The sequence below is a fragment of the Microcystis sp. M061S2 genome (assembly GCF_020245605.1).
GTDB lineage: Bacteria > Cyanobacteriota > Cyanobacteriia > Cyanobacteriales > Microcystaceae > Microcystis.
The window spans coordinates 57,535-115,205 of record NZ_JADBUP010000042.1; the positions used below are offsets into that span (position 1 = coordinate 57,535).

General features: G+C 43.2%; 53 protein-coding genes and 1 pseudogene (1 of these 54 running past the window's edge). 29 read left to right on the top strand and 25 right to left on the bottom strand.

Annotated features, from left to right (window positions below):
- On the bottom strand, nucleotides 1-287 hold the 5' portion of the coding sequence (locus IM475_RS07810; protein WP_287658903.1) for a Panacea domain-containing protein. Its footprint begins 280 nt before the window's first position; the window shows 287 of its 567 coding nt (coding positions 1-287); the start codon lies at nucleotides 285-287; its stop codon lies beyond the left edge, outside the window.
- Between the two features lie 163 nt (nucleotides 288-450).
- On the opposite strand from IM475_RS07810, the gene gloB reads away from it, so the two are divergent.
- Nucleotides 451-1,224 carry a hydroxyacylglutathione hydrolase gene (gene gloB / locus IM475_RS07815; protein WP_287727206.1) on the top strand — a complete coding sequence of 258 codons (774 nt, stop codon included), beginning with the start codon at nucleotides 451-453 and terminating at the stop codon, nucleotides 1,222-1,224.
- Nucleotides 1,225-1,407: 183 nt separating this feature from the next.
- On the opposite strand, the gene adhE is transcribed toward gloB, so the two are convergent.
- The 3 genes and pseudogenes from adhE to IM475_RS07830 all read right to left on the bottom strand — a co-directional run.
- Nucleotides 1,408-4,074 (bottom strand): bifunctional acetaldehyde-CoA/alcohol dehydrogenase, encoded by a 2,667-nt coding sequence (gene adhE, locus IM475_RS07820; protein ID WP_287727207.1) that lies wholly within the window; start codon nucleotides 4,072-4,074, stop codon nucleotides 1,408-1,410.
- A 317-nt stretch (nucleotides 4,075-4,391) separates the two neighbouring features.
- The gene (locus tag IM475_RS07825) at nucleotides 4,392-8,009 is read right to left on the bottom strand and encodes a DUF7149 domain-containing protein (RefSeq protein ID WP_287727208.1); all 3,618 of its coding nucleotides are present in this window, start codon (nucleotides 8,007-8,009) and stop codon (nucleotides 4,392-4,394) included.
- Nucleotides 8,010-8,326: 317 nt separating this feature from the next.
- Nucleotides 8,327-8,425: pseudogene (locus IM475_RS07830) on the bottom strand (type II restriction endonuclease); the annotation flags it as partial.
- A gap of 367 nt (nucleotides 8,426-8,792) precedes the next feature.
- Between IM475_RS07830 and IM475_RS07835 the strand changes: the two are divergent.
- The 4 genes from IM475_RS07835 to fmt all read left to right on the top strand — a co-directional run bounded on the left by IM475_RS07835 (nucleotide 8,793) and on the right by fmt (nucleotide 11,908).
- On the top strand, nucleotides 8,793-9,161 hold the full coding sequence (locus IM475_RS07835) for a ribbon-helix-helix domain-containing protein (protein WP_287727210.1): 369 nt from the start codon (nucleotides 8,793-8,795) through the stop codon (nucleotides 9,159-9,161).
- On the top strand, nucleotides 9,158-9,577 hold the full coding sequence (locus IM475_RS07840) for a putative toxin-antitoxin system toxin component, PIN family (protein WP_287727211.1): 420 nt from the start codon (nucleotides 9,158-9,160) through the stop codon (nucleotides 9,575-9,577). The genes IM475_RS07835 and IM475_RS07840 overlap by 4 nt, the downstream gene beginning before the upstream one ends.
- Nucleotides 9,578-10,093: 516 nt before the next feature.
- Nucleotides 10,094-10,888 carry a peptidoglycan editing factor PgeF gene (gene pgeF / locus IM475_RS07845; RefSeq protein WP_287727212.1) on the top strand — a complete coding sequence of 265 codons (795 nt, stop codon included), beginning with the start codon at nucleotides 10,094-10,096 and terminating at the stop codon, nucleotides 10,886-10,888.
- A gap of 42 nt (nucleotides 10,889-10,930) precedes the next feature.
- A complete protein-coding gene (gene fmt, locus IM475_RS07850; protein ID WP_287727213.1) occupies nucleotides 10,931-11,908 on the top strand; it encodes a methionyl-tRNA formyltransferase in 978 nt (325 codons plus the stop codon).
- Between the two features lie 29 nt (nucleotides 11,909-11,937).
- Here fmt and IM475_RS07855 read toward each other — a convergent pair whose 3' ends face one another.
- The 3 genes from IM475_RS07855 to IM475_RS07865 all read right to left on the bottom strand — a co-directional run bounded on the left by IM475_RS07855 (nucleotide 11,938) and on the right by IM475_RS07865 (nucleotide 13,488).
- Nucleotides 11,938-12,318 (bottom strand): cyclic nucleotide-binding domain-containing protein, encoded by a 381-nt coding sequence (locus IM475_RS07855; RefSeq protein ID WP_287727214.1) that lies wholly within the window; start codon nucleotides 12,316-12,318, stop codon nucleotides 11,938-11,940.
- 3 nt (nucleotides 12,319-12,321) lie between these two features.
- The gene (locus IM475_RS07860; protein WP_287727215.1) at nucleotides 12,322-12,492 is read right to left on the bottom strand and encodes a type II restriction endonuclease; all 171 of its coding nucleotides are present in this window, start codon (nucleotides 12,490-12,492) and stop codon (nucleotides 12,322-12,324) included.
- Between the two features lie 189 nt (nucleotides 12,493-12,681).
- On the bottom strand, nucleotides 12,682-13,488 hold the full coding sequence (locus IM475_RS07865) for a TlyA family RNA methyltransferase (protein ID WP_287727216.1): 807 nt from the start codon (nucleotides 13,486-13,488) through the stop codon (nucleotides 12,682-12,684).
- Nucleotides 13,489-13,627: 139 nt separating this feature from the next.
- On the opposite strand from IM475_RS07865, the gene IM475_RS07870 reads away from it, so the two are divergent.
- A complete protein-coding gene (locus IM475_RS07870) occupies nucleotides 13,628-13,849 on the top strand; it encodes a hypothetical protein (RefSeq protein ID WP_002736250.1) in 222 nt (73 codons plus the stop codon).
- A 105-nt stretch (nucleotides 13,850-13,954) separates the two neighbouring features.
- Here the strand turns inward: IM475_RS07870 and IM475_RS07875 are convergent, their stop codons facing one another.
- Nucleotides 13,955-14,233 (bottom strand): DUF4164 domain-containing protein, encoded by a 279-nt coding sequence (locus IM475_RS07875; RefSeq protein WP_287658890.1) that lies wholly within the window; start codon nucleotides 14,231-14,233, stop codon nucleotides 13,955-13,957.
- Nucleotides 14,234-14,295: 62 nt separating this feature from the next.
- Nucleotides 14,296-14,526: a helix-turn-helix domain-containing protein gene (locus tag IM475_RS07880; protein WP_287727217.1), complete on the bottom strand. Its 231-nt coding sequence runs from the start codon at nucleotides 14,524-14,526 to the stop codon at nucleotides 14,296-14,298.
- A 248-nt stretch (nucleotides 14,527-14,774) separates the two neighbouring features.
- On the opposite strand from IM475_RS07880, the gene ldpA reads away from it, so the two are divergent.
- The 9 genes from ldpA to IM475_RS07925 all read left to right on the top strand — a co-directional run bounded on the left by ldpA (nucleotide 14,775) and on the right by IM475_RS07925 (nucleotide 24,306).
- A complete protein-coding gene (gene ldpA, locus IM475_RS07885) occupies nucleotides 14,775-15,776 on the top strand; it encodes a circadian clock protein LdpA (protein WP_287727218.1) in 1,002 nt (333 codons plus the stop codon).
- A gap of 117 nt (nucleotides 15,777-15,893) precedes the next feature.
- A complete protein-coding gene (locus IM475_RS07890) occupies nucleotides 15,894-17,639 on the top strand; it encodes a R3H domain-containing nucleic acid-binding protein (protein ID WP_502865514.1) in 1,746 nt (581 codons plus the stop codon).
- An 11-nt stretch (nucleotides 17,640-17,650) separates the two neighbouring features.
- Complete coding sequence (locus tag IM475_RS07895; protein WP_287727220.1) at nucleotides 17,651-19,078, top strand: hypothetical protein; 1,428 nt, start codon at nucleotides 17,651-17,653, stop codon at nucleotides 19,076-19,078.
- Nucleotides 19,079-19,156: 78 nt separating this feature from the next.
- Nucleotides 19,157-19,972, top strand: a complete 816-nt coding sequence (locus IM475_RS07900) for a Cof-type HAD-IIB family hydrolase (RefSeq protein ID WP_287658957.1) — start codon at nucleotides 19,157-19,159, stop codon at nucleotides 19,970-19,972.
- A gap of 113 nt (nucleotides 19,973-20,085) precedes the next feature.
- On the top strand, nucleotides 20,086-20,820 hold the full coding sequence (locus tag IM475_RS07905) for a dienelactone hydrolase family protein (RefSeq protein WP_287727221.1): 735 nt from the start codon (nucleotides 20,086-20,088) through the stop codon (nucleotides 20,818-20,820).
- A gap of 96 nt (nucleotides 20,821-20,916) precedes the next feature.
- Nucleotides 20,917-21,774 carry a S1 RNA-binding domain-containing protein gene (locus IM475_RS07910; protein WP_287727253.1) on the top strand — a complete coding sequence of 286 codons (858 nt, stop codon included), beginning with the start codon at nucleotides 20,917-20,919 and terminating at the stop codon, nucleotides 21,772-21,774.
- A 112-nt stretch (nucleotides 21,775-21,886) separates the two neighbouring features.
- Nucleotides 21,887-22,744, top strand: coding sequence for a DUF6671 family protein (locus IM475_RS07915; protein WP_287727222.1), 858 nt, complete (start codon nucleotides 21,887-21,889; stop codon nucleotides 22,742-22,744).
- A 13-nt stretch (nucleotides 22,745-22,757) separates the two neighbouring features.
- Entirely contained in the window at nucleotides 22,758-23,417 is a 660-nt protein-coding gene (locus IM475_RS07920; RefSeq protein ID WP_287727223.1) for a class I SAM-dependent methyltransferase, read from the top strand.
- Between the two features lie 25 nt (nucleotides 23,418-23,442).
- Nucleotides 23,443-24,306 carry an NAD(P)-dependent oxidoreductase gene (locus IM475_RS07925; protein WP_287727224.1) on the top strand — a complete coding sequence of 288 codons (864 nt, stop codon included), beginning with the start codon at nucleotides 23,443-23,445 and terminating at the stop codon, nucleotides 24,304-24,306.
- Nucleotides 24,307-24,608: 302 nt separating this feature from the next.
- Here the strand turns inward: IM475_RS07925 and IM475_RS07930 are convergent, their stop codons facing one another.
- Together IM475_RS07930 and scpB are read right to left on the bottom strand one after the other, a co-directional pair.
- Nucleotides 24,609-24,959 carry a DUF760 domain-containing protein gene (locus tag IM475_RS07930; RefSeq protein WP_002803308.1) on the bottom strand — a complete coding sequence of 117 codons (351 nt, stop codon included), beginning with the start codon at nucleotides 24,957-24,959 and terminating at the stop codon, nucleotides 24,609-24,611.
- A 135-nt stretch (nucleotides 24,960-25,094) separates the two neighbouring features.
- Nucleotides 25,095-25,613: an SMC-Scp complex subunit ScpB gene (scpB, locus tag IM475_RS07935; RefSeq protein WP_287658883.1), complete on the bottom strand. Its 519-nt coding sequence runs from the start codon at nucleotides 25,611-25,613 to the stop codon at nucleotides 25,095-25,097.
- A gap of 61 nt (nucleotides 25,614-25,674) precedes the next feature.
- On the opposite strand from scpB, the gene IM475_RS07940 reads away from it, so the two are divergent.
- On the top strand, nucleotides 25,675-26,487 hold the full coding sequence (locus IM475_RS07940; protein WP_287727225.1) for an inositol monophosphatase family protein: 813 nt from the start codon (nucleotides 25,675-25,677) through the stop codon (nucleotides 26,485-26,487).
- Between the two features lie 58 nt (nucleotides 26,488-26,545).
- A complete protein-coding gene (locus tag IM475_RS07945) occupies nucleotides 26,546-27,310 on the top strand; it encodes an ABC transporter ATP-binding protein (RefSeq protein ID WP_287658881.1) in 765 nt (254 codons plus the stop codon).
- Between the two features lie 146 nt (nucleotides 27,311-27,456).
- On the opposite strand, the gene ndhD1 is transcribed toward IM475_RS07945, so the two are convergent.
- Entirely contained in the window at nucleotides 27,457-29,040 is a 1,584-nt protein-coding gene (gene ndhD1 / locus IM475_RS07950; protein ID WP_045360515.1) for a photosynthetic/respiratory NAD(P)H-quinone oxidoreductase subunit D1, read from the bottom strand.
- A 372-nt stretch (nucleotides 29,041-29,412) separates the two neighbouring features.
- The gene (locus IM475_RS07955; RefSeq protein ID WP_287727226.1) at nucleotides 29,413-30,150 is read right to left on the bottom strand and encodes a phycocyanobilin:ferredoxin oxidoreductase; all 738 of its coding nucleotides are present in this window, start codon (nucleotides 30,148-30,150) and stop codon (nucleotides 29,413-29,415) included.
- A gap of 182 nt (nucleotides 30,151-30,332) precedes the next feature.
- Between IM475_RS07955 and IM475_RS07960 the strand changes: the two genes are divergently transcribed.
- The 3 genes from IM475_RS07960 (at nucleotide 30,333) to IM475_RS07970 (ending at nucleotide 36,096) form a co-directional block, all read left to right on the top strand.
- A complete protein-coding gene (locus IM475_RS07960; protein ID WP_287727227.1) occupies nucleotides 30,333-32,645 on the top strand; it encodes a transglutaminase TgpA family protein in 2,313 nt (770 codons plus the stop codon).
- Nucleotides 32,646-32,871: 226 nt separating this feature from the next.
- Nucleotides 32,872-33,510 carry a hypothetical protein gene (locus IM475_RS07965; RefSeq protein ID WP_287727228.1) on the top strand — a complete coding sequence of 213 codons (639 nt, stop codon included), beginning with the start codon at nucleotides 32,872-32,874 and terminating at the stop codon, nucleotides 33,508-33,510.
- A 72-nt stretch (nucleotides 33,511-33,582) separates the two neighbouring features.
- Nucleotides 33,583-36,096: a formylglycine-generating enzyme family protein gene (locus IM475_RS07970; protein ID WP_287727229.1), complete on the top strand. Its 2,514-nt coding sequence runs from the start codon at nucleotides 33,583-33,585 to the stop codon at nucleotides 36,094-36,096.
- Between the two features lie 599 nt (nucleotides 36,097-36,695).
- Here the strand turns inward: IM475_RS07970 and IM475_RS07975 are convergent.
- From IM475_RS07975 to IM475_RS07985, 4 genes are all read right to left on the bottom strand, one after another.
- A complete protein-coding gene (locus IM475_RS07975; protein ID WP_002762994.1) occupies nucleotides 36,696-36,932 on the bottom strand; it encodes a type II toxin-antitoxin system Phd/YefM family antitoxin in 237 nt (78 codons plus the stop codon).
- 164 nt (nucleotides 36,933-37,096) lie between these two features.
- Complete coding sequence (locus IM475_RS07980) at nucleotides 37,097-37,366, bottom strand: hypothetical protein (RefSeq protein WP_002736772.1); 270 nt, start codon at nucleotides 37,364-37,366, stop codon at nucleotides 37,097-37,099.
- Nucleotides 37,314-37,652: a DUF6972 family protein gene (locus IM475_RS23125; protein ID WP_002788010.1), complete on the bottom strand. Its 339-nt coding sequence runs from the start codon at nucleotides 37,650-37,652 to the stop codon at nucleotides 37,314-37,316. Before IM475_RS23125 ends, IM475_RS07980 begins: the two co-directional genes overlap by 53 nt.
- Before the next feature lie 5 nt (nucleotides 37,653-37,657).
- Nucleotides 37,658-37,855 carry a type II toxin-antitoxin system HicB family antitoxin gene (locus IM475_RS07985; RefSeq protein ID WP_004157083.1) on the bottom strand — a complete coding sequence of 66 codons (198 nt, stop codon included), beginning with the start codon at nucleotides 37,853-37,855 and terminating at the stop codon, nucleotides 37,658-37,660.
- A gap of 324 nt (nucleotides 37,856-38,179) precedes the next feature.
- Here IM475_RS07985 and IM475_RS07990 point away from each other — a divergent pair, with 324 nt between their 5' ends.
- Nucleotides 38,180-38,428: a hypothetical protein gene (locus IM475_RS07990; protein ID WP_287727230.1), complete on the top strand. Its 249-nt coding sequence runs from the start codon at nucleotides 38,180-38,182 to the stop codon at nucleotides 38,426-38,428.
- A 326-nt stretch (nucleotides 38,429-38,754) separates the two neighbouring features.
- The gene (locus IM475_RS07995) at nucleotides 38,755-39,219 is read left to right on the top strand and encodes an SRPBCC family protein (protein WP_002736419.1); all 465 of its coding nucleotides are present in this window, start codon (nucleotides 38,755-38,757) and stop codon (nucleotides 39,217-39,219) included.
- 73 nt (nucleotides 39,220-39,292) lie between these two features.
- On the opposite strand, the gene IM475_RS08000 is transcribed toward IM475_RS07995, so the two are convergent.
- Nucleotides 39,293-39,496 (bottom strand): ssl0294 family protein, encoded by a 204-nt coding sequence (locus IM475_RS08000; RefSeq protein ID WP_002778572.1) that lies wholly within the window; start codon nucleotides 39,494-39,496, stop codon nucleotides 39,293-39,295.
- Between the two features lie 70 nt (nucleotides 39,497-39,566).
- Here IM475_RS08000 and IM475_RS08005 point away from each other — a divergent pair, with 70 nt between their 5' ends.
- From IM475_RS08005 to IM475_RS08020, 4 genes are all read left to right on the top strand, one after another.
- Complete coding sequence (locus IM475_RS08005; RefSeq protein ID WP_287727231.1) at nucleotides 39,567-40,082, top strand: DUF1499 domain-containing protein; 516 nt, start codon at nucleotides 39,567-39,569, stop codon at nucleotides 40,080-40,082.
- Nucleotides 40,083-40,126: 44 nt separating this feature from the next.
- Entirely contained in the window at nucleotides 40,127-40,624 is a 498-nt protein-coding gene (locus IM475_RS08010; RefSeq protein ID WP_002779848.1) for a DUF427 domain-containing protein, read from the top strand.
- A 177-nt stretch (nucleotides 40,625-40,801) separates the two neighbouring features.
- Nucleotides 40,802-41,683, top strand: coding sequence for a 4-hydroxybenzoate solanesyltransferase (locus tag IM475_RS08015; RefSeq protein WP_287727232.1), 882 nt, complete (start codon nucleotides 40,802-40,804; stop codon nucleotides 41,681-41,683).
- A 100-nt stretch (nucleotides 41,684-41,783) separates the two neighbouring features.
- Complete coding sequence (locus IM475_RS08020; protein ID WP_016514583.1) at nucleotides 41,784-42,023, top strand: DUF6737 family protein; 240 nt, start codon at nucleotides 41,784-41,786, stop codon at nucleotides 42,021-42,023.
- On the opposite strand, the gene IM475_RS08025 is transcribed toward IM475_RS08020, so the two are convergent.
- From IM475_RS08025 to hemF, 3 genes are all read right to left on the bottom strand, one after another.
- Nucleotides 41,988-44,288, bottom strand: coding sequence for an ATP-dependent helicase (locus tag IM475_RS08025; protein ID WP_287727233.1), 2,301 nt, complete (start codon nucleotides 44,286-44,288; stop codon nucleotides 41,988-41,990). The genes IM475_RS08020 and IM475_RS08025 overlap by 36 nt on opposite strands.
- An 86-nt stretch (nucleotides 44,289-44,374) precedes the next feature.
- The gene (gene tilS, locus IM475_RS08030; RefSeq protein WP_287727234.1) at nucleotides 44,375-45,349 is read right to left on the bottom strand and encodes a tRNA lysidine(34) synthetase TilS; all 975 of its coding nucleotides are present in this window, start codon (nucleotides 45,347-45,349) and stop codon (nucleotides 44,375-44,377) included.
- Nucleotides 45,350-45,577: 228 nt separating this feature from the next.
- Nucleotides 45,578-46,600: an oxygen-dependent coproporphyrinogen oxidase gene (gene hemF, locus IM475_RS08035; RefSeq protein WP_287727235.1), complete on the bottom strand. Its 1,023-nt coding sequence runs from the start codon at nucleotides 46,598-46,600 to the stop codon at nucleotides 45,578-45,580.
- A gap of 252 nt (nucleotides 46,601-46,852) precedes the next feature.
- On the opposite strand from hemF, the gene IM475_RS08040 reads away from it, so the two are divergent.
- Both IM475_RS08040 and mutS read left to right on the top strand, forming a co-directional pair.
- On the top strand, nucleotides 46,853-47,599 hold the full coding sequence (locus tag IM475_RS08040) for a metallophosphoesterase family protein (protein WP_287727236.1): 747 nt from the start codon (nucleotides 46,853-46,855) through the stop codon (nucleotides 47,597-47,599).
- 186 nt (nucleotides 47,600-47,785) lie between these two features.
- Nucleotides 47,786-50,434 carry a DNA mismatch repair protein MutS gene (gene mutS / locus IM475_RS08045; RefSeq protein ID WP_287727237.1) on the top strand — a complete coding sequence of 883 codons (2,649 nt, stop codon included), beginning with the start codon at nucleotides 47,786-47,788 and terminating at the stop codon, nucleotides 50,432-50,434.
- A gap of 297 nt (nucleotides 50,435-50,731) precedes the next feature.
- Here mutS and IM475_RS08050 read toward each other — a convergent pair whose 3' ends face one another.
- The 3 genes from IM475_RS08050 to trmFO form a co-directional block, all read right to left on the bottom strand.
- Nucleotides 50,732-53,668: a pentapeptide repeat-containing protein gene (locus IM475_RS08050; protein ID WP_287727238.1), complete on the bottom strand. Its 2,937-nt coding sequence runs from the start codon at nucleotides 53,666-53,668 to the stop codon at nucleotides 50,732-50,734.
- 114 nt (nucleotides 53,669-53,782) lie between these two features.
- Complete coding sequence (locus IM475_RS08055) at nucleotides 53,783-54,280, bottom strand: 2TM domain-containing protein (protein ID WP_287727239.1); 498 nt, start codon at nucleotides 54,278-54,280, stop codon at nucleotides 53,783-53,785.
- Nucleotides 54,281-54,341: 61 nt separating this feature from the next.
- Nucleotides 54,342-55,679, bottom strand: a complete 1,338-nt coding sequence (trmFO, locus tag IM475_RS08060; protein ID WP_287659748.1) for an FADH(2)-oxidizing methylenetetrahydrofolate--tRNA-(uracil(54)-C(5))-methyltransferase TrmFO — start codon at nucleotides 55,677-55,679, stop codon at nucleotides 54,342-54,344.
- 242 nt (nucleotides 55,680-55,921) lie between these two features.
- Between trmFO and IM475_RS08065 the strand changes: the two genes are divergently transcribed.
- Nucleotides 55,922-56,200 (top strand): hypothetical protein, encoded by a 279-nt coding sequence (locus IM475_RS08065; protein ID WP_002778592.1) that lies wholly within the window; start codon nucleotides 55,922-55,924, stop codon nucleotides 56,198-56,200.
- A gap of 118 nt (nucleotides 56,201-56,318) precedes the next feature.
- On the opposite strand, the gene IM475_RS08070 is transcribed toward IM475_RS08065, so the two are convergent.
- Nucleotides 56,319-57,398, bottom strand: coding sequence for a PIN/TRAM domain-containing protein (locus IM475_RS08070; RefSeq protein WP_287727241.1), 1,080 nt, complete (start codon nucleotides 57,396-57,398; stop codon nucleotides 56,319-56,321).
- Nucleotides 57,399-57,671 lie beyond the last annotated feature (273 nt).

A 57,671-nucleotide genomic window follows, 5' to 3' on the forward strand; every position in this document is an offset into this window, starting at 1 on the left:
ACATAATTAGAATCCCGGGGAGAAATATATTTCGACCACAGGGGTAAAGCAGAGTCCACGGGCTGTCCTTTAATCAAATCATAAACACCACTGAGAACCGGTCCATAATCCATTGATATATATCTATCCCCAGTAATTGGTTGATCCATGGTTTTTAAAGCAAGACGGTCAGCTATATAGAGCATTTTCAGCAACCCTAAATACTTCATCGGTTTGCCGTGCAGCTTTAAGAGTATAGCAGCGGCTTCAACTGCTTTCTCTGGATGAAACCGAAATTTGATCGTCATAACTACTATAAATTCACTGCTTTTTTATGACACTTTTATTATAGTTATTATTCTACATCGGCCATATTTAAGATTTTGTCCCAGTGGTTGAGGTTTCTAGCCTGATTTCTGAAAGATGCTGCTATAGGTATGATCGAGTTAAACCTTAGCCCAAGATTCTACCATGGAGATCGAACGTCTTAACGCCCTTTCCGATAATTATATTTTCCTCCTCTACGATCGAGCGCAAAAAATCGCGGCCGTGGTAGATCCGGCCGAACCTGAACCGGTTTTCAGGCGATTAGAGGCTTTACAGGTGGATTTAGTCGCTATTTTCAATACCCATCACCACGGCGACCATGTGGGGGCTAATCAGGCTTTAATTAATCGTTATCCCCATCTTTGTGTTTATGGGGGAAAGGAGGATCGCGGTCGCATTCCGGGCCAGCAGCTGTTTTTAGAGGAGGGGGACCGGGTGGAATTTGCCGGTCGCTGGGCCGAGGTTTTCTTTGTCCCCGGCCACACTCGCGCTCATATTGCCTATTATTTTCCCCCGGTTAACCCCGGAGATTACGGTGAGTTATTCTGTGGTGATACCCTGTTTTCGGGGGGTTGTGGTCGTTTATTTGAGGGAACACCGGGCCAAATGGTGGCTTCTTTAACCAAATTGCGATCGCTGCCTGACCAGACTAGGGTTTGGTGCGCTCACGAATATACGTTAAATAATTTAAAGTTTGCCTTGACAGTTGACCCTAATAATGCTGCTCTGCAACAGCGTTATCGGGAAGTGGAGAAAAATCGCGCTGAAGATATTCCCACGATTCCGGCAATTTTGGGGACGGAAAAGCTGACTAATCCTTTTTTGCGTTGGGATAGTCCCGCTTTGGCCATGACCATGGATAGCAATGAACCAGTACAAGTGTTTGCACGGCTGCGGGGGAAAAAAGATAATTTTTAAGCAGTGGCTGAGTAGGTAGGTGTTAAAAACTCTCAAATCCCCCCTTATTAAGGGGGGTAGGGGGGATATCCCCTGATTAAGGGGGGTAGGGTGTGGGGTGTAGGGTGTGGGGTGTAGGGTGTGGGGTTGATTCATGAATCAACCCTACTAGGGGGTAGGGGGGATCAAAGGCAAAATCTATCCCTACAAGCTCAACGGTTGCGGCTCTAACTTCAAATCGGCAAGACTGACATCACCGTGACCATTTACCGCCACCTCTAGGGGCAAATTGCCGTGATAAGCTTGGATTAACAGGGTTTTTAAGTCCTCAATCAGGGGATAACGGGGATTGGCTCCGGTACACTGATCATCGAAAGCTTGTTCGGCTAAATGGTCTAATTTGGCCATAAATTCGGCTTCAGTTTCGGGAATTACCTCTTTAATACTGGCCGGAATACCGATTTCCCGTTTTAAACATTCGATCGCTAATACCAATCTTTCCACACTTTCGGTCTCGCTTTCTCCTCCCAATCCCAAGGAATGAGCGATCCTGGCATAGCGCCACTTCACGTTAGGATATTTGTACTGAGAGAAAGTCGCCTGTTTAAAGGGGGCATCGGTGGCATTATAGAGGATGACGTGGGAAATCATCAAGGCATTGGCTAGACCGTGGGGAATGTGGAAAATTGCCCCTAATTGGTGGGCCATGGAGTGACAGATGCCTAAAAAGCCATTAGCGAAGGCCATTCCTGCCATTGTCGCCGCATAATGGACTTTTTCCCGCGCTTTCGGGTCTTTAGCTCCGTTATGATAGGAACTGGGCAAGTATTTAAACAGCAGTCGGATGGCATCTTGAGCAAGAGCATTAGTATATTCTGAGGCTAAAACCGAGACGTAGGCCTCAAGAGCGTGAGTTAAAGCGTCAATTCCGCCGTAGGCTGTTAATTTTTTCGGCATATTCAGCACTAATTCCGGATCGACAATGGCCATGCTGGGAGTTAGAGCATAATCGGCCAAAGGATACTTAATATTATTACGGCGATCGGTCACGACGGCGAAGGGAGTCACTTCTGATCCTGTTCCCGAAGTGGTGGGAATACACACCATCAGAGCTTTTTCGCCTAAAGGGGGCAATTCATAGACTCGTTTGCGGATATCCATAAAACGCATGGCCAAGCTCTCGAATTCTATCTCTGGATGCTCGTAGAGTAGCCACATGATTTTAGCCGCATCCATGGGGGAACCGCCACCGATAGCGATAATCACATCGGGATTGAAGGTATTAATTACATTTAACCCCCGTTCGACGGTTTCTAGGGAAGGATCGGGTTCCACATCATAAAAGATATTAATCGTGATGCCGATTTCTTCTAAAACCTCCTCTAAAGCTGCGGTAACTCCTAGGTCAAAAAGAGGTTTATCGGTGACAATAAAGGCCCGTTTTTTGCCGGCTAATTCCCGAATAGCGACGGGTAATGCTCCGTATTTAAAATATACTTTTGGTGGTACTCGGAACCAAAGCATATTTTCCCGGCGCTCGGCTACGGTTTTAATATTTAATAGGTGGGTAGGTTCGACGTTTTCACTGATGGAATTACCGCCCCAAGTGCCACAACCGAGGGTTAAACTAGGATCGAGACGGAAGTTATAGATATCACCAATTGCACCCTGGGAGGAAGGGGTATTAATTAATACCCGGGCCGTTTGTACGTTGTCTTGAAAGTGCTTAATATGTTCCCGATTGGAGGGTGCGGTATAAAGCACGGCCGTATGACCTCGACCGGCAAATAAGACCAGTTTTTCGGCTTTTTTGACCCCATCTTCAAAGTCTTTGGCTCGGTACATAGCTAAAATTGGCGAGAGTTTTTCGTAGGAAAATGGTTCCTCTAAGCCAATATTTTCTACTTCTCCGATTAGTAAGCGGGTATCTTCGGGAACGGAAATTCCGGCCATGGTGGCTAATTTTTCTACCGGTTGTCCGACAATATCGGGGTTGATATGACCATCTTTTAGGAGAATCCCGACGACTTTTTCCCTTTCTTCGGGGGAAAGAAGATAGGCCCCGCGATCAATAAATTCCTGTCGAACTTCTTTATAGATGCTATCGACAACGATTACCGATTGTTCGGAGGCGCAAATCATGCCGTTATCAAAGGTTTTACTGAGAATAATCGAGGAAACGGCCATTTTTATGTGAGCAGTTTCGTCCACTAAAGCGGGGGTATTGCCGGCACCGACTCCTAGGGAAGGTCTTCCGGAAGAATAGGCCGCTTTTACCATACCAGGACCGCCGGTAGCAAGGATTAAATTAATGCTGGGATGTTGCATTAATGCTTGGGAAAGTTCCACCGATGGCTGATCGATCCAACCAATAATACCGGCCGGTGCGCCCGCTTTGACGGCCGCTTCTAAGACTATTTTGGCCGCTGCGATCGTGCAGTCTTTGGCTCGCGGATGGGGGGAAAAAATGATGCCGTTGCGGGTTTTCAGGGCAATTAGGGCTTTAAAAATGGCTGTGGAGGTGGGATTTGTGGTGGGTACGATCCCCGCTAAAATGCCCACGGGTTCGGCGATTTTTTGCAATCCAAAGGATTTATCTTCTTCGATAATGCCGCAGGTTTTGCTGTGTTTATATTTGTTGTAGATGATTTCTGAGGCAAAATGGTTTTTAATCACTTTATCTTCTATTACTCCCATCCCTGTCTCTTGTACTGCCATTTTAGCTAGGGGAATACGCGCGTTGTTGGCTGCTAATGCCGCTTTTTTGAAGATAAGATCTACTTGTTCTTGGTTATAGTTGGCAAATTGTTGTTGAGCTTTTTTTACCTGTTGTATCAGTTCTTCTAGCTCTTGTCTATTGGTAACTATCATAACAATTTTGTTGAAAAAATTAGGCATTTTATTCTATTATAGCTTTTTTCGCCAAGGTACTCGCTCAATCTTGGGATTTTCTTTATAGTTTCCTAAGCATTGGTATTATAGAATACTAATAATTCTAGGTAATAGGTATGGGGAAGTGGGGAGATGGGTTTTAAAGTTCGATTGGGAGTTCATCATACTATTAAAAACAGAATTTATCATGAGAACGAATGTATCAAATTTAAGTCCCCCTTTTTAAGGGGGATTTAGGGGGAGCAAATTTTTTTTAGTCCTTTGGGATGCTTTTGGGTGCGTTACTACATTTATATTTATTTTATTTCCCCCTCTATTATCCTGATTTCTTCCTCGCTTAATCCATACAATTCATACACTATTTTGTCAATCTCTTTTTCTAACTCGCTGGTGTCGGCAGAATTATCTTCTGATTTCTTGGCTAAAATTTGGTTAACAAGAGTTTCAATTGTTTCTTGTGTTTTACTGTCTGCAAGTTTTATAGGTAGCTTTTCTACCGATGAAATTCTTACTTGTGGAAAAATATCACCACCTTGAGAATTTGTTTTTTGATAATAGAACTTGAACAAGGTGGAATTGAAAAGTCCTAAAACATATTTTGTTTTAAATCTTTTGTCTGTGATATGGCAACTATGTATCGTTTGTTCATAGTAAATCCCTTTTTCTGCGTATGTGGCGATGAGTTCTTTCCCAACTTTGCGGTAAATAATTTTATCTCTCTCAAATATTTTTTTATCTCTCATCCAAAGACCAGATCTTTTACCCGCTTGTCTTTTAACTTCTTGTTTCATCATCTCTTCGGGTTTATAATTAACCCAAACATCAGTTGTGCCTAAATAAAATCTTGAAAGGTTTTTACCGAAATAAAGTTTGTGACTGTCTTTGTCTATTTTTTTATCAATAAACAAAATGTCTTTGATTGTACCTGCAACAATTCCGTCTTTCACTTCTGCAATTTCTTTTAATTTCAGTGTATCTGCCTCAATTTTAGCAATGAGGTTATCAAGTTTGGTATTTATTTCTAAACGAAAAATTATCTCCTTATCGTTCAAGATACTTGATACTTCAGTTTCTGAAAGCTGTTGCAATTCTTGCCTTGTGATTTTAAATGCTTTGTATTGTGCTTTTGTGGTGGGATAATTTTCTACAATTACACTATTTACTTGTGCATCTTCAAATACTTTTTCGTCAATTTTTACAACCGTAACTCCGTGATTATCGCAAACAATTTTACGAGCAGTAACAAATTGTTTGTTGTTTAAAAACTTTCCTGGAATAATGTAAGTGAAAACACCTGTCGGCTGTTTTATTTGCATTGCTTTCTCAATGAATAGAGAATACAAGTCAAATCTTCCAGTAGCCGTTTGATAAATGGTTTCGTAAAATCTTCTATGGTCCCAAGTTATATCTTCAATACTTATATAAGGAGGATTACCTATAATGACATCAAAACCGATAAAATTCCCCTTATCGTCTAGAACTTCGGGGAACTCGAAGCGCCATTCAAAAGCATTATGATAAATCTTACCGCTTTCAATCTCCTCTAGTTGCGGACGTAACTTATCAATCTCATTCCTTAACTGAATAATCTTCCTTTCACGCGCTTTCTTTTCCTTGGGTGACTCCTCAAATAACAAAATTTGATTCTCTAGACTATATAAATCCGTTTCCAAACCCCGCAAGCGCTTTTTCAGAGGATTATCTCCCTGTAAAGTCTGACGAAAACTACTCTTAATCTCACTTATCAATCTCTCCATCTCGCGCTTTTGCGATTTATCCTCCGCATTGCGATAGACTCTCACCGCATCCTTATAACTCTCGATACTTAAACGATTTTTGCGGGAAAAGACTTGTAAATCATTGGATAACCCAAAGCGACTAATCAGAGAATTGCCAACCTTGATATTAATATCGATATTCGGTAACGTCTCTAACTCGTTATCTGCTTTGTAGTAAGCATTCTTGAGTAACTCAATCCATAAACGCAACCGACAGATTTTCACCGAGTTGGGATTGATATCGACTCCAAAGAGACACCCCTCAATCAGACGCTGTTTTTCCTGAAATAAAGTCTCCTGTACTCGCTGACTTTCTCGGTTGCGGGGATTATATTCAAACAGATTACCGTCATCATCGGTGACGATTAACTCATCGTTCACCACCTCAACCCGATAATCCCTGAGAGTTTTACCCTCTTTATCCACTAAAATCTGTAACTCACTCTTAATCGCGATTATCTCGTTCAAAGCAGAAACAAGAAAATGTCCCGAACCCACCGCAGGATCACAAATTTTGAGACTATTGATAATAGCATTGGCTGCCGTTTTATCTTTGATGCGGTTATACACATCCTCGATAGTCTGACAATCCCATCCCTGACTCTGGTTAAATTTCTCTATTACTGCGCGTCGAATCGTTTCCCGACACATATACATAGTGATGAAACCGGGGGTGAAAAAGGAACCATCCTTATATCCGTTGATTTTCTCGAAGATTAATCCCAACACTGACGCATTGATAAGAGTCTTATTGTCCTCCTGTATCGCTTCCCCACCTTCGCTGCTAAAATCGTAGGCATTGAGAAACTCGAATAGGTATGCTAAAGCGTTGATTTCTCCTGTTCGCTTTTTCCCCTGACTATCCTTTAAGACTGTTCCTGCAAAAATCTCTATATTCTCCGAACGCAGGTTACTGATGACTATGGTTGATTGTTCTAAGTCTGTGGGTTCAAATAGGGAACTGTTGAGATAGGGAACCTGAGTATGGGTATTCTGGATGTCTTTGCTTCTTTCTGTCTGTTTTTTGGCCAAAACGCTGAAAAATAAGCGATTTAAGTCGTCATAGTTGGCAATTTTGCCTAAATTGAGAAACCCTAACGACTTATCCCCCCGATGATACCGAATTATCTGCGCTTCCAATAGTTTGAGGAAGAGGATTCTATTTATCCAGGTTATCCCCAACTCTAAACCGATATTCAATAGTCTCTCCTCCTCCGTCTCCCCAAATTCTTCGGGATTGGGTAAACGAGAGATTTTATCTAAACTCTCCACTTGACTGATAGCGTTCTCTAGCAGCGAACCGGGTTGTCGCGCTGCCGGTTGCGGATGTCGGATGAGTTTTGTTCCTCCCTCTTTTCTCTCTGTCAATCCGATGATATGCAGCAGTTCACTATAAAAGTTTTTGTCGAGACTGTTGCTATCGTTCGCAAAGGGGAGTTTTAAGAGGTGTTCGGGAGAAAAGATTTTATAGAGACTGATGAGGTTATGTTCATCCTCCCGGATGGTTTGGGAGTATTCCCGCAAGTCAAAATGGGTGTATGTCAGGGAATCGAGTATGGAGTTAAGGAAGGGTTCTCCTATCTGTTTATAGAAGAAGTCGGTGGTTTTTCCCGTTAGTCTCCCCGTCTCAAAGTCATTAAACTGTCTGACAAGTTCCTGATTTTGTGCGAATAGTCTCTCGAAGATATTCCCATCGAAGATAAACCACTCATATATATTGGTAGCAATCAGGTGTTTTATCTCTAGGTTTTTCTCGGTTATCCTTTCCCGTAGGAAGTAGAGGAGTAATTCCTGTAATGCTTTACAGTTGAGTTTGTCTCTCCGCAGCATCTCGCTTTTATTGCTGGGTTTCTTGACTTCCAGTATTACCCCCACGGAATCCCGCGACTCTTTCCCATTATGGATGACTAAATCATTCCTTCCCTTGGTGTTGATGAAATGTTGAGGACTATAGTAGCTGTGTTTGAGAAAGTCTGCAAGCAGGTTTTTGTGGAATTCCTCTGATTCTGTCTCGTTTATACTCCCCAAAAGTTGTTCTAGGTGGGTTTGAAACTTCTCTACCTGACTACGATTCGGTTTGACTCTCAGAAATGCTTTGTTTAATGCTTGTCGGGGAGAGAAATTTTCCGTCTTCATACCTTTATCCCTATTCCTACTCAACCCGATTTTTCAGGCTATTTTTTTCTCTCTTATCTTTGCTCAAAAACTATATATATATTTGCGCACGGATTCCCATTATCTAAAAAGTCTAAAGCAAGTCTCGTCATTTGTCAAGGGTTTTTAGAAAAAAATCGAGCCGATTTTATATCCATCAGCAGTCAGCTTTGGATTCTGTCTCGTTTATACTCCCTAAGAGTTGTAGTTAGTCCCGATGAAAAAATTTTCACCCCCACAGATGAAAGAGGTTTCCTTCCCTACACCCCACACCCTACACCCCACACCCTTTTTCCAGTCAGGTGGGTTTGAAACTTCTCCACCTGACTACGATTCGGTTTGACTCTCAGGAATGCTTTGTTTAATGCTTGTCGGGGAGAGAAATTTTCTGTCTTCATACCTTATCCTCTTCCTACTCAACCCAGTTTTTCAGGCTATTTTTTTCTCTCTTATCTTTGCTCAAAAACCCTATATATATTTGCGCACGGATTCCCATTATCTAAAAAGTCTAAAGCAAGTCTCGTCATTTGTCAAGGGTTTTTCTGAAAATTTCCCCACTTCCCCAGTTCCTGGAAGATTTTGAACATTTGCCCCCCGAACAGTTGCTGAGTGCTATTATGAAAAAGGATGCAAGAATCAGGTGGTTGATGGCTGAGATTAAGGGGGTTTTAAATCAGGATAAAGAAAATGTTGTTAGGCATCAGGGTCAGATTAAGGTTTCTACTATATTCAAGCTTTATCTAATCTTCAAACTATTTGGTAATTATGATACAAATTACGTTAACCCCTGAACAGGAACAGTTTTTAGAAAGACAACTGAAAACTGGTAAATATAATACCCCTCAAGAGGTTATCTCTAAAGCGTTTCAGCTATTAGAAGAACAGGAGGATGAAATTATATTACCCGATTATGTTAAAGGGACAGAATCCGCAAAAGCTTTATTAAAAGAAAAGATTAGGAAGTATCGAAAAGAACGGGAACAAAATAAGGACAAACCGATTGATCCTGAAAGAGTAAGGTTAAGTCAGGAATTAAGGAATTTATTTAATAAAACTCAAGCAATTCCGGGTATTCAAGATATTACAGAAGAAGAAATAGCTGCCGAAATTGACGCTTATCGGAGAGGAGAATGAAGGTTATTGTTGATACTAACATTCTTGTTTCTGCGGTTTTAAAAGGAAGAAAACCGAGAGAGATTGTTCAATTTATTAGTGACCATTCTGATATTGATTGGATAGTTTCTCAGGAAATTTTAGCCGAATATCGAGAAGTTTTAAATAGACGGAAATTAAAGTTAACTGATGAAGTAAGACAGGAATGGCTTGATAAAATTGAAACGATTCCTAAAGTAATAGAAGTTAATGTTAGTGTAGATTTTGCCAGAGATGCCAAAGATGCTAAGTTTATCGCTTTAGCAAGGGTTAGTGAGGCGGATTTTTTGATTACTGGTGATCGGGATTTTGAGGAGATGATAGAATTAGAACAAACGGTTATTATTTCGGTTTCTTTGTTTTATGATTTGTTTATAGGTGAGGGTGAATATGAGTGAAAGTGGGGATTTAGAATAAGAAATCGTCATCAACGAGATGAAACAACTCAGAAAAAAAGCCATCCAAGAATTAGACGCACTGTTTCCCAGTATCCTAGATAAAACCTTCAAAGGAGAACTATAAATCCTCGATAATTGCCATAATCCCCTGATTAGAGGTATTTGGATAATATTCATCCCCACATAACATTAAAATTAAATCTGCCCTTTCCTCAATCTGTCGCGAATCTCGAATAATGCTTTGTTTAATGCTTGTCGGGGAGAGAAATTTTCTGTCTTCATACCTTTATCCCTATTCCTACCCAACCCGATTTTTCAGGCTATTTTTTTCTCTCTTATCTTTGCCCAAAAACTATATATATATTTGCGCACGGATTCCCATTATATAAAAAGTATAAAGCAAGTCTCGCCATTTGTCAAGGGTTTTAAGTAATAATCTTCCGGTTGCCTTTTAGCCAAGCTCAGAACTAGGATAGGAGAGAATAAGGTATTATTGCAGCCAGAGAGGCTTAGACTGTGACCAATGTAGCGATCGATATGCGATTAACCGAGACTTCTCTGTGGCAATGGCAAACATGGCAAGGATTGCCCTATCTTACCTGTAATCTCCTAGAGGATTGGTCTCACGGCTTTTTTACCCGTCATTATTACCCCCAAACCCCGGAAGCTTTTACGGACGCTTTAGGGGCAAATGTACCAGTTTACCGGGTCAAACAGGTACATGGTGATCGCCTATTAAATCCCCAAGGGATTACTAACCCAGAAATAGCCGAAGCGGATGGAATTATCACCGATGCTTCCGGTCAAGGGATTTGGGTGGCTAGTGCTGATTGTACGCCTGTACTAATAGGCGATCGCTCTAGCGGTGTTGGGGTGGCGATTCATTCTGGATGGAGAGGGACAGCTAAGGGAATAGTTGTCAAAGCAGTTAAGCAGTTATTAAACTCTGGTAGTTGTTTAGATAACTTAGTGTTGGCCCTGGGGCCGGCAATTGCCGGGGAAGTGTATCAAGTCGATGGAGAAGTTGCCGCAGAAGTGGGTTTAAGTTTATTTCCTCAAGAAACCAATCCCGACCAAATTCTGGCGAATTTATTTAACCTCTCCCCTTCCCCCTTATTTGCTGACGAGGAAAAAGGAAAAGTGCGCTTGGACGTGCGAAGGGTGATTTATCATCAACTACAACAGTTAGGAATTAGGGATGAACAAATCGCGATCGCTCCTTTTTGTACCTATCAACAAGAAGATCATTTTTTCTCCTATCGTCGGGAAAAAGCCAAAAAAATCCAATGGTCCGGCATAGTTAGTCGTTAATGGTTACTGCACACTGATAACTGAAAAATCCCCCCTTTTCCCATGCGTATTGTTTTTTTCGGAACCCCGACTTTTGCTGTTCCCACCCTAAAAAAATTATTAGCCAATCCCGATATAGAAGTAATTGCCGTCGTTACCCAACCGGACAAGCGCCGGGGAAGGGGTAATCAATTAATCCCCTCACCGGTGAAACAAATAGCCATAGAACAGCAAATACCGGTTTTGCAGCCCAAAAGTGTGAAAAAAAATGCTAAAACCTTAAATTTTCTCAGACAATCCCGAGCGGATGCTTTTGTAGTCGTTGCCTACGGACAAATCCTCTCCCCAGAAATTCTAGAGATGCCGAGATTAGGCTGTATTAACGTTCATGGCTCAATTTTACCGAAATATCGGGGAGCGGCCCCCGTGCAGTGGTGCATCGCTAGGGGAGAAAAAGAAACCGGCATTACCACCATGTTAATGGATGCGGGCATGGACACCGGACCGATGCTACTGAAAGCCTACAGCCCGATCGCTCTTTTTGACAATGCCGAACAGGTGGGAGCAACCCTAGGGCAAATGGGGGCGGATTTGCTCCTAGAAACCCTCTCTAAGCTCGATCGAGCAGAAATTACCCCAATTCCTCAAAATAACGACGATGCCACCTATGCCCCTTTAATTGAGAAATCCGACTATCTAATCCACTGGCAAGATTCGGGCCGGACAATTCACGATCGAGTCCGGGGTTTTTATCCTCATGCGCTGACCACTTTCCGGGGACAACCCCTAAAAGTGATGGCCACTATTCCCCTAGACGATCCTAGTCAACTTCCTCCAGAATTACAGACAAAAGACCTTTCTCATCTAAGCGGAGAAGTGGGAGCGATCGTGGCTCTCTGGAAAAATTTCGGGCCGGTAGTGCAGACGGGTGAGGGTTTATTATTATTAAAAGAAGTGCAATTATCGGGAAAACCTCCGCGTTCTGGTGGGGATTTGGTCAATGGTTCCCGTTTAACTATCGGTGAGATTTTCGGTCAATAGTTTTCGGGGTATGGCTTTCTTTTGCTCCTTTATGCTTCACTGGTGAAGATTTTTTTCAACTTGCGAAAGCGATCGGAATAACTTCTTAACACTTCGATCGCAAACATGGGAGTTTCCTGCACGGCAAATAAAAACTGTGGTTGATTGAGATAGGCTAATTTACAGTCAGTTTTGGCGATAGCTGTGGATTCTCGCCGTTTATCTGGGTGCAGGAGTGCTCCTGCTCCGAATACGTCCCCTTTTTGTAGAGTTTCTATCAATTGCCCCTTGACATACATCTCCACTTCTCCGCTAAGAATACCGTACATTAACTCGCCCTCCGTGCCATCGGCAAAAATAACTTCACCAGCTGGAAAAGTGCGATCGGGATGATTTTCGAGAATTTTAATCGTTTCTACGGGACTTAACATGATTTAACAATAATTTTTCGGGTTATCTCTCCCATTTTCCAATAGATTGAACTCCCCGATCATCGTTTTTGTATGTAAGAATACCTGAAACTTCTCTACCTGACAAAGATTCGGTTTGACTCTCAGAAATGCTTTGTTTAATGCTTGTCGGGGAGAGAAATTTTCCGTCTTCATACCTTTATCCTCTTCCTACCTAATCCGATTTTTGAGTCTATTTTTTTCTCTCTTATCTTCTCTTAAAAACCCTATATATATGGGCGCACGGATTACCATTATACATAAACTATAAAGCAAGTCTCGCCATTTGTCAAGGGTTTTCCGAAAATTTCCCCCTCTCCCCACTTCCTTGAGAAAATACCTGGTTTAAAACTGTTCGATCGCTGCTTGGGTGATTTCTGCGATCGCTGATAAACTGGGACTAACTGGGCCGATATCGGTGGATAACCAGAGAAGATACTCGACGTTACCCGCAGGTCCGGTAATGGGAGACCAAGTTAAACCCCGATAGAACCATCCTAAGACTTCTGCGGCCTGTAAAACCTGAAAAATTGCCGCTGCTTGGTCTTGGTGGTCGCGAACTACCCCTTTTTTGCCGACTTTTTCCCGTCCCACCTCGAATTGGGGTTTGACTAATAAAATCGCTTCTCGCGGTGGATTTAATAGCGTCCACAGGGTCGGTAAAACTTTGGTCAGAGAAATAAAAGACAGATCCATAACTGCTAAATCGGCGGGTTTTTCTGATCCGTATAACTTTTCTGGGGTTAAATAGCGAAAATTAGTTCTTTCTAGTAAAATAACCCGTTCATGCTGCCGTAAACTCCACGCCACTTGTCCATAACCCACATCGACCCCATAAACCCGTTTTGCCCCTTTTTGCAAGAGACAATCGGTAAATCCCCCCGTGGAAATGCCTCCATCTAAACAAATGCGATCGCGGACATCAATGGCAAACAATTCTAAGGCCTTGGCTAATTTTTCGCCCCCCCTTGACAAATAGGGCAGTTTCTGCTTAATCTCGATCGCCGCTTCTGGATCGATTTCTGTGGCAGGTTTATCGATGATTTGATGATTGACTTTCACCTCTCCAGCGCGAATTAATCGCTGTGCCTGTTGACGGGAATCACAGAGATTTTTGGCTACTAATAATAAATCTAATCTTTGTTTCGGCAAGGAAGGCCTCCCAATAATCAGCGCCTAATTCTAAAAAATACCTTATTTTTCCGCAAGCAATCCCAGAAGGAAGATTATAAGTAAAGATAGGGACAAGCGGAACCCATCAGCTAAATTTTCGCTGCCATCCCGATATTTTATGGATAAAGATACTCGATTCGCCATTTTAGTCATTGGCATTCCCTTTCTCGGACTAGCTTACTGTGGCTTGATTTTTGCCGTGATGATTTATTGGGTCTGGGCCCGGGAACATCCCGTAACCATGGCCACTTTTTTCGTCCTTGCTCCTTCTTTGATTTCTGGCTCTATTTGGCTGTTAGCTTCCTATAAAGCCCGTCAAAAGCAGCGTTTGGGTTTATAGTTGAATGTAGAGGCCGATGGCATTCGTCCAAAAAGAATCAACTGGATTTTAGAACTTGGTTTAGGTCTTTAGTGTCAACCTCGGCCTAACCGAGGGCGATCGCTGTCAGGGATTGGGGAAAAAACCAAAAAGTTTAGCTGCCCCTCCTAAAATGGCGACAACTAGGGCGATAAAAATCCCCCGGTTGGTAAATTCCTGATAAGCAACCCGTGTCGTTAGTCCTTTAATTTCCGTAGTTAGTCGCTCATCTAAAGCTTTAATGTCCCCTCTGATCTCCGATTGTCCTATTTCTACTTTGGTTAACCGTTCATCGATTTTGTCTATTTTACCCTCGATCCTTGTCAGAACAGCTTCTAGGGAATAAGTAACGGTTTCGTTAGCCATTTTCTGTCTCCTATATTTTCTTTAATTGCGATCGCTGGTGAGATTGGGGATAACTAAATATGTCAGTCGTCTTGACATGGTGCGATCGCTCCAGCTAGTTGTGCAAGTGAGCAGTTAAGGGATTGACATAGCTTTAATGTTTGCGATGGGTTCATTCTCGGTTCCCTGTAGCCTGTTTCCCAATTGCTTACGGTTTGCACTGTCACACCTAACCGTTCCGCTAGTTTTCTTTGAGTTAACCCAGCGTTCTCCCGTAATTTCTGCATACGCTGTCCTAGTTCCCTATCCGTCATTATATCTCAAAAATTATCTAAACATACTATTGACATTATATAACTATCATTATACATCAAGAATATAAAGGAAGACGACCGCCCTTCGGTGACTTACTGGTAAAAAGACAATGAAGTTGTTGAATAAATCGGTTTTACTTACCGTTTCTGACTTAGTACGTCCAAGAAGAATCAATAATCAGTCTTTAGGTAAGAATCAGAGCAGCACAGGGCTGACATTTAGGGACTGGCCGCGATAGGATGAAAAAGTGCTAGATAAAAACTCCTCTCCCTTACAGTCCTTAGTTGCGGGTCACTGGTTCAAGCTCATCTGTGGAGCTAGTTACCAAGATTTGCCCACGATTCGCAACCTTGCATTGGCCTATACTATCGTCGGAGCCGATTGTATTGATGTGGCCGCCGACCGAGCCGTGATCCTTGCGGCCAAAGAAGGCATCGAAACCGCCGCCAAAATCGCCGGATTCCCGCCCAATCGACGACCTTGGTTGATGGTCAGTCTCAATGACGGTGAAGATCCCCACTTTCGTAAAGCTGTCTTTAACCCGCAACTTTGTCCAGTCGATTGTCCCCGTCCCTGCGAAAAAATCTGTCCCGCTTATGCTATCGATAGGGGAGGAGTGATCGAACAGCGCTGTTATGGTTGCGGTCGCTGCTTACCCGTTTGTCCCAGGCAAATAATCGAGACAAAATCCCGTGTCTGTCAACCCGCAGAAATTATCCCCTTAATTATCGAAATGGGAGTGGATGCGATCGAAATTCATACCCAAGTCGGTCATGGAGAGGAATTTGCTCGACTCTGGCAAGCGATCGCACCTGTCAGTAAAAACCTAAAAATCCTCGCCATAAGTTGCCAAGATCATGAATATATCATTGATTACCTCCACTATCTGCGAGAAACCATTTCACCCCTAAACTGTCCTCTGATTTGGCAGACTGACGGCCGACCGATGAGCGGCGATATCGGCAAAGGAACCACCCACCCGGCCATTAACATGGCCAAAAAAGTCCTCTGTGCCAATCTAGCCGGATTTGTGCAGTTAGCTGGGGGAACCAATGACCACACCGTGACCAAATTACAGCAACTGGGACTGAGAGAAAAAATCGCTGGTATTGCCTATGGAAGTTACGCCCGTTCATTGATTTTGCCAATTTTAGAGCATTTAGACCAGCCTAACCTTGAAAATGACCCCCAAGCCTACCAAGAAGTCGTTAAAGCCGCTTCTATTCTCGTGGCTCAATTGAAAGCCTAGCCTTGCTCAAAAAACTATAATATTTTTTTAATTGACAACTAACCCATAAATGTGTTAGACCCCAAGAAAATCTTGGAAATAAAAACGGCCAATTATCGCCAAAACCTTTTACTATTAATGCCAGAAACCCTACCCTCCTCTCGGATGCCAGTTACCGACGATTTAAACAAACTCTTGGCAATTCTACCTGCGCGGATTCGCACCAAAATCGAGGAACACCCGCGGCAGCATCAACTGATCGAAGTGGTTATGGATTTGGGACGCATACCAGAAGCGCGTTTTCCCGATGGGGCGATCGATCTGGGGGACGAACCGATCTCAAAAGAAGAAATCCAGTATTCGATCGCCAGGGTGGGCAGTTTTAGCGGCGATAATCGCGCCGGGATTGAACGCACCCTGCACCGCATCAGTGCCATTCGCAATCGAGACGGGGAAATTATCGGTTTAACCTGTCGTATCGGTCGGGCCGTTTTCGGTACGATCACCCTAATTAACGACCTGGTGGAAACGGGTAAATCCTTGCTGCTGCTCGGTCGTCCGGGGGTGGGGAAAACCACGGCCTTGCGGGAAATAGCCCGAGTTTTAGCCGACGATCTCAATAAACGGGTAGTGATTATCGACACCTCCAACGAAATCGCCGGAGATGGAGATATTCCCCATCCGGCCATCGGTCGCGCTCGTCGGATGCAGGTGGCCCGTCCGGAATTGCAGCATCAAGTCATGATCGAAGCGGTGGAAAACCATATGCCGGAGGTGATCGTGATTGATGAGATCGGTACGGAATTAGAAGCTCTGGCCGCTCGCACGATCGCCGAACGCGGGGTGCAGTTAGTGGGAACCGCCCACGGCAATCAACTGGAAAATTTAATTAAAAACCCGACTTTATCGGATTTAGTCGGGGGAATTCAGGCAGTAACTCTCGGAGACGAAGAAGCACGCCGCCGGGGTTCCCAGAAGACCGTTTTAGAACGCAAAGCACCGCCCACCTTTGACATTGCCATCGAAATGTTGGAACGTCAGCGCTGGGTCATCCACGAGGACGTATCCACCACTATCGACCAACTGCTGCGGGGACGGGAAGCAATTGCCCAAATCCGTTGGGTGGACGAGGAGGGAAAAGTACAGGTCGCTCAGGAAGAACCAAAACCGGAAAACCTCACCCCTTTGCGTCGCAATTATCTGCCAGAAATGGATAAACCCAAGGGATGGCGGGCCGATGGCCGGATGACTCCCGTGGCCCGTTTTGGTGCAGGCGGACTCAACCGAGAAAACGATTTTGATCGCCTCCTCGAACAATCCTGGCTGCAGGAAGAACCGGAAACGGAAAAAGTCCGCGTCCCCGGTCCCAATGGCGAAGATTGGCCGGTTTATGTCTATCCCTACGGGGTTAGTCGCGCCCCGATCGAACAGGTAGTACAAGCCCTAGATTTGCCGATCGTTTTGACCAAAGATTTACAGGGGGCCGATGCGGTGCTAGCCCTGCGTTCCCACGTTAAAAATCAGTCAAAATTGCGTCAAATTGCCAAAGTAAGACAAATTCCTATCCACGGCATCAAATCCAATACCCTGCCCCAAATTTCTCGGGGTTTAAAGCGGATTTTGGGCATTGATGACCCGATGAATCAGGAAGGTGCCGACCTGCGTTTATTTGCCCGCAGCGGCAGCGATGACGAGATCGAAGCTTTAGAGGAGGCCAGGTTAGCGGTGGAACAAATCGTTATTCCTACCGGTCAACCGGTGGAGTTACTGCCGCGATCAGCGAAAGTACGGAAAATGCAGCACGAATTAGTGGAACATTACCGTCTCCAATCCGATAGCTTCGGAGAGGAACCGAATCGCCGTATTCGCATCTATCCAGCTTAGGAGTCAGGAATTTGAAGCGACGCACGCTAATTATTATGGGTACGGGGGCGGCGATCGGTGCGGTGGCCTCCCTGATTATCCATCGTCCCGAATCGGCGGCGGAATTACGGGACAAAATGCCCCTGGCCGAAAGAATTAAGCTCTGTCTCGATCTGGCTAGGATTAAACTAACCACTACGATCGACTATATTGACAGTTATGCCTATCTTGGCATTGTTTATCCCTATCTTACCAATCCAGAGCCATCGGGTTTTAATTTCTTCAATTGGCGACGGATGCTCAATAGTCCCACCCCCGGCACTTGGAAGTTAGCAAAGGCCAATTTTTGGGCAGCCGGGGCTTTTCCTGCTTTGTTATGGAAAATGGCTGATTTAGAATCAGACCCTATGTATGGCGGCTTTTGGTCAGCTGCTGCGAAAAAATGGAGCGATCCCTTAAAAGAAGCCAGTTTGAAGAACAAAGACATCGCTCTTAATAATTTACTGGTGTTTGCTCCTTGGTTTGAGTCGGGACAGGGCCAGGAAAAACAGGAAGCTTTAGAGATAACTTTACAGGGAGCCAGACAACTAGCGCAACCCTTTCAGGATGGCAAGGGGAGTTATCACAGCGATATCGGGACTTTTGGCTGGCTACGCAAGGCCGATCGCACCGATCAGCAAGAACATTGGCAGGTTTTTATGGACCATACGATCAATATAGAACAACTGCTCTGGGCAAGTCTCCACAATTCTGACCCCAAGGAAGCAAAAGATTGGCAAGAAAAGGCCCTTTCCCACATCCGCACCATTAGCCGCACCTTTGGGGCTAATCGTCGCCCGGGTAAAACGGGAACTTGGCAAAGAGGCTATTTTGATCAAAATGTCAACTCTCCCACCTATAGAAATTTCTTATTTAATGAGGGAAAACAGGGCTGGCGCGATGATAGCACTTGGTCCCGGGGTCAAGCTTGGTTTATTTATGCTGCCACGACGGCCTATATTTACACTGGCGATCCGGAAATGTTAACCATTGCCAAGGATGCCATTAATTATTATCTGGAAAATTTGCCCGATCGTTGGCCCGGTGGACAAAGACGCGCCGGAGATTTTATTCCCCCTTGGGATTTTGATTATGCCTTGCAAAAAAATGCCGCTACCGAAAGGGATTCTTCGGCAGCAGCGATCGCTGTGGCGGGGATGATTCGCTTATTAAAAGCTTTACCCAGCAGTGATGCTAGTTATGGAACCTATCGAGAGGCGATCGATAATATTCTCTTGAATCTGACTTCTTTTCAGTATTTTCCCGATGAAACCGCCCCAGAGATGAGTCTATTGCGTCATGGTTGTTATCATCATCCCGCATCGATCCGACCCAGCCAAATCTATGATACGGGTTTAATTTGGGGAGACTTCTTTTTTATCAATGCTTTGGCTGAATACCAAAATTTACCCGATACTTAATAGACTACTTAATTCTTACCCTTTTTGAGGGGGGAAGTGGCAAACTATTAACTGTTGACCGTTGAATGGGAAAAGACTGTGGATATTCGCTTAATCGTTGTCGATGTGGATGGAACGATCGCTGGGGATAACAATCAGGTTAATCCGGCTGTGGTGCAAGCTGTCTCGGCCGTCCAAAAAAAGGGAATTCGCGTCGCTATCGGCACTGGTAGGATGTACCGCTCGGCTTTACGTTTTCATCAACGCCTTAAATCGAGTTTACCTTTAATTGCTTACAATGGTGCTTGGATTCAAGATCCTGTTTCCCAAGTTCACCATCGACATACTCCCATTTCCCCCGACTTAGCGATCGATCTTTTAGATTATCTCGAACAACCCCAATGGAAGGAGAAAATCTCCCTTAATTTTTATATGGACGATGTGCTTTATGTGCGGCAATTAAACGCGGAAACGGAATTCTATCGGCAGCGATCGGGTATTATTGCCGAAGCAGTGGGAGATTTACGCAAAGTTGCCCACAAAACTACTAAAATCCTGGCCATGGGGGAAGATAAGCAATTTATCGCCGAGATTTGGCAGCATTTACAGCAACGTTATCAAAATCAAGATTTATACTTTACCCAATCGAGTCCGACTTTTTTTGAAGTTACCCACGTTGAGGCTACCAAGGGAAGCGCTGCCAAATTTTTGGCCGAAGATATCCTAGGATTACAACCCAAAAACGTCATGGCGATCGGTGATAATTTTAATGATGTTTCTATGCTCACCTACGCGGGTGTCGGTGTCGCCATGGGTAATGCTCCCCAAGCTGTTAAGGATCAAGCCGATTGGGTTGCCCCCAGTGTAGACTTAAATGGGGTAGCCGCGGCCTTGGAAAAGTTTGTTTTGATTTGAGGAATGGGGAAGTGGGGGAATGGGGAAATGGGGGAATGGGAAATTTCAACTAAAACCCCAACACCCTAAAACCCCGAAACCAAAAAAACAACAGCCTTTTTACCGAGAAAATTATGACCATTAATACGCAAACTGTTACGATTCCTAACAAAGATATTGACATAGATGCCTATTTAGCCATTCCCGATCGGGTGGGAATTTACCCGGCAATTATCGTGATTCAGGAAATATTCGGCGTAAACGACCATATTCGCGATGTCACCCGCAGAATTGCCCAAGAAGGCTATATAGCGATCGCTCCTGCCATTTATCAGCGATTCGCTCCTGGTTTTGAAACGGGGTACAGTATGGCAGATATCGAAATCGGTCGTCAGTACAAAGAACAAACCAAAGCAGCCGAATTAATCAGCGATATCCAGGCCACCATCGATTATCTTTATAGTTTGCCACAGGTGCAAAAAACCGGTGTCGGCATGATCGGTTTTTGTTTTGGTGGTCATGTGGTTTATCTTGTCTCCACTCTAGAGGATATCAAAGTTAGTGCCTCTTTTTACGGTGCGGGAATCACCACGGGAACCCCCGGTGGTGGCCAAGCGACAGTGAAGGTGACTCCCCAAATCAAGGGGACAATCTACGCATTTTTCGGGATGTTAGATGCGAGTATTCCCCAAAAGCAAGTGGATGAGATAGAAAACGCATTAACTCGTTATCAAATTCCTCATCGAGTTTTCCGCTATGAAAACGCCGACCATGGCTTTTTCTGCGACCAAAGAGCTAGTTATAATGCTAAGGCGGCCAAATCTGCCTGGGATCATGTGCTAGAGTTATTTAGCCTTCTTAAATCTTAATGGTCTGACTCCTCAAGCTTCAGCTTACACTGGAAGCAGATCGAAATCACAATTGTAACCATTCTATTTATCATGACACCGAACCCTGCCTTTTCCATGGACGATTTTGCCAAAGCTCTTGATCAATACGATTATCAATTTGAAAAAGGGCAGATCGTGCGCGGGAGAGTCGATCAACACACCTCCGATGGAGCATTCATCGATATTGGCGGCAAATCCTCCGCTTTTATTTCTTTAAGGGAAATTTCCCTGGAAAATGTTACTTCCATTGCCGAAGCTTTACCCATAGGTGCAGAATTCGATTTTCTGATTACCCGTGGACAGGATGCGGAAGGACAAGTTACCCTGTCTCTGCGGCAATTATTACTACAAAAAGCCTGGGAAAATGTCAGGGAAATCTCTGAAAGTGCTAAGTCGGTGCAGCTGCGCGTCACGGGGGTGAATAAGGGAGGAGTGACGGGAGAAGTGGAGGGATTAAAAGGATTTATCCCTCGCTCCCATTTAATCGAAAAAAATGATTTAGATTCCCTGATCGGACAACTTTTAACCGCAACTTTTATTCAAATCGATCAAGAAAATAATAAATTAGTTTTATCTCAGCGAGAAATTGCTCGCGCTAACGCTATCAGTCAATTAGCTGTGGGTAAATTATTAAGTGGCACCGTGGTTAAATTACAACCCTACGGTGTCTTTGTCGATTGCGGTGGAGTGACGGGATTACTCCATGCTAAACAGGTGACAGGAGCCTCTTTTAATTCTCCCATGACTTTCTTTAAAGTTGGTCAAGCAATTAAAGTGGTAGTCGCGGAAATTGACGAATATAAAAATCGCATTTCCCTATCCACAAAAATCCTCGAAGCGCACCCCGGCGAAATTCTCGAAAACTTTGCAGAAGTCATGGAAACAGCAGCAGAAAGATTACAACAAGCTCAGGGAAAAAACCCAGAAAGTTAAATCAGTTATCGGTTATCAGTTATCAGATGTGAGTTTTAAGTGGACAGTCTTAAGTAGAGAATTGCCGTTTTCTTTTCGCTGATTGCTGTTTTTTACTTTTTCCTTGCTCAAGATGTTTCAAGAAAAGATGTTTCAAGATCGGATAGCAATTTTAGGGACTATGCACGGAAAAGAGCGGGTAATTGCACCGATTTTAGCGCAAGAAATAGGCCTTAAGGTGATTGTACCCGATAATTTTAATACCGATCGCTTTGGCACTTTTACCCGGGATATTAAGCGCATCGGGACACAAATTGAAACCGCTCGCAGCAAGGCACAAGAAGCGATCGAGCTTTCGGGATACGATATCGGAATTGCTAGTGAGGGTAGTTTTTATCCCTATCCCAATTTGCCGTTGATTTCCTGTAATCGTGAATTGATTTTATTGCTCGATCGAGTCCATAATCTAGAAATAATTGGTCAAGCAATAGTCACGGAAACTAATCACGCTCACCAAACTGTCACTAATCTAGCAGCTGCTTTAGAATTTGCCGAAAAAATCGGGTTTCCTAGTCATGGATTAGTGGTGATGTTTGATAAAAATTCTCTCGACTCTGAGCAGATTTTTAAGGGAATTACTGACCAGAAAAATTTAGTTAAAATTGTTGAAGATATTCTTGACAAAAACGGCAAAGTACACCTAGAAACCGATATGCGCGCTATGCACAATCCCACGCGGATGAAAGCAATTGCAGCCGCAACGGCAAATCTGGTGCAGAAACTTAATCAATTATGTCCTAATTGTGGTTGTCCGGGGTTTGATATTATCGAAATAACATCGGGTTTACCCTGTGGTTTATGTCACTTTCCCACCTCTTTGATTAAACTGGAACTATACGGTTGTCAAAGGTGTGATTATCGAGAGGAAAAACTCTTTCCCAATGGTCAAAAAACCGCCGATCCGATGTATTGTGAATATTGTAATCCCTAAAGATAGCTTTTCTATGGAAAGAATTTTAGAACCAGAAGTAATGGATGATCGGGAAGAAGCGATCAAATATGATGCCATGGACTTCACCGAAGTTAATACTAATTTTGCTAAAGAAGCCGTACAATTGGCCAGTATTAATGCTAGGGTGTTAGATGTAGGAACCGGTACTGCACGCATTCCGATTATGCTCAGTCAACTACGTCCCCAATGGCAAATTATCGCTATTGATCTGGCCGATTCTATGTTAGAAATTGGTCAAAAAAATATCCTTAATGCTAACTGTCAAGAACAGATCAAATTGGAGAAAGTTGATGGAAAAAATCTTCCCTACCAATCCGAGCAATTTGATTTAGTTATTTCTAATAGTTTAATCCATCATCTCGAAAATCCTCTGCCTTTTTTACGCGAAATTAAGCGAGTTTTAAAACCTCATGGTGGCATTTTTTTAAGAGATTTATTCCGTCCCGATTCCGAGGAAATAATCAAGGGGATGGTGAGGGAAATCGATCCTAATTTTTCTCCCAGACAAGCGCAACTATTTAAAGATTCTCTCCATGCCGCTTTTACCCTAGCAGAAATCGAAGATTTAATCCAGCAATCGGGATTAAAAAATGTTAAAATTTATCAGTCTTCCAAACGTCATTGGACAGCTATAAAAACAAGTAAAAACTAATCACTAAATCAGGAAAAATCGAGTTATGAAAGTTGGATTTTTGGGAACGGGATTAATGGGAACGCCAATGGTACAAAGATTATTAAATCAGAAAATTTCTGTTATTGCCTATAATCGCACCTTAGAAAAATTAGCACCTTTACAGCAGTTGGGAGCCAAAACATTTAACTCTCCTGAACAAGTCATTCAAGAGGCAGATTGTCTGATTTTAATGTTAACTAATACCGCCGCTATCCAAGAGGTTTTAGGATTAAATTCCGCGCAATCCAACTTCAATAATCGGACTATTATCCAGATGGGAACCATTGCCCCTTCTGAAAGTAAACAACTGCGAGATCAAATTGTTGCTAAAGGGGGAGAATATCTAGAAGCACCCGTGTTAGGAAGTATTCCCGAAGCTAAAAATGGGACTCTCTTAGTTATGGTGGGAGCAACGGAGAAACAGTTCCATCAATGGTCAAATTTATTAGCACATTTTGGTCAAGAACCGATGTTAATCGGGGAAGTGGGAACCGCCGCGGCGTTAAAATTAGCTTTAAATCAATTAATTGCCTCTCTAACCAGTGCTTTTGCTTTGAGTTTAGCTTTTTTATCCCAGCAAGGAGTAGATATAGAAAAATTCATGACTATCCTGCGTCAAAGTGCCTTATATGCGCCTACTTTTGACAAAAAATTAACGAGAATGTTAGAAGAAAATTATGCTAACCCTAATTTTCCCACTAAACATTTACTCAAAGATGTCAATCTTTTTTTAGAGGAATCGCAGAAGTTAGATTTAACTACTTTTCCCCTAACAGGAGTGCAGCGCCTTCTGGAAAAGGCTTTAGAAATGGGATTCGCAGAGGACGATTATTCAGCTTTATACGGGGCGCTGAAAAAAGAATTATAAACCGCTTGCCAACAGCAAAAAGACTCTCTTTGGTTTGTCTAGTCGGACAACTGATAGGAAAAAAAACGGTAAAAGGCTTTAAATTTTCCTTAAGCTTTGTTGAGGTAGCCGGAAGAGGGGGTTAGAGTAGGAAGTGATGGAATTTTGGGCATATTCTGCTATGACGCTGACTGAATTTGGATTATTAGCGGGTTTACTTGTCCCCGGTATCCTGCTCTCGATTTTGGTGATGGTGAGTTTTGCCAAAGGGGGCTAAAAACCGATAGAGACACCGATGAAAGTGTCTCTGTCTTGGGTGAAGATTAATCTATTTTTGGTTTTTTGCCCAATTTAATTGATTCTGTAGCTAACAAAATTGATTCTAAATGATGGCGCTTCTCCACTTGACCGAGGAAATAACCTGTCATCATCGCTGAAGCGAGAAGATTAGCCAAATTCTCGCGGTCGGTGGTAATTTGTACCGCAAAGTCCTCTGAGGGCAACATTCCCACCAATCCCTTGACGTTTTGCGAGATAATATCTTTAATTTCGCTACTGACCGATTGGGCTATTCTCTCAAGGGTTTCAGGATGCTGCTGCTGGAGATACTGCATCAGACAGTTATCATTTTGTTCTTCGGTTTCCCAGGGAAAAAAATCAGGATTAAAAGTCATCAGAACTCCCACGCTGTAGTGGTTATTAGATTTAGGTTAACAAATCGCTCTTCTTGATTGCCCGAAGTCCCCCCATCTTCCTCAAGTTTAGCTCAGTGATCAGAAATATTTACCCCTAATATACCCTCTCTCTCCCTATTCCTGATCGGTAGCTTCCAGAATACCCTGTTCCCTAAGATTGTCAACCTCGAAATATTGATGAAATTTATCGGTTACTTCTAACCAGTAGGATCTACCTTCGTTTTGCTTGCGTTTTCTCACAAATCCTCGTTCTACCAAGTCCTGAACCTGTTGATAGGCCGTACTGCCGCGTAAATTAATTAAATCCGCTTGTAAAATCGGTTCTTTTAGTGCGATCGCTGCTAAAGTGCGGAGAGTTCCCGTGCCTAATTCGGCCGGGATCAGGTCTTCGATCAAATTCTGATAAGCTGACCGCAATTGTAAACTATAACCGAGGGGGGTTTCCACCACTTCCAAGGCACTATCCCGGTGAGCATAATCGGACATTAACTCGATCATGGCATCTTCCACCGTCAAGCGATCGCTGTTGGTTAATGTCACCATCTCGGTTAAGGGGACAGGCTGCCCTTTTAGGTAAAGTATCGCTTCTAGACGGGTAGCTAGTCTGATCTCCTGGTGGGGTTCCGCGCTCAATCTCGACTACCTAAGTTTAGACAATGATTTGATATTCTACTAGAAGACGAACGAGAAAATTATGGAAACTTTTTGGAGTCAGGTTTTAGACTTTTGTTATCAGGCTACCGGCCAGGTTGGCGATCGCTTACTGGCTGATTTTGGCAAATTACAGGCCACCAATAAAGCAGACGGGACTTTAGTGACGGCTGCCGACCGTTGGTCTGATCGGGAATTGCGATCGCTAATTGCCGGCACTTTCCCGAATCATGGAGTCCTAACCGAGGAAACTACCCATATTTTCCCGGATCAAGAATGGTGTTGGGTAGTGGATCCAATCGACGGTACAACTAATTTTACTCGCGGTATTCCCATCTGGGGCATTTCCCTAGGACTTCTCTACCGGGGGACTCCTGTGTTCGGATTTGTTTATCTGCCCTGCCTGAAACAGTCCTATTATGGTTATTGGTACGGTGAGACGGGTTTAACCGGTCCAGAGGGAGCCTACCGCGATGGTCAACCGATTCACACCAGCGAAGATTTTCCCAGCAAAAATCATCTTTTCAATCTCTGCGCTCGTAGTACAGATATATTTAAAAATCCCTTTCCCTGCAAAGTGCGGATGATAGGAGTGGCTAGTTATAATCTGCTTTTGGTTGCCGATGGCACTGTCTTGGGAGGAGTGGAAGCAACCCCAAAAGTCTGGGATATTGCTGCGGTTTGGGCAATTCTACAGGCCGCCGGCGGGGTATTTATCTCTTTAGGAGAAAAGATTTTTCCCTTGCGGGTAGGGGAAAATTATAGCGATCGATCCTATCCCTGTTTAGCCGTGGCTCGCTCGAATTTAGCGCCGGTTTTCTTGCCTCTAGTCGGTTTTCTCAAGGATGTTGCTTGAATGGAGAATTGCTCAGGTTAGAATAGCTGCATTTATTGGTTTTATCTCTATTTATTTCATGAGTTTTGATACTTCCTCTCTCAGCGAACGCAACGATAAAGCCGAAGTCTATCAGCCAGTAATTATTCGCCTCGAAAATGTGTCTAAAATCTATGGCAGTGGCGAAACCATGGTTAAAGCCCTTAATAACGTCAATTTAAGCCTAAAAAAAGGGGAATATTGCGCTATTATGGGGGCATCGGGTTCGGGAAAATCCACGGTCATGAATATTATCGGCTGTCTTGATCGTCCCACCTCGGGGTCCTATTATCTAGAAAATCTCGACGTTTCCACGCTGCCGGATGGGGATTTAGCCCAGATTCGCAATCGTAAAATCGGCTTTGTTTTCCAGCAATTCCATCTTTTACCCCAGATGAGTGCGCTAGAAAATGTCATGTTACCGATGATTTATGGTGGGGTTTCTCCCCAAGAAAGAAAGGAAAGAGCGATCGCTGCTTTAACGAAGGTAAAATTAGATAATCGACTGCACAATAAACCCAATCAATTATCGGGGGGACAACAGCAGCGCGTCGCTATTGCCCGGGCAATTGTCAATCAACCCATATTATTACTTGCCGATGAACCGACGGGGGCGCTAGACTCGAAAACTACCCAAGAGGTGATGGCTATTTTCTCGGAATTGAATAACAGTGGCATTACTATCGTCATGGTAACTCACGAGGCTGATGTGGCGCGTAATTCCGGGCGCATTATTTGGTTTAAGGATGGTGAAGTGGTTTATCCTAATCTCGCACCGACGGATTTACATGAGGTGATTGGGTAGGATGGGGATTTTTCGGTAATCAGTGAACAGTAATCAGTAAACAGTGAAAAGACAGTGGGAAACTACTATTTAATACTGCTCACTTAATACATACTGCTCACTTAAAACTCAAATCTGATAACTGATAACTGATAACTGATAACTTTTTAGATTTCGGGGGCTTTTAGGGAATAAAGGGAGAAACTAGCGGTTTTTGCCTTTGCCTGTTGCACTAAACTGGGGACAGAATTACGCGCTAGGGCGGTTAATTTATTGGTAGTAGCATCGTAAATTGTCGTGGCCACTTTGGGATAGAGTCCAATGCCGATAATTGGCACTAATAGAGAAGCGATAATAAATACTTCCCGGGGTTCCGCATCCACTAGGGCATGGTGTTCTTCTAATTCCTTATTTTCCGGCCCGTAGAGAATTTCTCGCAACATGGACAAGAGATAAATCGGGGTGAGAATGACACCGATAGCCGCTAAAAAGACGATAATAACGCGGAAAGTGGGACTATAGGCATCACTGGTGGCAAAACCGATAAATACCATTAATTCCGCCACAAAGCCGCTCATCCCGGGCAAAGCGAGGGAAGCGAGGGAACAGGTGGTCCACATGGCAAAAACTTTCTTCATTTTCTTGCCGACACCGCCCATCTCGTCTAACATCAGGGTATGGGTGCGATCGTAGGTACAACCGACCATAAAGAATAAACTCGCCCCAATCAGTCCGTGGGAAATCATCTGTAACATCGCCCCGCTTGTACCAATATCGGTAAAGGAAGCCATACCAATCAGGACAAATCCCATGTGAGAGATGGAGGAATAGGCAATTTTGCGCTTAAGATTGCGTTGGGCAAAGGAGGTTAAGGCGGCGTAGATAATATTAACTACCCCTAAAATCACCAAAACGGGGGCGAAAACGGCGTGAGCATCGGGTAACATCCCCATATTCATCCGTAAGAGCGCATAACCACCCATTTTAAGCAAAATTCCCGCTAGTAACATATGGGCGGGGGCAGTGGCTTCGCCGTGGGCATCCGGCAGCCAAGTATGGAGGGGGAAAATCGGCAGTTTTACCCCGTAGGCAATCAGAAAACCAGCGTAGAGGAATAATTGCAGTTTCAGGGGAAAATCCTTGCCGGCAATAGTCACCATGTCAAAGGAGACGGTATCGCCATAAAAAGCCATCGTCAGCGCCGCTACAAGGATGAAGAGAGAGCCTCCGGCGGTGTAAAGGATAAATTTGGTGGCTGCGTAGAGACGGCGTTTACCGCCCCAAATAGAGAGGATGAGATAGACGGGGACTAATTCTAATTCCCAGACGAGGAAGAACAGTAACAGATCCTGGACGGCAAACACCGCAATCTGTCCCCCGTACATCAACAGCATCAGGAAGTAGAATAGTTTCGGTTTAAAAGTGACCGGCCAAGCCGCTAAGATAGCCAGAGTGGTGATAAATCCCGTTAAGATAATCAGAGGCATGGAGAGGCCATCGGCTCCTAATGACCATCTTAGGTCAATTTCGGGCAACCATTGGTAACTTTCCACTAATTGCAGATTGGGATTAGCGAAATCGTAACTGGTGTAGAAAGCGTAGATAATTAGGGCAAAGTCGATTAATCCCACCGTCAGAGCAAACCATCTCACGGTTTTACCGTCTTTATCGGGAATTATGGGAACCAATAAAGCGGCGACGATGGGAAAAAGGATGATGGCAGTTAACCAAGGAAAGTTCGTTAGATTCATCGGCTGTTTTAATATTTATTTAATCGTCAGAATCGAGAAATTAAGCTAGGGCTTTTTGGTGGTTTTACCGGGGAAAACCGCTTTTTTTCTCTTCTTCTCGCGGTTACAGTTAACTGTACCTAAATCAATCTAGCAATTATTTTCCTGTCCTTGTCTGTTAATATTGTTAAGTTTCAAGAGACTGCTGGCCTAATTAGGGTTTGAGAGTTCAAAAATGGGAAAAATAGCGATGAGGTTGCAGAAAATCTCTAAATTAAGTGGGTAGGTGTTAAAAATTGTCGGCTCCCCCCCCATATTAATGGTAGGGTTGATTCATGAATCAACCCTACGATGAATCAACCCTAGGAGCAAGGGGGGAGGGGATAGTTCAGTTTAATCGGGCAAATCGAAGAGAACGCCTGTCATATAACGCTCTGCCCATTCCCAACCGAAGGCTTTTTCTAGTACACGCCGAGTTTTATCGTTTTTTTGCTGTTGACTACAATAATCCCGTTGTCCCTGTAAATAGATGCGCACTTCTTCCCCAGAAAGAGGCTGACTTTCCCTAGCACATTTGCAGTGAATTGTCAAGAAATCTGTTACTCTTTGTAAAAATTGTCGTTCCTCGGCGGCGGTTTCGGGACGAATAAACAGACAATATTCGGAGAAAATATGACCCCAAGGCGGCAAATCACGAGCTTGGGCGAAATCAGCCCCAGGTAAAGCCGCTAAAGCTTGATTATAGGCACTAGGGAGAGTTTTATCGCCACTGGTGGGAGAAAGATCCACAATAGCGGCACTGATTCCCGCTTTGCCGGAGACTATATCACATCCGAACATCGGCAGCGGATATTCTGGACGGGGGAACATGACACAGTGAAGGATATCCAAACCATTGCCCAGTTTAGCCAGTTCTAGGTGCATTTTGCGGAACTGGGGAGTTTGATAGCAGCGATTCTCGATAATTAATTTTTCCCCTTCTAAACGTCCCTCCACATAGCCTAAACCTTCCGGCAACTCAAAGGGCGACAAATCAAGATAATTTTCCCAGTGGGACAAAATTGCTGTGGCTAATTGTCCAATCAGGGGATGAAGTAACGGTAAAATTTCAGGCTTGGCAACGGCTATCATGGGTCAGTTATCAGTTATCAGTTATCAGTTATCAGTAGTCAGTAATCAGTTATCGTCTCCCTATCTCCCGTCTTCTGTCTCCTGACTCCTGACATCTAAAATCCACTTTACCCCATGGAGCGATCGAGATTAGAGCTGGGAAATATAAAATTAACTTCTTTGTCCTTCTCCCAATTTACCCTATGGTTAGCAGTGCCGCTCGTCCAAGACCTTCCTTAAAAACCCTCTGGCAAAAGATAGAATCTTCTCCCTTGCCGGAAACCGAGGAATCGATTATTTTAAGAATTCTGGTGCAAGCGTTAGTAATCGTCGGTATTATCGCCACCGATGTGGCTACTGATAGTTATACCAGTATTTGGGCCGTTCCTCTCAGTATTATCGGCGGAATCTGGAGTTGGCGACGCAGGAAAAAGCGCAATATCGGGGCAAAATTTTGTATAGCCATCGGAATGTTAGTAGTGTTGGCGCTATTCTTGGGTAATATCGTTGCGATGCAGGATAGTCGCATTGCCTTAACACAATTATTAATTCAACTGCAAATTCTCCATAGTTTTGACCTGCCCCGACGCAAAGATTTAGGTTATTCTATGGTAATCGGTTTAATTCTCTTGGGAGTCGCCGGGACAATCTCCCAAACCCTCGCTTTTGCGCCTTGGTTAATCCTCTTTCTGCTTTTATCCCTACCTACCCTAGTTTTAGACTACCGTTCTCGTTTAGGTTTAGATAATCTCAATCAGAGTCTCCCTTTCTTCTCAAGGAAACCCCCACGTCTAGCCACAAAAAAATTAGTTTCCCCGGAAAATTCCCCCCTTTCTCCCAAACGTTTCGGGATTTTCTTTCTGACAATTCTCCTCTTGGGATTGACAATTTTTGCCCTGATGCCGCGTTTTCCGGGTTATCAAATTCAATCTTTTCCCGTCAATAGTCCAGGAGGTATGGAAAATCAGGATTTTGAACAGGGAGACAGACAAATCGTTAACCCCGGCTATGTGCGCGAGGGTGAAACGGGGAATGGTGGCGTAAATGGCGGTAATAGTCCCACTACAGGGTCAGGACAGTTAGATTCTACCTTTTATTACGGTTTTAACAGCCAAATTAACCAAAATTTGCGGGGAAGTATGACTCCCCAGACAGTCATGCGGGTACGTTCCCAAGCCCCCGGATTCTGGCGGGCGATGGCCTTTGATCGCTATACTGGTCAAGGGTGGCAAATCTCGCGAGATCAAGAATTAGAGGATTTAAATCGCAGTAGTTGGTCCTATCGCTTTTTTCTGCCGTTACCCGCAACCCAAGCCAAAACCCATCAGGTAGTCCAAACCTACAGCATTGTCTCCAGTTTACCCAATATTATCCCTGCTCTTACCTCGCCCCAGTTTCTCTTTTTTCCTACCCGACAGGTATCTTTGGACCGAGAAAATAGCTTAAGGTCGCCGGGGGGATTAGCAGAAGGGCTAACTTATACTGTAATCTCACAAGTGCCGGAACGTAATCGCAGCCAACTGCGAGCTGCTCCAGAAACCTACCCTAAGTCTATTCTCAAGTATTATTTACAAATTCCTGCTGAAATTGCCCCGAAAGTCCGCCGAAAAACCGAGGAATTGCTGGCCAAATCTCCCACACCTTTAACCTCTCCCTACGAGAAGGCCCTATATTTGGCCCAAGCATTGAAGCAAAACTACGAATTAAAAACCGATTTGCCCTTTTTAGCCGAAAATGAGGATTTAGTCTCGGCCTTTTTGTTTCGTTTTCAGGGGGGTTACGCCGATCATTTTTCCAGCGTGTTAACGATTATGTTACGCTCGATCGGTATTCCTGCCCGATTAGCCACCGGTTTTGCCCCTGGCCAGTTTAATCCTTTCACTGGCTTTTATGTTGTCCAAAATACGGACGCTTACGCCATCACAGAGGTGTTTTTCCCCGGTTACGGTTGGTACACTTTCGATCCTATCCCAGGCCACGAATTAATTCCCCCATCCTTTGAGGAAGTGGAACCTTTTAGCGTCCTCAAGCAATTTTGGCAATGGGTAGCCGGATGGTTGCCCTCTCCAGTAACGGGTTTTCTCGGTCTGATTTGGGAAAATGTTATCGTTACTATCGGTCAGTTATTGGCCTGGTTATGGCGCTTTATTTCCGGCAGTCTTTTCGGGGGAATTCTCGGCGGTTTATTGGGGGTCGTCTTCGCTTACGCTGGTTGGTTAGGATGGCGACAGTTCCATGGTTGGCGTCGGGGTCGCAAGTTAGCAAAACTACCACCAATCGAGCGTTTATACCAGCAAATGTTAGGAATCTTAACAGAAGCCGGTTATGGCAAACATCCCGCTCAAACCCCTTTAGAATACGCCACCGCCGCCCGCCGCGTCCAACCGCCGCCAGTGGCGAATATTATCGAGGAGATTGCTTGCGCCTACGTTGATTGGCGTTATGGCGGGAAATCGGCTAATATCGAGAGATTACGCCAACGTTTTCGAGAATTTGTCAAGTTGGTGAAAAAATGAGCTTGAGCCTATAGTTAGGGTTTGCCGAAAAAGTTTTTCAGCAAATCCTAAATAATCAATAACTGGATTTAGTATTACTTGGCGATCCTTTGATAAATGGCGATCGCATTGCGCTAATCCGATGGCTTCGACTAAAATAAATATGCTAGGATTGGGGTAATTTATCTGGATCAAGTTATTCCCTAGCCTAAATAAATACTCATTCCTCCACTGACAAGATATCATCATGGATCTACCAGCCTTTGATCATAACCTTCATCAGTCCGATACTACCCACAATTTACATACTCATGCGGATTCGTCGCTGGATTTGCACGACCACCAAGATTTGTTAAGCGACCCTAATTTGGGAGTTCACCACGATCCCTTTGTCCCATCTAATATCAGCATTTATGAGCCTCATCATATCCATAATGCTTTTGAGCATCAGGGTTTAGCAGATTATCAACCCCATCACGCTAATGGTTTATTAGACCATCAATATTCTCAAGTTGATCATCCTTCTCATTTTGATCAAGGTTTTGAGAGCCAGCACTTAGCAGATTATCACCCTCATCATGCTAACAGTTTCCCAGACCATCAATATTCCCACGCAGATCATACTTCCCATTGGGATCATCTTTCACAGCGATCTGGTTCTGAGACGGCTTCTGAGTTATTAAGTAAAGCCAATGAACTAGAGAAAAAAGCTAACGATAGTTTAAGTAGTTCTCAGAGTCACAGTAAAGAAGCCGATTGGCATCGTGAGCATAAAAACCAGTCAGATGCCTCTAGTCATGGGAAAGAAGCCCAAAATGCGATGGCTGAATCTGAGAAATATCAGGCGGAAGCTCAAAAGTTAAGGGAACAGGCGAAAAAAGTTTAAGTTTCAGCCTTGAAAAATCTCGTATTTGCTCAAAAGTAATTATCATTAACTTATTGTGGAGAATTTTAAAATATGCCCTTAGATAAGATAGCTGCTGATGCCTTAATTTATGCCGGTGGTGCAGCTTTTAGTGCGCTGGTATCGAGTGGAAATAATGCTTGGTCAGCATCAGAAAATCGTAAATCTTCTGAAAGTATCAGTCGGCTAAATCGGGATTCTTCCGAAGAAATTGCTCGATTAAGTAGAAAGCATTCCGCAGAATTGCAATATAATCAATTAAAATTTTCCGTATTGCAACAAAGAGAAAATCAAGAATTTCAAAGAGAATTAGCTGAACTTAACCACGAAAGAGCGAAGGAAATTGAGGCTTTTCGGGCGCAGGTTAACTTTGCGATTAATCAAAAAAATCTGGATTTTCAAAAATGGCGTTTTGAGCAGGAAAAGAAGATTCAGTATGATATTTTGCAGTTACAGCAAGATTTTCAGCGTGATTTGACCCAAATTCAGCATCAAAATGCTTTAATACAAATGCGGGAAAGGCTTAGGGAAGATAAATCGCCTATCGCCAATTTAGCATCTGATTTACTGGAAAATTCTTTCGCTCATGGCATAATGCCTTTAAAAGTGCTACTTGCACCCCCTAGCTTAGATTACGATCCCAGTTCAGGCAAACCCTATCAAGCTAGTTATGAAGGGTTTTTGTCTAAGGAAATTGAGCAATTTCTTCATCAGGGTTATTTGAATAGTAAGCAATATCCTGTCCAGTTATTAGATAAAGCTTGGGAATCCAATAAGCGGGGCGGTGGGTCGGCTCTGCAAGCGCTTCATGCACAATTAAAAAGTATTCCTATTTTAGTTTTAGAGTCTGAAATTCCCTTGGGGGAACTCAATTTTCGTGCGGGTTATTGGTCGGGGGGCGATGTTTCTTACACACAAGCGACGATTTTATCGGGTCAGTCTGTTGCTGATTTACTGAATAATTCAGCGAAAAAAAGGGCTTTGGAGTGGGAAATCACTCGCCAGAAGTTACAATCTCTGGGTAAGGATGAAGCTTATATTAAAAATATGGGCGGAGTGAACGAGGAGAATTTACAAATTTTCTACAGAGAATTGGCAGAAAAAGAAGAGTTAGAAAAGCATGGCATTGATACTTCTAATTTGCCGATTAGCAAGGAATATAAAATTACCGACCAAGATTACAAGAGTTTTTATGAGTATCTGGCGGTATGGCATTGTTTAGTTATTGGACTTTATGCGGATATTCTCTTTTTGGGAAATTCTTGGGAAAATACACCTTTGTTACCGAGCTTGATTCCCTATTTGTTGGAAAAGTACAAGAATCATTCTTTTTTAACGTCGGAGTTTTGGCAGATGGGAATTTCAACCGTGGTCAAAGCTTACGGGCAATTTTACGATACTTTAAAATCGGATGCTCCCTCTTGTTTGCCTGAAATTCGCATGAAGTTGGCGTTATCTTTGGCTAATTTACCAAGTCAGTATCAGTATTTGGCTTTAGAGCAAGGTAATAAGGCTTTTTCTGATTGGTTACGGGCTAATAATGCGCCTTCGGACAAGGTTTTTGATCTCGACAATGACGCTGATTGTCAGCTTTTGAAACGGATTGTTTATCAAGAAGATAAGCCGTTTTTGGAGTCTTTAAAGTTGCTACTAGAGAAGGTTAAAGATGCGGACGGGATTGATGGAAGTCAAAGCGCGGGGATTAATAGTCTTTTGGCAGGTTGGCAATTATTAAATCGTTTTGGTAATATTCCCCACTTACCGGCGCTGGCGGCGGCAGGAGAGCCGATGATTGTGGAGGAAAAGTTAAAGACCAGTAAACCTAAGATTACGGAGAATTTTACAGAAATTTTACGCAACGGAATTGAATTAGAAATGATTGCGATACCTGGTGGTAACTTTCTTGTATTAAAACCAGAACCAACCGTAGTTAAATTAGATGCTTTTTGGATGAGTAAGTATCCCATAACACAAGCTCAGTTTAAAGCAATTATGTTTTTTAACCCCTCTTATTTTATAGGCGATAATTATCCAGTCGAACAAGTAACATGGGATAACGCTCAAGAATTTTGTGGTAGGTTATCAGAAAAAGTAGGGAGGAATTATTCATTACCTAGTATTAATCAATGGGATTACGCTTATAGTGCTGATGGCGCAAATCAATTGATTTTAGAGGTGAATAGTGAGTTCATAAACATTGGCATTGGAAGCACTAAATATAATTGTGAAAATCCATACGACAACACTTATCCTGTAGGGGGAAAAAAGCCTAACCCGTGGGGTTTATACGATATGTATGGCAATGTTTATGAATGGTGTCAAGATTCAGGCATTGGTGTACATGGTAGGAAAAGAATGGGAAACACATTTCTTTTTCGAGGTGGAAACGTAGTAGAAAAACGCAATTACTATACTGGTTCACCCGAGGGGATCAGGGTTGTATATGATTGTAGTGATTCAAGAGGTGCTGATCGTAATAGCATAGGAAACTTTACTTACGGACAAGATTGGGATTGTACAGAAGAGTTATGGGGAAAAATAGGTTTTCGCATTGTTTGTGTTCCATAGAATTTATCATGGCTTCCATGCTTGCGAGTTAATCCGCAAGCGCCGAATCGAAGCTCGACGGGCTGAGATTGCTACTAACGCTCAGGAAGTGTTTAGGGTTTGCTGAAAAAGTACGGGCGAAGCATTCGGATAGAAAATCTCCGGTTTCACCGATAGGTTACTGCCCGAATGCTTCGCCCCTACAGGACGCGGGCCGATGAAGACCCAAGGTTTTGAAGCACGATTCTCTCAAAATCTTGCACCTGTTTCACGAGAAAAGCCACAAAACCCTGACCTTGCCTACATTTCACATTTATTCAGCAAACCCTATTTAAGGCGGTAGAAATGGGAAGCGCTAAACAGGGAACCTTTGAAGAATTGAAATCTTATTTATTAGCGAATGATGATGAATGATTTTAGCGACGGATAGCAAATTTAAGAAAAGCTTTTCCTGACAAAAAATAACTTTTTTTCCGGCGGCTTAACCTAACGAAAGTCCACGATTTAACGATGTCTTAACGCTACTCATAATGTGTCCACATCCGCAGGATTTTTTAAATGACTAGAATTAAGCTTCTTAGGGTCTTTCTGCGCCTGTTTGGTGTAAACCAATTTCCACCTCACCATTCTAGCTCCTCAGCACATTCTTCAACCGGCGTTGCCAGTCCCTCCCGAATGGATTCTCGCATCCCCGGAATTGAGAGGAGATATAACGTTTCTTGTACCGATTTCCAATCCCCTTCAGATAGCAAAACTGCATTACCATCGCATCCCTCAATAATAATGGGTTCGTGGGAAACAGTCACTGAATCAATCAAATCCTGCAACTTTTGTTGAGCCTCATTAACCGGGATCATAACCCCTCCTAATTGTTTTCTACCAGTGCCGAAAGAAAATCCTCCGATAATCCTAGCGCCAATTACCCAAACCTGACTCCATTCGTAACTATCTCGGTGCTTACCCTAACGGCACTGGTAAGGCGATATTCTGACTTCATTCCAAACGACAAGTTTAAACAAATCTAAGCGCTTTCCTCACTAGATAATCGTCCTTCAATCGGTTCGTATTCATCTTCCAAGAGCCAGAGTTGAGCCTCTTCATAATCTGGAAACGCCTTGACGAGACGGTACTTTTCAGCAGGATCAAAAACATAACACCCCCTCGCCTTATCGATCAACACTAGCAGGATATAGGGAGGGGACTGCATGGAATCCACCCAAACTTCTAGGAAGCGCCAATTATCCTTCACTAGGTCGGGTTCGAGGAATTGCGTGATATTGGTTGTTTGCATTAATCTTAACCTCGCCGTAGAATAAAGAAGACTTTAAACCATCTGGGCTAATTCGACAACCAATCGCTTCGGCAAAGAATAGCCCATAGCGCTCATAGTTTCGAACATTGCCCGTGTATTCACCCCTTTCCATGATAGCCTGAATAACTCGTAGCATTGTATCTTCATCTTTAAACACATGAATAGCTCGTCCTCGTAACAGTAATCTCCGTGATTGTGGAGTATTCGGTAGATGTTTAGAAATATGCTTAGTGTCAAGAAAAATCTCGCGATTAATTCCGCTCATAATGGTTAGACTTCAAGGTCTCTAATAATTGCTGGAATCGGCAGGCCGTCTTCCGCTAAAGCCGCAATATAACCGGCAATAGCCTCTTTTATATTAATCAAGGCTTCTTCTTTCGTTTTTCCTTGACTAACACAGCCTTTGAGACTTGGACACTCCACAATCCAATAGCCGTCTTCGTCTCGATATACAATGACTTGCCTCATTTTTCCACTCGCTTTTTAAGAAGTGTTAATAATTACCCCTAATCATAGCAAGCAACTCAGCCAAATTTATTTACCGTTCCTGCATTAGCCTTCCCCCCAACGTCATCTTTAGATTTAGCCCCGGCGCTGGAGAATACTTACACTAGCGGCGTTGGTTTTTCGCAACCAAAGTAAATTACAGATATTAAATTGAGAGTAACTAAACTTGACAATCGGTTTAACAATGCGCTAGAGTAACTGAAACTTCTAGACTGTAACGCTGGCGGAAGGGAGGCTATTAATTTCGACTAAATTTCTTTACTACTAAACTAAGAAAATATAATTATGACAAACTATCAAACAGAAATCCGAATCAAAGTTCCTTTAGATGTTGCTGAAACTTATTGGAATGCAACGGAAGAGGATCGTCAAAAAATAGAGAAAAAAATCTCTTTTTATGTTCAATCTTCAAATTTATCTAGAAAAGAATCTCTGGACAAATTATATAAAACGATGGCTACTATTGGACAAAAAGCACAAGAGAGAGGATTAACCCCTGAAATTTTAGAATCTCTCTTAAATGAAGATGACTAGACGCTTTGTTATCGATACCAATATTATTATCAGTTAATATCGAGAGATTACGCCAACGTTTTCGAGAATTTGTCAAGCTAGTGAAAAAGTGAGCTTGAGAGCAGTTATCTTAATGCTGAGGTAGGAAGTTTTCGTTTTGGGGAGTCGATCGCCGGTCGTCCATAGCAAATTAGGTTACACTTTATCTTGATGAGAAAGGCTATAAACAAGACTATGTTAAGAAATGTAACCAAGGCCGAAACCCTTACTGTTGCCTTGTCTGCACAGTTAAATTTATTTTTGTCCGACTACCGATAATTCTCAGCCAGCAATTTATAAGCAGATCAATGTCATCTTGTCAAGTATTTGAACAATCAATTCAGATTAAAGCTAGTGCCACGACGGTAGAGCGTTGTATCACGGATTTGGAGTTAATGCGTCGTTGGTTGAATCCGGTGTTAGTTTGTGAACCTATCGGCGATTGGAAGACCGATATCGGTGGGAGAAGTCGTTTTTTGATTCAAATTCCCCTAATTCAGCCAACGCTGAAAAGTACGGTAATTGAGAGGGAACCGGGGTTAATTGTCTGGCAATTTGAAGGATTTTTTCGCGGATGCGATCGCTGGGAATGTCAACCCAATGATGACGGCACTTGTTTAATCAATCGTTTTGAGTTTGCGATTCCTAATCCGGTTGTGGGGTGGGGATTCCAGCAATTCGCCGCCAAATGGACTAAAAAGGATATGGAAGCGCAATTAAGAAGATTAAAACGAGTAGCTGAGGAAATTTATCTACTTTCAGCAACAAGTTAAGCTGATGGGGTGGTAAGCGGGGGGTTTTGGGGATGGGAGAATACCCTCACCCCCAACAGCTAACCCCTGATCCCTAATCGATCGAGATCGACTGGGGACTGTTGCCGTTATCCTGATTATTGTCGTTAAAACTGACTAATCCCTGCTCTTCTAACCATTTTTTGAGGGGATCGTCCGAAAGTTTCAAGCGCAGTAATCCAGAGGCAAAACCACCGAAAAAAGCGATCGGTTGTTGAATCAGTTCTTTAACAACGGGTTGTAATTCATCGAGAAACATCTTATTCTATCTCCTGATATTGTCACACCTATCAATGTTAAGTTAATTGAAGTGATTCTGTAAGACTAGCATGACTGAAACTCCCGACACGGTGAAAAAATCTTTCCGGCTGACCCCGTTTATTTTCCTAGGAATACTGCTCATCTGGCTAGGAATTAGGTTAATTGCTCCCGATAGCGTTAGTTTATTCGCCGGTAATCGTCCCGATTATTTGGGAGTCAGGGAGGGTAAACTGGCTCCTTGTCCGGTCACTCCTAATTGTGTTAGTAGTCAGAGTCAGGATCAGGCTCATGCGATCGAACCCCTTAGTTATCAGGGTAGCGGTGAAAAAGCGATCGAGCAATTAGCTAAAATTATCGCTTCCCAACCGAGAACTAAAATTATTAGCCAAGATAGTAACTATCTCTACGCCGAATTTAGCAGTCAATGGATGGGATTTGTCGATGATCTAGAATTTTCTCTTAATCCTAGCAAAAATGCGATCGATGTTCGCTCGGCCTCCCGGTTAGGAGAATCGGATTTAAATGTCAATCGAGAACGAGTGGAAACCCTGAGAAAACTCTTTTCAGTGATTAGTAAACAGTAATCAGTAAACAGTGAACTGACTCGGAGAATAATATAAGAAAAATTATGTTTCGTCCCCAACCGATACCAGCAAAAGCAGGACAGGAATCCGTCTGGGATTATCCGCGTCCCCCGCGCCTAGAATTATCGCCTAAACACCTAAAAATCATCTTTAATGGGGTGATAATTGCCGATACTAAAAGCAGTTATCGAGTTCTAGAAACCAGTCATCCTCCAGTTTATTATCTACCGCCCCAAGATATTAAAATGGAATACCTGCAAGCCACAGCAGAAAAGTCTTTTTGTGAGTGGAAAGGTCTAGCGGGATATTACAATATCACCGTTGGGGATCAACAGGCAATTAACGTCGCTTGGTATTATCCAGATCCGACACCAGAGTTTCAAGCAATTAAGAATTATCTGGCTTTTTATCCTGCCAAAATGACCGCTTGTTATGCCGACGGGGAATTAGTACAACCGCAACCGGGCAACTTTTACGGGGGATGGATAACCTCCGATGTGGTTGGTCCATTTAAAGGCGTTCCCAATAGTTGGGGCTGGTAATCACGTTAAGTCCTTTGGGCATTATGCTACTTGTCAGAAGGGGCAAAAGGCAAAAGGCAAAAGGCAAAAGGCAAAAGGCAGGAGGCAGCTTTTTTCTTCCCACTTCCCACTTCATAATTCATAATTTATAATTCATAATTCCCCTTAACTCCTAGTTTCTACTTTTTACGAGAAATTATGACTATATCCCAACCCGATCTAGAACCCACTTGGATGACGATTATTCGCCTCTTGCGCTGGGATAAACCCGCCGGTAGGTTAATTTTGATGATTCCCGCTTTATGGGCGGTATTTTTGGCGGCAGACGGGGTGCCACCGCTACCCTTGATCGGGGTGATCGTTTTGGGAACTTTGGCTACTAGCGCCGCCGGCTGTGTGGTGAACGATCTTTGGGATCGGGATATCGATCCACAGGTCGATCGCACTCGTAACCGTCCTTTAGCGGCCAGAGCTTTATCGATCAAGGTTGGTTTGATTATCGCTCTAATTGCTTTCTTTTGCGCCGCAATTTTAGCTTTATATCTGAATTTCCTGAGTTTTTGCCTATGTTTAGCCGCCGTTCCCTTGATTATCTGCTATCCTCTCGCCAAGCGTTTTTTTCCTGTACCCCAATTGGTTCTTTCTCTCGCTTGGGGTTTTGCGGTTTTAATCTGTTGGAGTGCCGTCACTGGGTCGTTAAATAGTAATACATTTATATTATGGGGAGCGGTGATTTTTTGGACATTGGCATTTGATACAATTTATGCTCTGTCCGATCGAGAGGATGATCTCAAGGTTGGTATTAACTCCAGTGCCATATTTTTCGGCAAATACGCCCCGGAAGCCGTGGGGGTCTTTTTTGCCCTAACAGTAGGTTTATTGGCTTGGGAGGGGCAAAAAATGCAGTTATCAGCTTCTTTTTGGCTAGGGTTGGGTCTAGCGGCGATCGCTTGGTTGCGTCAATACCGGCTGTTACGTCAATCGGATTTACCTAAACCAGTTTATGGTCAAATGTTCGGCCAAAATGTTTGGGTCGGTTTTATTTTATTAGCGGCTATGATTGGGGGAAGTTATTTTTAAATAAGTAAATCGAGTAATTTTTGACTCTTTCGGTCTTCCCAAGCGTTTTTTAAGCTCGATCACGATAAAATCAAGTTAGTAAATTACTGCCCCTTAACTAATGTCTAACTCGAAATCTAGTAGCGTTTGGGATCACAAACCCCGTTGGTGTCAACCTTGGTCGATTTTGTTGACAGGAATTACCCTGATTGCCGGGTGTTGGTTTTTAACTCAGCGTCTCTGGTTAACTCTACTCCTATCTATTCCTATACTCCTCTGGTGGTTTGTCTTCCTAATTCTTTATCCAAGGACGCTGCAGCAACAGTTAAACACAGAAAGAATCGGGGAAAGCATTGATTAAAACAGGAAAGACAGGACAGGGATTTTTATCCTGTAATTGACTACTTTCATCTCCGCGAAAAGTGTTCCAACGGAAGGGAGCTTCTTTTTCACTCGACATCCATAAAAGTCTTTTTGCTCGCGTCATCGCTACATACAAAAGTCGGTATTCTTCAGCTTTTTTAAGTTGTCCAGCTTCTAACCAAGCGCTTAAAGGTGGGGGAATAATTGGTATGCTGTCGGGGTTTAAATAGCGTTGATGGACTGCTGCTCGAATTTGCGCTCGTGCCACTTCTGCGAGGGTAAAATCTCCCAAAAATTTCGCCCCATTGGGTACCCAAGGTTTGCCAGGAATAATATCTTCATGAAGAAAGGGAATAAAAACATAATCCCAGTCTAAACCCTTGGCTTTGTGCATAGTAATAATTGTCAGTTGTCCGGGACGAGTATAACAATCATCGTTATCTTCTTCCACTCCTTCAAAGCGCTCAGAGGCGATAATTTCATTAAGAGTATTAATTGTATTTTTGAGAGAACTATTACCAGCAGTTTCCTGATAAATACGGGCGGTTAATTTTTGCAATGTGGCTAATTCTGACCCTGAATATTGGAGAGTCATAGCGAAAAAAGACAGGAGTTGATAATGGGGTAATTCTAATCTAGCTTTTAGTAAACTGCAGCAATAACGACGGGCGATTTTTTCGTTAGATTTCAGTTCAGGATCGAGGGGAGTGGGATAAAGAAATTGTTCGGGATAGGTAACTAAAGGATTTAAGTCTTGGGCAGTAATTAAACCCCTAAATTGTAGCACTTCTAAGGCCGCTTTGAGATAATCGGGAGAGTGGGGACGTTCGACAAAAGCTAATAGTTTCAGCATTTCGGCGGGAATTTGAGAAAAGCGATCGATCTCATTAGCTTCAAAAATTCTGATTTGATAACTTTTATAAAAATGGGCGAATTTTTGAGCAAAAAAGTGTCCTTGTCGATTTTCTCTAACGAGGATAGCGGCATTATGTTGAGGGTTTTCTTGAAGTAATTTAACTAGACGTTTTTCAATTAATTCTACTGTTTGATAAATGTCATCGGGTTGATAAATTTCTAATCCTTTTCCCTCCTTGACTGGATTAGGTTGGGGATCTTCGGCGCTGACGGGAAGAATCGCTTGAACTCGAAAAGGAGCCTCGGTAACTTTATGATTATCTTTTCCCTGTTTCCAATCTCGATCGACCCATTGTAACACTAAATTAGCAGCTTCAATAATTTTAGTATTGCTGCGACCTGCTTGGTTCATAGTCGATAAATTGCCTTCGCTTTGACAACTTTCACAAAACCAATTAAAGTAAACAGGATCGGCGGGGGTAAAGGTGGAATTAATGGCTTGATTGGGATCGCCGACGCGAATTAAATTAGGTATTTCTCCGTCATTATTTTTTGCTAAAATAGTAATTAGTTTTTCTTGGAGAGGACTAGAATCCTGTGCCTCATCTTCAAAAACTCCAAAGACAGATTTTTGCCATTGTCGGCGAATTTTTTCTTCCTCTAATACTCGCAAGGCTCCTAAAATCATGTCATCATAATCTATATAGTTTTTCTGACGCATCAGGATTTCATACTGTTGGTACAAACCACTAGCAATAGCGAGAATTTGATAATTATCGTCGGTATAGTGGCTTAATTCCCAGACTTGCTGCGGTGATAATCCCGAACTTTTTAGCTCATGAATGGCCGCATAAGCAAGACTAGGTAAAATTTCGGTTCTCAGCACCGATTGACGGCGTAATCTTTCGGTTTCTTCCCCATCAAATTCCACTCCTTCTAATAACTTTTGATAACGAATTGGGTCAGCAATTAGCCATTTTTCCACTGAGTTTCTAATAATTCTATGGCTAGGAGTCGGAATAACTAAGGTAGAAGATTCGAGGTCTAATCCCGATAATTCCGGGTAACGACGGGCCAATTGTAGAGCCAGTCCGTGCAGTGTTTGAACGCTGAAACCTTGGGCCGAAAGTTGTAAATCTTGCAAGCGTTGTTTAATTTTAGCTTTAATACTAGCGGCAGCCGAGCGCGTGTAGGTGACAATAATTAACTGTTTTTTAGCATGAAGTTGCTCACGAGCAATAACCATAGCGGCAGCTACGGCCAAACTGTGGGATTTTCCCGCTCCCGGCACCGCAGAAATGGCCATTTTTCCCCCATGCCAATCGGCTAATTCCTGTTGTCCGGCTCGCAGTTGTTGCCGGAGACTGACCAGTAAATTTTCTCGATTAATTACTTTAGTTTCGCTCATTATGCCCCGCCAATTTTATTTTTAGTTTAATTGTATTACTATTAACACTGTCCACTTAAAACTGTAATCTGATAACTGATCACTGATCACTGATCACTGATATATAGCCAATTTTGTTGTACTTCTACCCGAATTTTGCCGGTTAAGGAGGAAGTGGCATCGCGATTAACACCAGTAATGAGATTAACCACTGACTCAACTTCGGCAAAATTAGGGGATGAGGGTAAATATTGAGCCAAAAATAAACGAATCACTCGTCTTTGTATCGCTAGAGGTAGAATTTGTAAAGGGGAGCGATCGAGTCTTTGTTGATCTAGATCGATAACCTGACGAAAAATATCCCGGGCAATACTATCTAAATAATCGCTTTCTGCTTCCAAAATTTCAGCAGTTTGGGCGAGATGTTTTTCGATTTGGGGATTTAAATTAGTTTGCAGGTAGGGTAATAATTCCTGACGGATGCGATTGCGAGCATAGCGTAAATTCTCATTAGCTTGATCGCACCAGATCGGTAATTCTCGACTTTGACAAAAAGCGAAAGTTTCCCCGCGAGTGACATTTAAGAGGGGACGGACTAAAAAAATATCCGGGGTTAAACTTGTCAACCAAGTTAAGGCAGAAAGTCCATCACTACCGGCTCCGCGCGTGAGATTATAAAGAAAAGTTTCCGCTCGATCGCTCCTCGTGTGTGCCGTGAGAAGATAATTAAAACCCTGTTCTTGGGCGATTGTTTGTAAAGCTTGATAACGCCATTGTCGGGCCTTGGCTTCTGTTTCCGCCATCGGGGGTGCGGTGGCAATATAAACCGGTAATTGCCAAATTTCGGCGATTTTCCCCACATGAGCCACTAATCCTCGGTCGGAAGACCAACGGTGATCACAGTGAGCGATCGCTAGTTGCCAACCCCAACGAGAGCGCAAATCCAGCAATAATTGCCCTAAACAGAGGGAATCCTGACCCGCCGACAATGCCACTAACAGAGACGCATTTTTAGGTAGTAATTGTCCCTTTTTGACCGTGGTTTCCAGACGAGTATGGAGAGGTGTCCAAAAATTAGCCAAAATTTTTAGATTTATTTACTTGACAAATGACAGATAACTAGAAAAGGAGAAGGGAGAGGAAATTATGAATTATGAATTATGAATTATGAATTGGGAAGTATTTTCAGTGAACAGTAATCAGTGAAAAGAAATTAGCGAAGTTTTCACCTAACACTGTCCACTTAAAACTATAATCTGATAACTGATAACTGATAACTGATAACTGATAACTGATAACTGATAACTGATTTAACCTTGCCAATTAACCCAATCTTGGGGTTTTAGGAAGACATCATAGAGTTTTGCTTCTGGGGTGTTTGGTGCAGGTTGATAACAGTATTCCCAACGAACTAAAGGAGGTAAAGACATCAAAATCGACTCGGTACGACCGTTAGTTTGCAACCCAAAAATTGTGCCACGATCATAAACTAAATTAAATTCTACATAACGACCGCGACGATAGAGTTGAAACTGACGTTCTCTGTCACCGTATTCCGTCGAGCGCCGTTTCTGGACAATGGGAACGTAAGCGGGTAGAAAAGCTCGGCCACAGTCATTAATGAAACTAAAAATTTCTTCCCAGTTGCGCGGTTGTTGGGGAGATAATTTTTCTGAATAGATAGCGGCATCACTTTCGGCAAAAGGACCCCGATAGAGAGGGTCTAAACCGTCTTGGTAATCAAAGAAAATCCCGCCGATGCCTCTAGCTTCCTGACGATGATTGAGATAAAAATATTCATCACACCAGCGTTTAAAAACGGGATAATATTCAGGATGATGTTGGTCGCAAACCTGTTTAAAAGTGCGGTGAAAATGACTAGCATCTTCTTCAACCCCATAGTAGGGAGTTAAATCAGCGCCACCGCCAAACCACCAAACCGGACCTGCTTCAAAATAGCGATAATTGAGGTGAACCGTGGGAATATAAGGATTGCGAGGATGCAAAACCATCGAGGTTCCCGTGGCGTAAAATTGATGACCGGCAGCCTCGGGCCGTTGTTTGGCAATGCTAGGAGGTAATTCTTTCCCCCAAACTTCCGAAAAATTCACCCCTGCTTGTTCAAAAATTGCCCCTTCCCGCAAAACTCGCGAACGTCCGCCGCCACCTTCGGGCCGTTGCCAACTATCTTCGATAAATTTTGCTTGTCCATCCACTTCTTCTAATCCCCGACAAATTTCATCCTGTAGGGATTTCATAAATTCACTGACGCGGCTACGGCTGTCACTGGCGGGCAAATTGGCAAGGGTGGCGGTTGTGGTGAATGCAGTCATACTCAAGGATCAAAATTGATAACTCAGTGATTATATTACTACCGGGTGATGAAACGGACGCTCTTCGATACTTAACTTAACATTTAGACCGGTTAGGTGTTGGGAGTTGGGTGTTGGGGTTTTAGGGTTTTAGTTGAATTCCCCCATTTCCCCATTTCCCCTAAATCAATGTTAATTTCTAAGTCTCAACTGGGCATATTAGAATTAGTCCCGACCAAGAGACAATAACACAGACCCCCAATTTTTACCACTATGCCCTCCCGTCGAATCATCATCGGTGACGTTCACGGTCAATACGATGCTCTTTTGCAGCTAATAGAAACAATCGCGCCTCAAGAAAAGGAACCGGTTTATTTCTTGGGCGATTTAATTGATCGTGGTCCCAATAGCGCCCAAGTGGTTGAATTTGTCCGTCAAAACCGCTATCGTTGTCTATTGGGCAATCATGAACAGATGCTGCTAGAAGTGTTGGGCAGCCAAAGAATGATGGGGGAAATGTTGCCAGGTTGGCTTTATAATGGCGGTAATACTACTCTTTTTAGCTATAACCACAAAATACCGCAAGATCACATCGATTGGCTGAAAACCTTGCCTCTTTACCTCGATTTAGGCGATATTTGGCTGGTTCATGCTGGGGTTCATCCCCATTTACCCCTCGAAGAACAAGATGCTACTCATTTTTGTTGGATCCGCGATGAATTCCACAGTATGCCGGAACCTTTTTTTAGTGATAAATTAATTATCACTGGCCACACGATTACTTTTACTTTTCCGGGGGTAAATCCGGGGCAATTAGTCGCCGGTGCCGGTTGGCTAGATATCGACACGGGAGCCTATCATTCCCACAGTAATTGGTTAACTGGATTAGATATCACTAATCGTTTGGTTTATCAGGTTAATACCAAAGATAAAACCCTGCGAAAATTTGATTTAGAAGATATAACCACCTCAATTAATCCTGCCGAAGTCTATACTAAAAGAATGCAGCCCACCCCTTAAAAATAACTGTTATTAACAAAAATATAATTCTCGGACAGGGAATGATATCAAATCCACCCAGATAGCTCAGATATTAATCCCTGGATTGAATAACGCGAACCAGCAGCTTAGGCTATTGGGATTCTTTGATCGTAGGTTCTCAAGAGCGGTAAATTGAATAAAGAATTGTCCAGCTTTCTTTCACCCATGACTCTCCCCTCGGATTTTCCCCTAGAACCACCGGCTACCAATAAAGATCCCCATCGTGATTATCGCGGACTCGATCGCGATAAACTCACCCCCATGTACCAGCATTATGTGGAGGTAAAAGAAACCTATCCCAATGCCCTTTTACTCTATCGTGTGGGCGATTTTTTCGAGTGTTTCTTTCAGGATGCGGTGATTATCTCCAGAGAATTAGAATTAGTTCTCACCAGCAAGGAAGGGGGTAAAGGGATTGGGAGGGTCGCCATGACCGGGGTTCCCCACCACGCCCTAGAGCGCTATAGTCGTTTATTGGTGGAAAAAGGCTATGCAGTGGCGATTTGTGACCAAGTAGAGGATTCAACGGAAGCAGCCGCCGAAAAACGGCTCGTAGAACGCGCTATCACCAAACTGCTCACCCCCGGAACCCTCACCGATGAGGGAATGTTAAACGCAAAAAAGAATAATTTTCTAGCTGCTGTGGTGATTACCGGAGAAAATTGGGGATTAGCCTATGCAGACATCTCCACCGGAGAATTCTACACCACCCAAGCCAGTGATTTAACGGCTTTAAGCCTAGAATTAACCCGTTTACAGCCCTCGGAAATCCTTTTTCCCATCAATGCCCCCGATTTAAACCGTATTTTGCGCCCCGGGGAAAAATCCGACCATCTCCCCCCCTGTTTACCCGATAGTTTTTGTTATTCTCTCCGTCCCCAAAATATCTTTACTCTCACAGAAGCGAAAAATCGTCTCCTAATCACCTATAAAATGCGTTCCCTAGAGGGGATGGGCTGCGAACATTTACCCCTCGCTATTCGCGCAGCTGGAGGCCTCTTAGAATACATTGAAGATACCCAAAAAGCCAATCAAGTCCCCCTACAACCTTTAAAAACCTACTCTGTCTCGGAATTTTTGATTTTAGATGGGCAAACCCGTCGTAACCTTGAAATTACCCAAACGGTGCGCGATGGTAGCTTCTATGGTTCTCTATTATGGGCGATTGATCGCACTTGCACGGCCATGGGTAGTCGCGCTTTACGTCGTTGGTTACTGCAACCCCTCTTAGATTCTCGCGGTATTCGCGCCCGTCAAGATACTATCCAAGAGTTAAAGGATAATCCTGCGCTGCGCCAAGATATTCGGCAAAAATTAAGGGAAATCTACGATATAGAACGTTTAAGCGGTCGTGTTGGCGCAGGAACGGCTAACGCCCGCGATTTACTTTCCCTAGCGGCATCTTTAGTCAAATTAGCCGATTTAGCGGCTTTGGTCGCTTCGGGAAATTCGCCCTATTTGAAAGCTTTACAGCAAATTCCCGCCGATTTAGAAAAATTAGGCCAGCAGGTGATAGCGCATCTGGTGGAATCTCCTCCGCTGCATCTGAAGGAAGGGGGGGTGATTCGCGAGGGAATTGATGCCCAATTGGATGCCCTGCGGCGCGACTATCAGGAAGTAATCGATTGGTTTAAGAATCTAGAGACGACAGAGAAAGAAAGAACGGGTATCAGTAACCTTAAGGTTAATTATAACAAAACTTTCGGTTATTATATCAGTTTACCCCGCAGTAAAGCCGATTTCGCCCCAAAAGATTATGTGCGTAAGCAAACTTTAGTCAATGAGGAACGTTATATCACCACCGAGTTAAAGGAGAAAGAAAATATAATTCTGACGGCAGTAGATGAATTAAATAAGTTAGAATACGAGATTTTTAGCGATTTACGCCGTCAAGTAGCTGAATTTTCCCCAGAAATCCGGGAAGTAGCCACAAAAGTCGCCGCTTTGGATGTGTTGGCAGCATTGGCAGAAATCGCCGTTTATCAGGGATATTGTCGCCCGGAAATCGCCGATGGTCGTCTTATCGATATTAAAGATGGTCGTCATCCCGTGGTGGAACAATCCCTTGGGGCCGGCTTTTTTGTGCCGAATTCGATTAATTTGGGCAATCAGGAAGGTTTAGAATATCCCGACTTGATTATTCTCACCGGTCCCAATGCTAGTGGCAAAAGTTGTTATCTGCGACAGGTGGGATTAATTCAATTGTTGGCCCAAACTGGTAGTTTTGTCCCGGCAAAGTCGGCCAAAATCTCCATCTGCGATCGCATTTTCACCCGGGTGGGGGCTGTGGATGACCTCGCTACCGGCCAATCCACCTTTATGGTGGAAATGAACGAAACCGCCAATATTCTCAATCACGCCACAGACAGATCATTAGTATTATTAGACGAAATTGGCCGGGGGACAGCCACTTTTGACGGGTTATCCATAGCTTGGTCTGTGGCGGAGTATTTAGCCACGGTACTGCAATCGCGGACGATTTTCGCCACTCACTACCACGAACTGAACGAATTAGCTTCAATTTTAGAGAATGTAGCCAATTATCAGGTAACGGTCAAAGAATTACCCCATGAGATAGTATTTTTGCACCAAGTACGACCGGGAGGCGCAGATAAATCCTATGGTATCGAAGCGGGGAGATTAGCCGGTTTACCAGCTTCTGTGATCGATCGTGCCATGCAGGTGATGGGTCAAATCGAAAAACATAGTAAAATTGCGATCGGTTTGCGTCAGGGAATTAAGAAAATTAAACCGGTTAAGTCGGATAATTCCCCCTCTCTGCAGCAGTTAGATATTTTTGATGACAGTAAGTAGGTATGTGTTAAAAATTATCAGACACCCCCCTTATCAAGGGGGGCAGGGGGGATCGAACCTAAAATCCATTTTTAATTTAATTATAACCAGCTACTTATCTTCAATAGCTCCGTAACCGTTGATCTATTTATGATGATCCAGTTAGTGACCAATGTACCATGATTTTTCTCCTTTAGCCCCTAAACGCATAAACATCATAACCTTTACATTGAGCCTGTCGAAATATAAGGTAAAGTGGAATCCAACCCGCGCGATTTCTTGGGTACTACCTTCTTCGGGTGGATGAGGTGATTGTATTCACTGAAACTCGGTTTTAACTTCCGTATCGAGAATCGTCCCTTTGACGTTAGCATCTTTAAAATTAGCCTCTTCAAGATTTGCCCAATCAAGAAATGCCCCTTCAAGATTAGCCCTTTCAAGATTAGCCCCTCCAAGATTTGCCCATTTAAGATTAGCCCATTCAAGATTAGCCCCGACCAGATTTGCCCTTTCAAGATTTGCCCTTTCAAGATTAGCACATTTAAGAATTGCCCCTGCAAGATTTGCCCTGACCAGATATGCCCCTTCAAGATTAGTCCCTTCAAGATTAGCCCCTTCAAGATTAGCCCCGACCAGATTTGCCATTTCAAGAATTGCCATTTCAAGAATTGCCCCGACCAGATTTGCCCCTTCAAGATTTGCCCCTTCAAGATTTGCCCCTGCAAGATTTGCCCCGACCAGATTTGCCCCGACCAGATTTGCCATTTCAAGAATTGCCATTTCAAGAATTGCCCCGACCAGATTTGCCCATTCAAGATTAGCCCTTTTAAGAATTGCCCCTTCAAGATTTGCCCCTTCAAGATTTGCCCTTTCAAGATTTGCCCTGCCAAGATCTCGATGTATCAACAGACAGTTTTGTAAATCAAGAAAACTGAGGCAATCTAACACAAACATATGCTTATAATCTATTCTTTGTCCCTGAAGACGGGCCAACCAATTGCCGAAAGCTTCAGGAGAAGGCCATTGAATGGAAAAAATTTCTTTGGTGACTCGCCCACAGGCATTAAATACCGCTAATAAAGCTTCCTCAGCATTGCGTGCCTGTCGCATTTCCTCCTGAAAATTGGGGCGGTTTTTTAAACCCTCCATCGGCATTCCTTTGACCAAAAGATATTTAATTAAATCACCCAGAGTTTTCTGCCACTGTTTCACTTCATCAGGGGACTGTAATTGCATTTGATTGACAACAAAACTAAAAAGATATTCATCTATTGCCGTCGGTCCGCATAAAGTCGCCCAGGCGATTAAAGCTTGTCTGGGATCATAGTCATTGTCATAATCATTTTCACTGTCTTGTAATTTCTTATGAATTTGCTTAACTCGGTCAACAATTCTGCGGGCAGTTAAATATTCACCAAAACTTTTATGGGTAAATTCAAAGGTTTTTTCGCTGCCTCGTAAATCGCCACTTTCTCGAAAATAAAAGGCTGTTAAAAGACGGGTGATACTCCCTTGGGAATCGCTTTGAAAACTATCTTGGAAATTTTTTAGGAGATTTTTTAAGCCATTATTTTCACAATGTTCTTCAATCTCTCTCACGGTGGTGGTTCTACCATTACCATGCCAACAGGAAAGGGCAATTTCCATTAAAATTAGCACAAAATCTTTTTCTGTAATCCCTTCTATAGCCCGGTGGCCTGGACTATTTTTTTCATAACCTCGCTCATAGACTGCCTTGAGCAAATTTTCATAAATATTATTGAGGTTAGTTTCTTGGGAAAATTGAACCTCGTCTCGTTCAAAAGTGAGAGCAATAAGATAATTTAATAGCGGTTGAGCGGTAATTTCTTGTAAATTTTCCCCCGATAATTCCGGCGGTAATTGTGCATAGTTTTTCCCTTTAGCTTGCCCATACTGTTGCCACCATTGATGACGTTGATCGACTTTTAATAAGTTATCGTCATCGCTAAAATTATCGCTTTTATCAACCCAATAGGGTAAAATAGTGATAATTTGCTGAGGTTTTTTAAAATTATTTTTATTGGATTGTACCACCACATCACGCCCGCTAATCAACACTTGTAAACGGGTTTTATTGTTATTAAAACTTTTGACCTGATCTCGTACTTCATTAATAAAATTTTGGACGACTTCTTGGGCGATTTTTCCCTGCATAGATAGCTCATCTAAGCCATCAAAGATAATTAGTAACCGTAAATCTTGATCGCTCGGTTCTAGGGGATTTTCTGGTAAAAAACCGTCATGTTGAACAAAAGTTTTAACTGCTGTTACTAAATCGGTGGAGAAACTCAAGCGATGCAAGGGAATATATAAAACTTGTTTTTCTAAGCGAGCTTGTTGGGCAGCAAATACTTTACAAAAGGACGATTTTCCACTACCCGGCCCACCGGTCAATAAACGGATAGCATCATCGGATTTTGCCGCTTCTAACCATGTTTCTAACTGCTCTTGGAGTTTGATAACAATGCGTTTAAATGATGGCTCTCGATGGTCATCTTTGTCTGTGGTGGCTTTTATTTCTTCTTCTTCATAAAATCCCCGTAGAGGTACATAAATTTGCTTTAAACTAAAAGCTTCCCAAAAAATAGGTTCATCGATCTGTTTTTGCAACCAAGCTCGATAATGTAACCAGCCTCTTTCTCGTTTCCAAGCATTGTTAAAAGGAGTGTCGATTTCATCTAAAAGCAGACTGTATTCATCTCGTTTATCTTTCCATTGTTCCTGCAATGCTGAGACAAAATAAGCTGGTAAACGGTTACTTAGGCTCTGTGCTTCCTGGGAATTACTGATTAAATTATTTGTTGTTAACCACTGTAAAAAAGCTGCTTGGATTGGTGCGACTATAGGTAATCTTTCGGGATGCTCAAAAAAATCTCGATCGAGAATTAATTCCTGCTCTTGTAAAGAGTCGGTAATCTCAGTGTAAAGTTCTTTTAAAGCCAGCTTTTCAACTTCTTGGGGCAGTAAATCAGCATTACTTTTAAGTAATCCTTTCATCGCTTTCATTAGCGATTGACTTATTAATAAACCCGCTAATTCCCCCGGAGTCCGACTTAAACCAAGAGCATCTAAAACTTCTACTCCATTTTCGGCCAGATCATCCCACTGCAAAAATGCCCCGTTAAGAGTGGCTTTTCCCAGGGTACTAAAGAGACTTCTCAGATTGACTTTAACTTGTCGTTTCCAGATATTTTGGGGTTTGGAAACAGAAATTCCAGCAGCTGATTCGGACATAGAACAAAGCGATCAATTCATGTAGGATTAATATTATTATATTACACTTAAGTTGGCAGGAACAACACTGTATTGAATCTTCTTTTTGGTATTGGCAGTGTTATTTTTTGTTAATTAAAACTGTAAAAACTTTTTAACTTGTGTCCAAAGATTGGTAAAAGACTCTTTCATTTCCTCCTTAATTTTCCAGCGTTTAAATGCCTCTTCGTAGGCAATACCTTGATTTTGAAAAGTTTTCCAAGCGGAGAGAGAAAGAGGTAAACCCATCAGCAAAAAGATATAAATTGCCCAAGAAATTGTTCCCGCACTAATTAAATTAATGATAATAAAAAAACTATTAATAATCAGATAGCGAACGGTTTTATGTTTTAGCTCCTCGCGACGAAAGCGATCGAATTCTTGCCGTTTATAACTGAGCATTTTTGAATCTTGCCAGTCCTTTTCCGCCGCTTCTAAGTCTTTAACTTCAATGGCTAAATCGTCGGCAATTTCTAACAACTGTTGGCGGGTAATTTCTCCCTTATCCCCTTGACGGGAGATAGCCAAATAGAGAATTTCCTGCACATCCTCTTGACTGTAGGATTGGGGAGGGAAAAAATCGGGGTTTGGCATAGCGATAGAGAAAGAAATAGGTTCCTTCTCTATTATGGGCGATCGATTTAGCGATTGACAGTTAGACGAGACAGGGAGTTTTTAGCTGATTCATCCATGCTTCTAAATCCTGCAAAGAGCGCTCGGCATATTGACCGTAACGTTCCCGTTTATTGCGGATTTTTCTGGTAAAATTCGGCAAAATGCCAAAATTTGGCGGCATCGGTTGAAAATGTTTCGGTTCGGCACTGCTGATAAACTCAAATAATGACCCCATCATCGTTGTGGTTGGCAATGTCACCGTTTCTAATCCTAAAGCTAAACGAGCGGCATTAGTTCCCGCTAACCATCCCCCAGCAGCCGCAGCCGTATAGCCTTCCGTGCCGATTAACTGTCCTGCCGCTAACAGCGTCGGTCGCGATTTAAACTGGAGACTGGAGGATAATAACTGGGGAGAATTGATAAAGGTGTTTTTGTGCATCACCCCCATGCGGACAAATTCGGCCTTTTCTAACCCCGGAATCAGACGGAAAACTCGTGTTTGTTCACCCCATTTTAAATTAGTTTGAAATCCCACCATATTCCACAATTGCCCCGCTTTATCTTCCATTCGCAACTGTATAACTGCGTAGGGACGTTGATCCGGATATCTGGGATCCGCTAATCCCACCGGTTTCAGGGGACCAAAACGCATGGTATCCTCTCCCCGACAGGCTAATTCTTCGATTGGCAGACAAGCCTCGAAAAATTTGGCATTTTCTCGCTCAAAATCCTTCAATTCTGCCTGTTCTGCCTGTTTTAGTTCTTGCCAGAAATGCAGGTATTGTTCCCGATCCATGGGACAATTGAGATAGGCGGCCTCACCTTTATCGTAACGGGAGGCCAGAAAAGCGATCGATTGATCAATAGATTCCCCTAGAATAATCGGACTAGCGGCATCAAAAAAGCTCAGATAGTCCAGGCCGGCAAAATTTTGCAGATCCGCGGCCAAAGCAGCACTGGTTAACGGTCCGGTGGTTAAAACGACGATACCATCCCGGGGAATTTCCGTGATCTCCTGACGTTTTAAGGTGACTAGAGGGTGGTTAGCCAAGATTTCCGTCAAATTTCGACTAAAGACCCCTCGATCGACCGCTAAAGCCCCTCCTGCGGGGACACTGTGCTGATCGGCCTGGGCAATAACTAGAGAATTTAAGCGTCGTAATTCTTCATGGAGTAACCCGGTGGCGCGATCCACCGCCATGGCACCAAAGGAGTTACTACAGACTAATTCGGCTAAAAATTGGCTATGGTGGGCGGGACTAGAGCGAATTGGGCGCATTTCGTACAGGATCACGGGAATACCTGCTTGGGCTATCTGCCACGCCGCCTCAGTCCCCGCTAATCCTCCACCAATTACATGAATAGGGCGATCGATCATAGTTGGGAGAAAATGGCTAGAGTAGGACTATTTTAGCGTCAGTTCCGAGTCACCAAAAAATAGGACCAGCCTAGGGCGATCGCATAAAGATTGGGGCTGATCGCAAACTCAGGTTATAATATAAGAAAGGGATGGAATACTATATTTTATCTCGTCACGGTTTTTGCTTTCGAGAAGGTGGCAACACCGCCCCACTTTCTCACCATCTCCGTCCAGATGGGCTAGTTAGCGGTTTGACTTCTATGAACACCAATTATCTTGAGGAATACCAAAAATACCTAGCCGAATGGCAGAAAATGCTTCTGTCCGCTTGGGGTAATGGTCTTCCCTCGACTACACCAGTGTTTGAGTTTCCGGAAACTTTGGTTAAATCCCTCGAATATCAACAAGAATGGGTGAAATCCTATCTAACCGCCCAAGAAACCGCCACCAAAGTTGCCCTCGATAGTCAGAAACAATTCTGGGATAGTTATTTCGGTTTTGCTCGTCAGTCCATGGCTGTAATCAATAAACCAGCTTAATTAGGTATCAATTGGCTAGATAGTTCGATTGGTGACTTAACTTCCCTTAAAAAATAAAATACCTCAAATACAATCCCCTCTGGCTCTGTATTTGAGGCTTTTTTGGGTTTTATTACCTTTAGGCAATTAGGGAATTTTGGGGTTTAGCAAAAATCATCCGTCCGGCCGAGGTTTGCAGTGCAGATGTCACCACTACCCGCAATTCTCCCCCTAGATAATCTTTCCCTTCTTCTACCACCACCATCGTGCCATCTTCTAGATAACCGATGCCTTGGGTGGGTTCTTTTCCTGCTTTGAGAATTTTCAGATCCAAAGTATCCCCAGGCAAGTAGATCGGGCGTACTGCTTGGGCGAGATCGTTGACATTCAAGATGGTGACTTTTTGCAGATTGGCCACTTTACTGAGATTATAATCGTTCGTGAGCAAGGTGGCGTTAATTTCTTGGGCAAGATGGACTAATTTAGCATCTACGGTGCTAATATCCTCATAATCGGCGGGATGAATGATAATGCGATCAGGGAATTCTTGCTGCATCCGGTTTAAGATATCTAATCCTCGTCTTCCTCTGACTCGTTTTTGGTCGTTACTGCCATCCGCTAACTGTTGCAATTCCTGAAGGATAAATTGGGGAATGAGAATCTGTCCCTCGATAAATCCTGTGTCTAACAATTGTTCGATACGACCATCGATAATACAACTGGTGTCCACAACTTTGGTGGCGGCCGCTTGCAGGGTTCCTTCTGCCACTAAAATTGATTCCATACTATTGGGGTTAATCAGACGCAAAAAAGTGCGACCGTGGGTATCAGCTAAACTAACCCCCAGATAGGAAAACATAATACTGCCTAAAATGGCGATTATCGGCTTAATAAACGAGAATTCTCTGGGAATCGGTAGGAAGAAAATCGGAGCTAAGATCAGATTCGCAATTAACAAACCGATAACTAGACCGACGGAACGGGTTAAAATAACTTCGATCGGAGTTTGTCGTACTTGAGTTTCTAGACGACGATAGGTAGTTTGGGCAACTAAACCAAGAGCTAAACCAATAATTGAGGCAAAACCCGCCGATAACCAGCGTAAAGCTTCAATATTGCTGATTTGCGACTGGACAGCAACCGGCAGCAAGTCCACACCACTATAACCAATACTGGCAACAGCGAAGACGAATAGTAAAATTATGACAGCATCAAGCATGGGGATAATACCAGAGGGGATAGAGGGGAATGACGGTAGAAAAATAATGAGTATGGATACTTTTACATTATATCCGTGGGCCTCTCCTAATTTGTGTCGGGAAAGTTGCTTTCATTCTAGGAGATGTTCTCCCCAGCCATAATACATCTTAACGAAGATAAACGAAATTATAGCCGTTGGGAGTCAGCCTTGAATCAGTTATCAGTTATTAGTTATCAGTCATCAGATACGAGTTACAGCGTTTCTCAGATAGATGAGGTTCGTTCTTGCAGC

What these genes read in the sequence shown, in the direction of transcription:
- gloB (WP_287727206.1), top strand. Translation starts at nt 451, where the DNA reads ATGGAGATCGAACGTCTTAACGCCCTTTCCGATAATTATATTTTCCTC.
- adhE (WP_287727207.1), bottom strand. Translation starts at nt 4,074, where the DNA reads ATGATAGTTACCAATAGACAAGAGCTAGAAGAACTGATACAACAGGTA.
- IM475_RS07825 (WP_287727208.1), bottom strand. Translation starts at nt 8,009, where the DNA reads ATGAAGACGGAAAATTTCTCTCCCCGACAAGCATTAAACAAAGCATTT.
- IM475_RS07835 (WP_287727210.1), top strand. Translation starts at nt 8,793, where the DNA reads ATGATACAAATTACGTTAACCCCTGAACAGGAACAGTTTTTAGAAAGA.
- IM475_RS07840 (WP_287727211.1), top strand. Translation starts at nt 9,158, where the DNA reads ATGAAGGTTATTGTTGATACTAACATTCTTGTTTCTGCGGTTTTAAAA.
- fmt (WP_287727213.1), top strand. Translation starts at nt 10,931, where the DNA reads ATGCGTATTGTTTTTTTCGGAACCCCGACTTTTGCTGTTCCCACCCTA.
- IM475_RS07855 (WP_287727214.1), bottom strand. Translation starts at nt 12,318, where the DNA reads ATGTTAAGTCCCGTAGAAACGATTAAAATTCTCGAAAATCATCCCGAT.
- IM475_RS07860 (WP_287727215.1), bottom strand. Translation starts at nt 12,492, where the DNA reads ATGAAGACGGAAAATTTCTCTCCCCGACAAGCATTAAACAAAGCATTT.
- IM475_RS07870 (WP_002736250.1), top strand. Translation starts at nt 13,628, where the DNA reads ATGGATAAAGATACTCGATTCGCCATTTTAGTCATTGGCATTCCCTTT.
- IM475_RS07875 (WP_287658890.1), bottom strand. Translation starts at nt 14,233, where the DNA reads ATGGCTAACGAAACCGTTACTTATTCCCTAGAAGCTGTTCTGACAAGG.
- IM475_RS07880 (WP_287727217.1), bottom strand. Translation starts at nt 14,526, where the DNA reads ATGACGGATAGGGAACTAGGACAGCGTATGCAGAAATTACGGGAGAAC.
- IM475_RS07890 (WP_502865514.1), top strand. Translation starts at nt 15,894, where the DNA reads ATGCCAGAAACCCTACCCTCCTCTCGGATGCCAGTTACCGACGATTTA.
- IM475_RS07905 (WP_287727221.1), top strand. Translation starts at nt 20,086, where the DNA reads ATGACCATTAATACGCAAACTGTTACGATTCCTAACAAAGATATTGAC.
- IM475_RS07910 (WP_287727253.1), top strand. Translation starts at nt 20,917, where the DNA reads ATGGACGATTTTGCCAAAGCTCTTGATCAATACGATTATCAATTTGAA.
- IM475_RS07915 (WP_287727222.1), top strand. Translation starts at nt 21,887, where the DNA reads ATGTTTCAAGAAAAGATGTTTCAAGATCGGATAGCAATTTTAGGGACT.
- IM475_RS07920 (WP_287727223.1), top strand. Translation starts at nt 22,758, where the DNA reads ATGGAAAGAATTTTAGAACCAGAAGTAATGGATGATCGGGAAGAAGCG.
- IM475_RS07925 (WP_287727224.1), top strand. Translation starts at nt 23,443, where the DNA reads ATGAAAGTTGGATTTTTGGGAACGGGATTAATGGGAACGCCAATGGTA.
- IM475_RS07930 (WP_002803308.1), bottom strand. Translation starts at nt 24,959, where the DNA reads ATGACTTTTAATCCTGATTTTTTTCCCTGGGAAACCGAAGAACAAAAT.
- IM475_RS07940 (WP_287727225.1), top strand. Translation starts at nt 25,675, where the DNA reads ATGGAAACTTTTTGGAGTCAGGTTTTAGACTTTTGTTATCAGGCTACC.
- IM475_RS07945 (WP_287658881.1), top strand. Translation starts at nt 26,546, where the DNA reads ATGAGTTTTGATACTTCCTCTCTCAGCGAACGCAACGATAAAGCCGAA.
- ndhD1 (WP_045360515.1), bottom strand. Translation starts at nt 29,040, where the DNA reads ATGAATCTAACGAACTTTCCTTGGTTAACTGCCATCATCCTTTTTCCC.
- IM475_RS07955 (WP_287727226.1), bottom strand. Translation starts at nt 30,150, where the DNA reads ATGATAGCCGTTGCCAAGCCTGAAATTTTACCGTTACTTCATCCCCTG.
- IM475_RS07960 (WP_287727227.1), top strand. Translation starts at nt 30,333, where the DNA reads ATGGTTAGCAGTGCCGCTCGTCCAAGACCTTCCTTAAAAACCCTCTGG.
- IM475_RS07965 (WP_287727228.1), top strand. Translation starts at nt 32,872, where the DNA reads ATGGATCTACCAGCCTTTGATCATAACCTTCATCAGTCCGATACTACC.
- IM475_RS07970 (WP_287727229.1), top strand. Translation starts at nt 33,583, where the DNA reads ATGCCCTTAGATAAGATAGCTGCTGATGCCTTAATTTATGCCGGTGGT.
- IM475_RS07975 (WP_002762994.1), bottom strand. Translation starts at nt 36,932, where the DNA reads ATGATCCCGGTTAATGAGGCTCAACAAAAGTTGCAGGATTTGATTGAT.
- IM475_RS07980 (WP_002736772.1), bottom strand. Translation starts at nt 37,366, where the DNA reads ATGCAAACAACCAATATCACGCAATTCCTCGAACCCGACCTAGTGAAG.
- IM475_RS23125 (WP_002788010.1), bottom strand. Translation starts at nt 37,652, where the DNA reads ATGAGCGGAATTAATCGCGAGATTTTTCTTGACACTAAGCATATTTCT.
- IM475_RS07985 (WP_004157083.1), bottom strand. Translation starts at nt 37,855, where the DNA reads ATGAGGCAAGTCATTGTATATCGAGACGAAGACGGCTATTGGATTGTG.
- IM475_RS07990 (WP_287727230.1), top strand. Translation starts at nt 38,180, where the DNA reads ATGACAAACTATCAAACAGAAATCCGAATCAAAGTTCCTTTAGATGTT.
- IM475_RS07995 (WP_002736419.1), top strand. Translation starts at nt 38,755, where the DNA reads ATGTCATCTTGTCAAGTATTTGAACAATCAATTCAGATTAAAGCTAGT.
- IM475_RS08000 (WP_002778572.1), bottom strand. Translation starts at nt 39,496, where the DNA reads ATGTTTCTCGATGAATTACAACCCGTTGTTAAAGAACTGATTCAACAA.
- IM475_RS08005 (WP_287727231.1), top strand. Translation starts at nt 39,567, where the DNA reads ATGACTGAAACTCCCGACACGGTGAAAAAATCTTTCCGGCTGACCCCG.
- IM475_RS08010 (WP_002779848.1), top strand. Translation starts at nt 40,127, where the DNA reads ATGTTTCGTCCCCAACCGATACCAGCAAAAGCAGGACAGGAATCCGTC.
- IM475_RS08015 (WP_287727232.1), top strand. Translation starts at nt 40,802, where the DNA reads ATGACTATATCCCAACCCGATCTAGAACCCACTTGGATGACGATTATT.
- IM475_RS08020 (WP_016514583.1), top strand. Translation starts at nt 41,784, where the DNA reads ATGTCTAACTCGAAATCTAGTAGCGTTTGGGATCACAAACCCCGTTGG.
- IM475_RS08025 (WP_287727233.1), bottom strand. Translation starts at nt 44,288, where the DNA reads ATGAGCGAAACTAAAGTAATTAATCGAGAAAATTTACTGGTCAGTCTC.
- hemF (WP_287727235.1), bottom strand. Translation starts at nt 46,600, where the DNA reads ATGACTGCATTCACCACAACCGCCACCCTTGCCAATTTGCCCGCCAGT.
- IM475_RS08040 (WP_287727236.1), top strand. Translation starts at nt 46,853, where the DNA reads ATGCCCTCCCGTCGAATCATCATCGGTGACGTTCACGGTCAATACGAT.
- mutS (WP_287727237.1), top strand. Translation starts at nt 47,786, where the DNA reads ATGACTCTCCCCTCGGATTTTCCCCTAGAACCACCGGCTACCAATAAA.
- IM475_RS08050 (WP_287727238.1), bottom strand. Translation starts at nt 53,668, where the DNA reads ATGTCCGAATCAGCTGCTGGAATTTCTGTTTCCAAACCCCAAAATATC.
- IM475_RS08055 (WP_287727239.1), bottom strand. Translation starts at nt 54,280, where the DNA reads ATGCCAAACCCCGATTTTTTCCCTCCCCAATCCTACAGTCAAGAGGAT.
- trmFO (WP_287659748.1), bottom strand. Translation starts at nt 55,679, where the DNA reads ATGATCGATCGCCCTATTCATGTAATTGGTGGAGGATTAGCGGGGACT.
- IM475_RS08065 (WP_002778592.1), top strand. Translation starts at nt 55,922, where the DNA reads ATGAACACCAATTATCTTGAGGAATACCAAAAATACCTAGCCGAATGG.
- IM475_RS08070 (WP_287727241.1), bottom strand. Translation starts at nt 57,398, where the DNA reads ATGCTTGATGCTGTCATAATTTTACTATTCGTCTTCGCTGTTGCCAGT.